The 56891-nt window shown below is 66.1% G+C and carries 53 protein-coding genes and 1 tRNA gene (2 of these 54 running past the window's edge); 40 read left to right on the forward strand and 14 right to left on the reverse strand.

The window, feature by feature from the left end; all coding sequences use genetic code 11:
* The 4 genes from KYC_RS23120 to KYC_RS23135 form a co-directional block, all read right to left on the reverse strand.
* Positions 1-458, reverse strand: partial view of a caspase family protein gene (locus KYC_RS23120; RefSeq protein ID WP_008167015.1) — the 5' portion only. The gene continues 1000 nt to the left of window position 1, outside the view; the window shows 458 of its 1458 coding nt (coding positions 1-458); its start codon is at positions 456-458; its stop codon lies off the left edge, out of view.
* Positions 455-1063 carry an anti-sigma factor family protein gene (locus KYC_RS23125; protein WP_008167017.1) on the reverse strand — a complete coding sequence of 203 codons (609 nt, stop codon included), beginning with the start codon at positions 1061-1063 and terminating at the stop codon, positions 455-457. Before KYC_RS23125 ends, KYC_RS23120 begins: the two co-directional genes overlap by 4 nt.
* 2 nt (positions 1064-1065) lie before the next feature.
* Positions 1066-1731: an RNA polymerase sigma factor gene (locus tag KYC_RS23130; RefSeq protein ID WP_008167019.1), complete on the reverse strand. Its 666-nt coding sequence runs from the start codon at positions 1729-1731 to the stop codon at positions 1066-1068.
* 112 nt (positions 1732-1843) lie between these two features.
* A complete protein-coding gene (locus tag KYC_RS23135; protein WP_008167022.1) occupies positions 1844-2407 on the reverse strand; it encodes a hypothetical protein in 564 nt (187 codons plus the stop codon).
* Positions 2408-2583: 176 nt separating this feature from the next.
* On the opposite strand from KYC_RS23135, the gene KYC_RS23140 reads away from it, so the two are divergent.
* From KYC_RS23140 to KYC_RS23230, 20 genes are all read left to right on the forward strand, one after another.
* Positions 2584-3054, forward strand: coding sequence for a hypothetical protein (locus KYC_RS23140; protein ID WP_008167024.1), 471 nt, complete (start codon positions 2584-2586; stop codon positions 3052-3054).
* 94 nt (positions 3055-3148) lie between these two features.
* Positions 3149-3595: a hypothetical protein gene (locus KYC_RS23145; protein WP_008167026.1), complete on the forward strand. Its 447-nt coding sequence runs from the start codon at positions 3149-3151 to the stop codon at positions 3593-3595.
* Positions 3596-4125: 530 nt separating this feature from the next.
* Positions 4126-4455, forward strand: coding sequence for a DMT family transporter (locus KYC_RS23150; RefSeq protein ID WP_008167028.1), 330 nt, complete (start codon positions 4126-4128; stop codon positions 4453-4455).
* 16 nt (positions 4456-4471) lie between these two features.
* Positions 4472-5611: a hypothetical protein gene (locus tag KYC_RS23155; protein WP_008167030.1), complete on the forward strand. Its 1140-nt coding sequence runs from the start codon at positions 4472-4474 to the stop codon at positions 5609-5611.
* Positions 5608-6756, forward strand: coding sequence for a hypothetical protein (locus KYC_RS23160; protein ID WP_008167032.1), 1149 nt, complete (start codon positions 5608-5610; stop codon positions 6754-6756). Before KYC_RS23155 ends, KYC_RS23160 begins: the two co-directional genes overlap by 4 nt.
* A gap of 265 nt (positions 6757-7021) precedes the next feature.
* Positions 7022-7867, forward strand: a complete 846-nt coding sequence (locus KYC_RS23165; protein ID WP_100148362.1) for an ABC transporter permease — start codon at positions 7022-7024, stop codon at positions 7865-7867.
* Positions 7868-7870: 3 nt separating this feature from the next.
* A complete protein-coding gene (locus tag KYC_RS23170) occupies positions 7871-8917 on the forward strand; it encodes an ABC transporter ATP-binding protein (RefSeq protein WP_008167035.1) in 1047 nt (348 codons plus the stop codon).
* A gap of 9 nt (positions 8918-8926) precedes the next feature.
* Positions 8927-9808, forward strand: coding sequence for an ABC transporter permease (locus KYC_RS23175; RefSeq protein ID WP_008167037.1), 882 nt, complete (start codon positions 8927-8929; stop codon positions 9806-9808).
* Positions 9809-9836: 28 nt separating this feature from the next.
* Positions 9837-11084, forward strand: a complete 1248-nt coding sequence (locus tag KYC_RS23180; protein ID WP_008167039.1) for a metal-dependent hydrolase family protein — start codon at positions 9837-9839, stop codon at positions 11082-11084.
* Between the two features lie 5 nt (positions 11085-11089).
* The gene (locus KYC_RS30085) at positions 11090-11221 is read left to right on the forward strand and encodes a hypothetical protein (RefSeq protein WP_008167041.1); all 132 of its coding nucleotides are present in this window, start codon (positions 11090-11092) and stop codon (positions 11219-11221) included.
* Positions 11218-12750: an amidohydrolase family protein gene (locus KYC_RS23185; RefSeq protein WP_008167043.1), complete on the forward strand. Its 1533-nt coding sequence runs from the start codon at positions 11218-11220 to the stop codon at positions 12748-12750. Before KYC_RS30085 ends, KYC_RS23185 begins: the two co-directional genes overlap by 4 nt.
* Positions 12750-13727, forward strand: coding sequence for a CobW family GTP-binding protein (locus KYC_RS23190; RefSeq protein ID WP_008167044.1), 978 nt, complete (start codon positions 12750-12752; stop codon positions 13725-13727). Before KYC_RS23185 ends, KYC_RS23190 begins: the two co-directional genes overlap by 1 nt.
* A gap of 91 nt (positions 13728-13818) precedes the next feature.
* A complete protein-coding gene (locus tag KYC_RS23195) occupies positions 13819-14868 on the forward strand; it encodes an ABC transporter substrate-binding protein (RefSeq protein WP_008167047.1) in 1050 nt (349 codons plus the stop codon).
* Between the two features lie 232 nt (positions 14869-15100).
* On the forward strand, positions 15101-17215 hold the full coding sequence (locus tag KYC_RS23200; RefSeq protein ID WP_043519116.1) for a TonB-dependent receptor domain-containing protein: 2115 nt from the start codon (positions 15101-15103) through the stop codon (positions 17213-17215).
* 242 nt (positions 17216-17457) lie between these two features.
* Entirely contained in the window at positions 17458-18228 is a 771-nt protein-coding gene (locus tag KYC_RS23205) for an SDR family NAD(P)-dependent oxidoreductase (protein ID WP_043519117.1), read from the forward strand.
* A gap of 146 nt (positions 18229-18374) precedes the next feature.
* Positions 18375-20699 carry an alpha-ketoacid dehydrogenase subunit alpha/beta gene (locus KYC_RS23210; protein ID WP_008167052.1) on the forward strand — a complete coding sequence of 775 codons (2325 nt, stop codon included), beginning with the start codon at positions 18375-18377 and terminating at the stop codon, positions 20697-20699.
* The gene (locus tag KYC_RS23215; RefSeq protein ID WP_008167053.1) at positions 20683-21405 is read left to right on the forward strand and encodes an SDR family NAD(P)-dependent oxidoreductase; all 723 of its coding nucleotides are present in this window, start codon (positions 20683-20685) and stop codon (positions 21403-21405) included. The genes KYC_RS23210 and KYC_RS23215 overlap by 17 nt, the downstream gene beginning before the upstream one ends.
* A 10-nt stretch (positions 21406-21415) precedes the next feature.
* Positions 21416-22117, forward strand: a complete 702-nt coding sequence (locus KYC_RS23220; protein WP_008167054.1) for a GntR family transcriptional regulator — start codon at positions 21416-21418, stop codon at positions 22115-22117.
* 12 nt (positions 22118-22129) lie between these two features.
* Positions 22130-23386: a dihydrolipoamide acetyltransferase family protein gene (locus KYC_RS23225; RefSeq protein ID WP_008167055.1), complete on the forward strand. Its 1257-nt coding sequence runs from the start codon at positions 22130-22132 to the stop codon at positions 23384-23386.
* Positions 23387-23521: 135 nt separating this feature from the next.
* The gene (locus tag KYC_RS23230; RefSeq protein ID WP_008167056.1) at positions 23522-24718 is read left to right on the forward strand and encodes an ABC transporter substrate-binding protein; all 1197 of its coding nucleotides are present in this window, start codon (positions 23522-23524) and stop codon (positions 24716-24718) included.
* A 25-nt stretch (positions 24719-24743) separates the two neighbouring features.
* Here the strand turns inward: KYC_RS23230 and KYC_RS23235 are convergent, their stop codons facing one another.
* Positions 24744-25634, reverse strand: coding sequence for a LysR substrate-binding domain-containing protein (locus KYC_RS23235; protein ID WP_043519137.1), 891 nt, complete (start codon positions 25632-25634; stop codon positions 24744-24746).
* Positions 25635-25817: 183 nt separating this feature from the next.
* On the opposite strand from KYC_RS23235, the gene KYC_RS23240 reads away from it, so the two are divergent.
* The 10 genes from KYC_RS23240 (at position 25818) to KYC_RS23285 (ending at position 37566) form a co-directional block, all read left to right on the forward strand.
* On the forward strand, positions 25818-27287 hold the full coding sequence (locus tag KYC_RS23240; RefSeq protein WP_008167058.1) for an NAD-dependent succinate-semialdehyde dehydrogenase: 1470 nt from the start codon (positions 25818-25820) through the stop codon (positions 27285-27287).
* A gap of 17 nt (positions 27288-27304) precedes the next feature.
* On the forward strand, positions 27305-28939 hold the full coding sequence (locus tag KYC_RS23245; RefSeq protein ID WP_008167059.1) for a GMC family oxidoreductase: 1635 nt from the start codon (positions 27305-27307) through the stop codon (positions 28937-28939).
* Between the two features lie 41 nt (positions 28940-28980).
* On the forward strand, positions 28981-30183 hold the full coding sequence (locus tag KYC_RS23250) for an ABC transporter substrate-binding protein (protein WP_008167061.1): 1203 nt from the start codon (positions 28981-28983) through the stop codon (positions 30181-30183).
* Between the two features lie 89 nt (positions 30184-30272).
* A complete protein-coding gene (locus KYC_RS23255; protein WP_081478099.1) occupies positions 30273-31187 on the forward strand; it encodes a branched-chain amino acid ABC transporter permease in 915 nt (304 codons plus the stop codon).
* Positions 31184-32959 (forward strand): branched-chain amino acid ABC transporter ATP-binding protein/permease, encoded by a 1776-nt coding sequence (locus KYC_RS23260; protein ID WP_008167063.1) that lies wholly within the window; start codon positions 31184-31186, stop codon positions 32957-32959. The genes KYC_RS23255 and KYC_RS23260 overlap by 4 nt, the downstream gene beginning before the upstream one ends.
* Positions 32960-32970: 11 nt before the next feature.
* Positions 32971-33693, forward strand: coding sequence for an ABC transporter ATP-binding protein (locus KYC_RS23265; RefSeq protein WP_043519120.1), 723 nt, complete (start codon positions 32971-32973; stop codon positions 33691-33693).
* Between the two features lie 10 nt (positions 33694-33703).
* Positions 33704-34894, forward strand: a complete 1191-nt coding sequence (locus KYC_RS23270; RefSeq protein WP_008167065.1) for a CaiB/BaiF CoA transferase family protein — start codon at positions 33704-33706, stop codon at positions 34892-34894.
* An 11-nt stretch (positions 34895-34905) separates the two neighbouring features.
* Positions 34906-35847, forward strand: coding sequence for a hydroxymethylglutaryl-CoA lyase (locus KYC_RS23275; protein ID WP_043519140.1), 942 nt, complete (start codon positions 34906-34908; stop codon positions 35845-35847).
* A 56-nt stretch (positions 35848-35903) separates the two neighbouring features.
* Positions 35904-36689 (forward strand): 2-oxo-tetronate isomerase, encoded by a 786-nt coding sequence (gene otnI, locus KYC_RS23280; protein WP_008167067.1) that lies wholly within the window; start codon positions 35904-35906, stop codon positions 36687-36689.
* Positions 36690-36990: 301 nt separating this feature from the next.
* The gene (locus tag KYC_RS23285) at positions 36991-37566 is read left to right on the forward strand and encodes a hypothetical protein (protein WP_008167068.1); all 576 of its coding nucleotides are present in this window, start codon (positions 36991-36993) and stop codon (positions 37564-37566) included.
* 12 nt (positions 37567-37578) lie between these two features.
* On the opposite strand, the gene KYC_RS23290 is transcribed toward KYC_RS23285, so the two are convergent.
* Positions 37579-38490 (reverse strand): EamA family transporter, encoded by a 912-nt coding sequence (locus KYC_RS23290; protein WP_008167070.1) that lies wholly within the window; start codon positions 38488-38490, stop codon positions 37579-37581.
* 54 nt (positions 38491-38544) lie between these two features.
* Positions 38545-39189, reverse strand: a complete 645-nt coding sequence (locus KYC_RS23295; RefSeq protein WP_008167072.1) for a LysE family translocator — start codon at positions 39187-39189, stop codon at positions 38545-38547.
* 214 nt (positions 39190-39403) lie between these two features.
* On the opposite strand from KYC_RS23295, the gene KYC_RS23300 reads away from it, so the two are divergent.
* Positions 39404-39868 carry an Lrp/AsnC family transcriptional regulator gene (locus tag KYC_RS23300; RefSeq protein ID WP_008167074.1) on the forward strand — a complete coding sequence of 155 codons (465 nt, stop codon included), beginning with the start codon at positions 39404-39406 and terminating at the stop codon, positions 39866-39868.
* Positions 39869-39906: 38 nt separating this feature from the next.
* Here the strand turns inward: KYC_RS23300 and KYC_RS23305 are convergent, their stop codons facing one another.
* A complete protein-coding gene (locus tag KYC_RS23305; protein WP_008167076.1) occupies positions 39907-40968 on the reverse strand; it encodes a Bug family tripartite tricarboxylate transporter substrate binding protein in 1062 nt (353 codons plus the stop codon).
* A gap of 140 nt (positions 40969-41108) precedes the next feature.
* Positions 41109-42032, reverse strand: a complete 924-nt coding sequence (locus KYC_RS23310; RefSeq protein ID WP_008167079.1) for a LysR family transcriptional regulator — start codon at positions 42030-42032, stop codon at positions 41109-41111.
* Between the two features lie 169 nt (positions 42033-42201).
* Between KYC_RS23310 and KYC_RS23315 the strand changes: the two genes are divergently transcribed.
* Positions 42202-43374: a M20 aminoacylase family protein gene (locus KYC_RS23315; RefSeq protein WP_008167081.1), complete on the forward strand. Its 1173-nt coding sequence runs from the start codon at positions 42202-42204 to the stop codon at positions 43372-43374.
* Positions 43375-43380: 6 nt separating this feature from the next.
* On the opposite strand, the gene KYC_RS23320 is transcribed toward KYC_RS23315, so the two are convergent.
* Entirely contained in the window at positions 43381-45828 is a 2448-nt protein-coding gene (locus KYC_RS23320; RefSeq protein WP_008167083.1) for a mechanosensitive ion channel family protein, read from the reverse strand.
* A 182-nt stretch (positions 45829-46010) separates the two neighbouring features.
* A tRNA-Phe gene (locus KYC_RS23325) sits at positions 46011-46086 on the reverse strand.
* Between the two features lie 333 nt (positions 46087-46419).
* Here KYC_RS23325 and hemA point away from each other — a divergent pair.
* The 5 genes from hemA (at position 46420) to KYC_RS23350 (ending at position 50706) form a co-directional block, all read left to right on the forward strand.
* On the forward strand, positions 46420-47694 hold the full coding sequence (gene hemA / locus KYC_RS23330) for a glutamyl-tRNA reductase (RefSeq protein ID WP_008167086.1): 1275 nt from the start codon (positions 46420-46422) through the stop codon (positions 47692-47694).
* Between the two features lie 84 nt (positions 47695-47778).
* On the forward strand, positions 47779-48861 hold the full coding sequence (gene prfA / locus KYC_RS23335; RefSeq protein WP_008167089.1) for a peptide chain release factor 1: 1083 nt from the start codon (positions 47779-47781) through the stop codon (positions 48859-48861).
* A 10-nt stretch (positions 48862-48871) separates the two neighbouring features.
* Complete coding sequence (gene prmC, locus KYC_RS23340; RefSeq protein WP_008167091.1) at positions 48872-49711, forward strand: peptide chain release factor N(5)-glutamine methyltransferase; 840 nt, start codon at positions 48872-48874, stop codon at positions 49709-49711.
* Between the two features lie 100 nt (positions 49712-49811).
* Positions 49812-50138, forward strand: coding sequence for a Grx4 family monothiol glutaredoxin (gene grxD / locus KYC_RS23345; RefSeq protein WP_008167093.1), 327 nt, complete (start codon positions 49812-49814; stop codon positions 50136-50138).
* 7 nt (positions 50139-50145) lie between these two features.
* Entirely contained in the window at positions 50146-50706 is a 561-nt protein-coding gene (locus KYC_RS23350; RefSeq protein ID WP_008167095.1) for a UbiX family flavin prenyltransferase, read from the forward strand.
* Between the two features lie 157 nt (positions 50707-50863).
* Here the strand turns inward: KYC_RS23350 and KYC_RS23355 are convergent, their stop codons facing one another.
* Positions 50864-51937 carry a DUF6817 domain-containing protein gene (locus KYC_RS23355; RefSeq protein WP_043519144.1) on the reverse strand — a complete coding sequence of 358 codons (1074 nt, stop codon included), beginning with the start codon at positions 51935-51937 and terminating at the stop codon, positions 50864-50866.
* 173 nt (positions 51938-52110) lie between these two features.
* Here KYC_RS23355 and KYC_RS23360 point away from each other — a divergent pair, with 173 nt between their 5' ends.
* Positions 52111-52905, forward strand: a complete 795-nt coding sequence (locus tag KYC_RS23360) for a MetQ/NlpA family ABC transporter substrate-binding protein (RefSeq protein ID WP_008167098.1) — start codon at positions 52111-52113, stop codon at positions 52903-52905.
* On the opposite strand, the gene KYC_RS23365 is transcribed toward KYC_RS23360, so the two are convergent.
* Positions 52887-53846, reverse strand: coding sequence for a LysR family transcriptional regulator (locus tag KYC_RS23365; protein WP_008167100.1), 960 nt, complete (start codon positions 53844-53846; stop codon positions 52887-52889). The two genes, KYC_RS23360 and KYC_RS23365, sit on opposite strands and share 19 nt — an antisense overlap.
* Before the next feature lie 98 nt (positions 53847-53944).
* On the opposite strand from KYC_RS23365, the gene KYC_RS23370 reads away from it, so the two are divergent.
* Together KYC_RS23370 and KYC_RS23375 are read left to right on the forward strand one after the other, a co-directional pair.
* The gene (locus KYC_RS23370) at positions 53945-55042 is read left to right on the forward strand and encodes a mandelate racemase/muconate lactonizing enzyme family protein (protein WP_008167101.1); all 1098 of its coding nucleotides are present in this window, start codon (positions 53945-53947) and stop codon (positions 55040-55042) included.
* A 65-nt stretch (positions 55043-55107) separates the two neighbouring features.
* On the forward strand, positions 55108-56100 hold the full coding sequence (locus tag KYC_RS23375; protein WP_008167103.1) for a Bug family tripartite tricarboxylate transporter substrate binding protein: 993 nt from the start codon (positions 55108-55110) through the stop codon (positions 56098-56100).
* A 20-nt stretch (positions 56101-56120) separates the two neighbouring features.
* Here KYC_RS23375 and KYC_RS23380 read toward each other — a convergent pair whose 3' ends face one another.
* Positions 56121-56891 carry the 3' portion of an SDR family NAD(P)-dependent oxidoreductase gene (locus tag KYC_RS23380; RefSeq protein WP_008167105.1) on the reverse strand. The gene runs 48 nt beyond the window's last position, so 771 of the gene's 819 nt are visible here — the last part of the coding sequence; the start codon falls outside the window, past its right edge; the stop codon is at positions 56121-56123.

Consider the following 56891-nt stretch of genomic DNA (forward strand, 5'->3'; position numbering starts at 1 on the left):
CGAATGCGCACCTCGGCCAGCGGCAACGGCAGTTCAACGCCGAACAGATAGTTCACGTCGTCCACCGCCACGGCGTGGCCGGCGAAGTAGACCAAGGCCAGGTCCGCGTCCGCGGCGCGCCCGGCGAACTCGTCGACGGCGGCTTCCATTTGCGTGGTGGTGACGTCCGTCAGCATGGCGACGTCGAAGCCGCGCTTGCGCAGGGAGTCGGCGATGAGGCGGGCGTCGTTGACGGGGTTGGTCAGGATGTTGGCGGCGACGGCGTAGCGCGCGTTGCCGATGACCAGCGCGTATTTGCGCTTAGCCGGAAGCGGCGCGGGCAGGGGTGCTGGCGTGGAGGCGTAGCTGGTCAGTGGGCGCATCGTGTCGGCGCCCAGGGCGGCCAGCGCGGCCGCGAGCAGGCGACGGCGGACGGCGAAAGCCGCCCGGGTTTTCATGGGAGCCTTGAAAGCGTTCATGGACGCGGGCACTCGCCAGCCGGTCCGGGCGTCGCGGACAGCGCGCCCAGCGCCTCGGCCGCATCGCGCAACGACGATTCGCGCGGGGCGGCCAGCAGGAAGCGGCCGTCCGCGTCGGGGCCGGCGACGATGGCCACGGCGTACTGGGCCAGCGTGTTGCGCAGCTGCCGGGCGGTGACGCCATCGGGCAGGTCCACCGTCAGCGTCGGGCAGGAGCCGCCGCCGCGGGTGAGCGTGCCGCCGGGCGCCAGTTCATCGGGCGGCGCCTGCAGCGCCAGCGTTACCGACAGCATGACGGCCAGCGCCCAGCCCATGGGCATCAGCAAACGGGAAGTCTCCGGCCACAACCAGCGCCAGAGACGGCGCCCGGCGGATTGCCGTGCAGGCGCGGGTTGCTGGCTTTGGGCCAGCGCGCGCAGGAAGGCGCTGTCGCGGCCGGCCTGTCCGATCTCGTTGTGCGCCAGTTGGCGCGCCTGCGCCAGCGCGCGCCATTCCTCGACCTCTGCCCGCAGCGCGGGATCGCGCGCCAGCTGGGCTTCAAAGGCGCGGCAGGCGTCGTCGTCCAATTCGCCGGACAGGTAGGACAGGATTCTGTCTTCAGCCATGGTCAATCCATTCCTTTGCGCGTGCAATCGGCCACGAGCTTGCGCGCGGCGTGCAGGCGGCTCTTGACGGTGGGCACATGCAGATCCTGCAGCCTGGCGATCTGTTCCATCGGCGTTTCGTCCAGGTACAGGAACATGGTGGCGCGCAGCGTATCGCTGAGCTTGTCGAGGCAGGCGCGCATGCGCCGGATCACCGACAGGTGCTCGTAGGCGCGGGCGGGATCCGCGAACGGCGAGGGATCGCTCAACGTTTCAATCTCGTCCAGGGCGTTGTCGTCCAGCAAGTCGTCTTGCGCCGGTTGCTTCCACTGCACCTCTTGCCGGATGCGGCGGTGCGCCTGGATCAGCTCATGCAGGGATCCGCGATACAGATAGCCGCCCAGCTTGCCCAGCGCCAGCTCGTGCGCCGACCAGCCTTCGGCCGGCTGGCCGGCGAGAAAGCCCTCGTCGCGGAACGTGCGGGCCTGCAGGAATTTCATCAGCGCATTGTTGAAGGCGTCCACCACGCCGTCCGGCGAGGCGTTGAAGAATTTCTTGCGCAGCTTGAGCGTGATGTGCTGTTCGGCCTTGTTGCGGAAGTCCAGCGCATAGCGGGGATCGGCATGCAGGATGCGCAGCAGCGCGTCGACGTTGTTGATGACGTAACGCTTGGGATCTAGCGTGTTCATGGTGAGGATTCTGGTGGCCGGACCCGTCGCAGCGCGCAGGCCCGGCGACGCGAAGGCGCCGCAGCCTGCCCGGGCGAGGGCAGCGGAACCTTAGCCGCGCAGGGCCGGAAAATCAAGCGCGGCGGCGCAGGACGAAGATGCCGCGGACGGCCAGGCCCAGGGCGATCGCCAGCGACAGATAGAGGCCCAGGCCAAAGCTCAGGCTGCTCCAGATGGTCGATGCCATGTCCTGCGCCATGCTGCGGCTGGCGCGCGAGCTGCCCAGGAAGCCCGCCAATTGGCGGCTGGCGCTCATCAGTTCGCGCACCTGGGCGATGACGCCCGCCAGCGCGATGCCCCACAGCGCCAGCGGCGCGAAGTAGCCGAGGCTTGCGGCGCGCCGCGGCAGCAGCGATGGCAGCAGGGGGCCGGCGACGGCAAGCAGCCACAGCAGCGCATACCAGCCGGCGCCCGAGCCCCGGCCGACCATCGCCCCTTGCACGTCGCCGCTATTGAGCAGGCGCAGCAGTTCATAGAAACTCAGGCTGGCGTGAGATCCCATCATGCGCACGGTAATCGCCGACAGCACGGTGGTGGCCAACAGGAACAGCAGTGCGGCGATGCCGTCGCCACGGTGGATGCGGGCGCCATGGGTCTTTGCCAGTGCCAGCACGTCGCGCAATTCTTTTCCTTGCATGGGGATTCCTTTTCGGGTTGGGAAGGCGGATGCCTGCATGAAGGACTACGCGTGGCCGCCAAAAAGGTTTGATATATTTCCGGCGTTTTTTTCCGAACCTTTTCCGGACCGGAACGTAGCGATAGGCAAGGGCGCGGATTTTCCCGCCGCCTTCCAACCCCACGGAGAATCCAAACATGTCCAACACCACCCCGCTCGCCGCTCTTTATCAACGTGTCGTCCAGGAAGAGCTGGGCCTGGTTGCACAGGTGGATGAAGACGGCGACGTGCTGTTCCGCCATCCCGATCTGGGCACCATGTACTTCAGCCTGACCGAGAAAGATCCGGAGTTCATGCGTCTGATCTACCCGAACTTCGTCTCTGCCGAAGAGCTGGGCATGAGCAAGGACACCCTGCTGGAGGTGCTCAATACCGTCAACCACCGCTGCAAGGCCGTCAAGCTGACCCTTCCGCAAGGAGGCGGCGACGCGGCCAGCCGCGTGTCGGCGGCGATCGAGGCCGTTATCGCCGCAGCGGACCAGTTGCCGTCCGAAGACCTGCTGCGCGGCATTCTTGCGCGCTGCGTTTCCGCCATCCGTCATGGCGCCCGCGAGCTGCTCAAGGAGGCGCTCGAGCTGAAGGAGGGCGCCGCGCGATCGGCGGATTGAACGATCCGCCGCGCGGCGGCGGTCACGCGCGGCCGGGGCGGCGCTTTGCGCCTACACTTGCCCCTTGCCTCGTCCAATCTCCATGGAACCCACGATGACCGCTCGCGCCGCCTGCTTTCTGACCCTGATGATCCTGGCGGGCGCGGCCCATGCCGGTTCCGCGCCGGCGTCGCTGTCCTGCGTGTCGGAAAGCGGCAAGGTGGCGCTGGCTGGCGTCATCCCCTCGCCGTCGTCGGATGAACTGGCGCTGACGTTGACCTACGTCAAGTCCACGCTGAAGTTCACGTCCGACAATTCGCCCGGCTACGTGGTGGCGAATTTTCCGCAGTCGGTATTCACACTGATCGCGCCGTACGACGGCCAGGCGCTGACCCTATACGCGCTGCCGTCCACGGTGGCGGTGAAAAAGAATGCGGACGGCGATATGGCGGGGGCTTTCCAGGCCAGGCTGCTGGCTCCGCGTCCCGGCGGCAAGGAGGCCAGCGGCTACGCCACGCCGCTGCAGGCCACGCTGAACTGCGACTACAAGTATTCGCTGTAGCGGCAAGCGCGGCGGCGCTCAGTGGGCAACAGGCTGCCGGGTGATGACAAATGACTTGACGCGGTGGGCAATTGAATTTGCCGCAGCGTTCATGCAGGCCGGAGTCTGAGATTACGCAAGTGCGTACAGAATCCGGCCTTTTTTCCGGCATAGTTTGTGACGGCCTGGATCGGCCGGGTTCCGTCGCGAAGGCAGCATGGCTACACAATCGCAGTTTCCAGACCCTACGCGCGTGATTGCGCCACTATTCGCCGCAATTGCTGGACATCCTGGCGGCCATTACCGCCAGCGCGCCCCTGCTTGCCTACGGCCCGTAAAACGGGGACGCCTAAGCCGTCGCGTCGCGTGGCGCGCAGCATCTGGTCACGTCCTTGCCCATTGTGGCTTTCGGCGTCTTTCGCTACATCTATCAACTGTACTGAGGCGGGTCGGGCGGGAAGCCCCTGCCGGGATCTGCTCGCCGGCAGCCAGATTCGCATCGTGGTGCTGGTCCGGGTGGCGGTAGTGGTTCTACTTGTGGGGACGTGAACATGGCATATCTGTGGCTGATCCTCAGCGGGGCCTGCAGCGTGGCGGCCAGCGTGGCGCTCAAGGCCGCAGGCGCCGGTTCGGCGCAGGCGACCCTGACGGCGCAGGCGCTCCCCTACCTGGGCGCGGTCGGCGCATACGGGCTGGGCTTCGCCCTCTACGCGCTGGCGCTGCGCCAGCTCGACTTGACCCTGGCCTACCCGCTCATGGTGGCGTGTGCGATCGTGGGCGTTTTTCTCTACGGCCTGGTGTCGGGCGCGGAATCCATCTCCGCCATGCGGATGGCGGGGGCGGCCTGCATCGCGGTCGGCGTCTTCCTGATGTCCCGATAGGGCGCGCGAGCAATCCATGAAACGCTTCTTCAGCAGTGCGGGCTATCGCTGGTTCCTGTTGTCCTGCGCCTATGTCGTGGTCGCGGCCGCCGTGATCAATGGCTTCTACACGAAATGGCGGCTCAATGATGGCCATCCGGCGTTGGGGCTGTCGCAGATGGTCGAAGGCACGGCCCATCGCCCCTACGTCTATCGCCAGTTGGTGCCGGCGTTGGCCAACGGCATCCAGGCGTTGCTGCCGCAGGCGACCGTGGCGCGCCTGTCCGAACGCCTGTCCGAACCGCGGCGCGTGAACAGCAGGTCGGGCCTGGCAATGCGCTATCCGGCTTCGGAAGCGCTGTCGCCCGCCGTCACCCTGCGCTACCACCTGGTCTACTACCTGACGTTCCTGGCCCTGCTGGCGGCGTTGTTCGTTATGCGGCGCGTATGCCTGCAAGCCGGGGCACCCGCGGCGTCCGCGACGGCTGCGCCCGCGGTGTTCGCGCTGATGCTGCCATTTTTCCTGACCGGAGGCGGCTATTTCTACGATTTCGTCGAGGTGCTTTTCATGATGAGCGCCATCGTGCTGGCGATGGGCGTCTCGCGTGGAACGCCGCTGCGCCTTGCTGCCCTGCTGGCGCTGGCGGGCCTGGCGGCCTGGAACAAGGAAGCCTTCCTCTTTTTCACGCCGGCCCTGTACCCGCTGCTGCGCCGCAATCTGTCGCGAATTCAGGCGGCCGGGCTGGTGACGCTGCTGATGTTCATCTGCGGCTGCGTGTATCTGGCGCTTCGCACGCGCTATGCGGGCAATCCCGGATCGACCGCGGATTTTCAGCTTTGGGACAACTTGCGCTTCTACGTCGACCCGGGCAATTGGCTGCGCACGGAAAACACCTACGGCGTGCTGTTGCCGCGTAGTTTTAGCCTGGTGGGCCTGCTGGCGTTTGCCGGCATCGCCGTCAACGGCTGGACGCGCCTGGCGCCGGCCCTGCGCCGGCACGCGAAGCTGGTGCTGGCCATCAACCTGCCGCTGTTCGTGCTGTTCTGCTCGCCCGGCGAAATGCGCAACCTGAGCATGCTGTATCCGTCCCTGTTGTGCCTGCTGGCGCTCGCACTGGCCAAATGGATGGCGCCGCAGTCCGGCGCGAATCCCGGCGCAACCCTGGAAGTTCGATGATCCGTTTTTTCAATAGCGTGGGCTACCGCCGCTTCCTGTTGGCCCTGCTTTACGTGATGGTCGCCGCCGCGGCGTTCAATGGGTTCTATACGAAGTGGCGATTGAACGACGGCCGCGCCCCGCAATCGCTGGCTTCGATGGTGGACGGCACGGCATACCGGCCCTATGTCTACCGGCAATTCGCGCCTGCTATCGCCAATGGCATACAGGCCCTGCTGCCAGCAGCGACGGTCGAACGCCTCTCCGAGCGGCTGGCGGACCCGCGGCGCGTGAACAGCCGGTCGGGGCTGGCGATGCGCTACCCGGCCTCCGAGGCCATGCTGGCGCCGGTCACGCTGCGCTATCACATCGTCTATTACCTGACTTTCCTGGCACTGCTCGGGTCTCTGTTCGCGATGCGCGCGCTGTGCCTGAGGGCGGGGGCAAGCGCGCCGGCGGCAACGGCCGCGCCCCTGGTCGTCGCCTTGCTGCTGCCGTTCTACCTGACCGAAGGCGGCTACTTCTACGATTTCTTCGAATTGCTGTTCATGGCCTGTGCGATGCTGCTGGCCTGGCGCATTCCCGTGGAAGCGCCGGTCCGCGCGGCGGCGCGCCTGGGCTTGCTGGCCATCGTTGCCGCCATCGCTAGCTGGAACAAGGAGGCATTCTTCTTCTTCGCGGCGACGCTGTATCCGATCCTGCGGCTGAGCCTGTCGCGGATCAAGGCGGCTGGCGTCGTGGGCATTCTGGTGTTCATCTGCGGCTGCGTGTATCTGGCGCTGCGCGTGCGCTACGCGGGCAACCCTGGCGGTACGGTTAGTTTTCAGCCGGGCGCGAATCTGATCTATTTCCTGGACCCGGGCAATTGGTTCCGCACAGAAAGCACCTACGGTATCGCGCTGCCCAAGGGCTTGAGCGCCGTGATGGTGCTGATGATCGCGGGCGTGGCCGCCACGGGCTGGGGCCGTCTGCCGGCGGCATTCCGCCTGCACGTGCTGGCGGCCCTGGCCGTCAATGTTCAGTTGTTCCTGCTGTTTGCCGCCGAGGGCGAGGCGCGCAATCTCAGCATGCTGTATCCCTCGCTGCTGGTCCTGATGGCGATGGCCCTGACGGCGTGGATGAAGGTTGCCGCGCCTTTCGCCGCGGGCAGCGCAGCAAGGGCCTAGCGGCCTGGAATTCGAGCGCTAGCCGCACGCGTTTCTCCGCAGGTTGCACCTGCGCGGCGTGCGCGCAGCGGCGGGTTTCACCTGTTCTTACGCGAGCGCAGGGATTACCCGCGAGTTTGGACTTGCCGTGGGTTATCCCTAGTTGAGTCGCGCAGCAACCCGTCGATATCCTTTGGTTAACCAGAGGGGCCAAAGAGTCTCCGGAGGAGTTTCAAACAGAGCCGGCAGTTGCTGAAAGGAACCGGATTTGCATAGCGCGCCTCCTTTGAACTCAGCCGTCGCGGCCTCGCGGGAAAAGCCATTGCGCGTGATCCCGTGGGCCACGTGGCTGCACCGCGTCTTCGTCGTCCTCATGTATGCGTTCATGCTCAGCCCCATCGTGCTGGTGGTCTGGCTGAGCTTCTTCAAAGACGCCATCCTTTACTTCCCGCCATCCGGCTACACGCTGTCCTGGTACGTGAAAGCCTGGGAGAACCCGGCGTTCGTCAATGGATTCCTGTTCAGTTTGCAGGTGTCGCTGGTGGCCGCGTTCATCGGCGTGGCGATGGGCGTGCTGGCCGCGGTCGCCATCGCCCGCTACCGCTTCCTGGGCAGCAAGGGCGTCAACACGCTGCTGCTGTCTCCGCTGCTGATTCCCGGCATCGTCGCGGGCGTGGGCATCTACCTGTTCTACCTGCGCGCCGAAGAGGTGCTGGATCAGGATCTGGTCGGCACCTTCGGCGGCTTGGTCATCGCCCACGTGTGCCTGACGATTCCCTGGACCGTGCGTCTTGTCACGGCGGGCATGGCGGGGCTGGACGGCTCCATCGAGGAAGCGGCGCGCAACCTCGGCGCCAGCGCGCCGGTGGCATTCATGCGCGTGACACTGCCGATGCTGCGGCCGTCCATCGTCGCGGCCGCGCTGTTCAGCTTCGTCGTGTCCTTTGAAAACCTGGAACTGTCGCTGTCGCTGGTGGGCCCGGGCCGGACCACGCTGCCCATCGCGATCATGCAGTACCTCGAATTCAATCTGGACCCGACCATCGCGTCGGTGGCCTCCGTGCAAATCCTGCTGTTGGGCATCATCATGCTTGTGACCGACCGCTATGTGAAACTGAGTCAGGTGGTGTAAGAAATGGCGAAGGTCTCGATCGAAAACATCCGCAAGCAGTTTGGCGCGGCAGTGGCGGTGTCGGATTTTTCCCTGGAAATCGCGGAAGGCGAACTGGTTACGTTCCTGGGGCCCAGCGGCTGCGGCAAGACGACGACGCTGCGGATGATCGCCGGTTTCATCACGCCCACGGCCGGGCGCATCCGCATCGGCGAAACCGACGTCACGCGGCTGCCCGTGCACAAGCGGGACACAGGCATGGTGTTTCAGCGCTACGCGCTGTTTCCGCACATGACGGTGGCCGAGAACGTGGCGTTCGGGCTGGAGATGCACAAGGTTCCGAAATCGGACCGCGACGCTCGCATCCGGCGCGTGCTGGACATGGTGCGCATGACTGAACTGCGCGAACGCTATCCGCGCCAGCTTTCCGGCGGGCAGCAGCAGCGCGTGGCGATTGCGCGCGCGCTGGCCATCGAACCCAAGGTCTTCCTGCTGGATGAGCCGCTGTCCAACCTGGATGCGAAGCTGCGCCTGGAGGTCCGCGAGGAGATCCGCGCCCTGCAGCAGCGCCTGGGCCTGACTACCGTATTCGTTACGCACGACCAGGAAGAGGCGCTGGCGATCGCCGACCGCATGGCCATCATGCACGACGGCATCGTGCAGCAGGTGGGCGCGCCCGACACGCTGTACGAGCGTCCGGCAAATCTTTTCGTGGCGGACTTCCTGGGCAAGATGAACGTCTTTACCGGACGCGGCCAGGCGGACAATACCTTCCAGACCAAGGCGGGCCAGCAGATCGCCGCGCCGGGCGGCGGCGGCGCGACGCATGTGGGGGTGCGGCCCGAGCGGGTCCGCCTGCAGGACCAGCCTACGGGCGCCAATGCGCTGGCGGGCGTGGTCGAATCGTCGCTGTACCTGGGATCGGTGCTGGAGGTGCGGGTGCAGCTCGACGGCGGCGATCGCATGATCAGCCAGATCGTCAATGGTGGCGCGCGCGGCGCGCCGCCGGCGCCGGGCGCGCGCGTCTATGCGTGCTTCGAGCCCGACGACTGCGTTGCGTTCACGCAATAGGGGGGCGCGATGACGACCGCAACGCAGGACGGACGCCCCAGCCGCTGGCTGGGCCCGGGGCTGGCGTTTCCGGCCTCGCTGGTGGTGCTGGTGATCATCATGATTCCCATCCTCCAGCTGGCGCGCTACAGCTTCAATCATTTCGATCCCGTCGAGATGATGCAGACCGCCTTTACCTTCGAAAATTACGCCAAATTCTTTGGCGATCCCTACTATCGCGACATCTTCTTCACGACCCTGGGCGTCGCCGCGCTGTGCACGGTGCTGGCGCTGGTGCTGGGATTTCCGGTGGCGTATTTCCTGGCGCGTACGCAAAGCCGGTACAAGAGCCTCTTCGTGATCCTGCTGGTGTTTCCTTTGATGGTCGGAAACGTGGTGCGGGCGGCCGGGTGGATGGTTGCGCTGGGCAACGCCGGCGTCGTCAACGCCGTGCTGCAGGGGCTGGGCCTTATCGACAAGCCGCTGACGCTGATGTACACGCCGACGGCCGTCGTGATCGGCACCACCGCCGTCGTCATGCCCTACCTGATCCTGACGCTGCAAAGCGTGCTGGAAGGCATGGACCTGTCGGTGGAAGAGGCCGCGCGCAATGTGGGCGCCAGCTTCTTCACCACCTTCCGCCGCATCGTGCTGCCCATTGCCGCGCCGGGCGTGGCGGCCGGCACCATGCTGGTGTTCATCCTGTGCATGAATGCGTACGCCACCCCGGTGCTGCTGGGCGGCTCCGGCCTGACCATGATGGCGCCGGCGCTGTACGACCAGATCACCAAGGCCTCGAACTGGCCGTTCGGCGCCGCGCTGGCCGTCATCCTGGTCTGCGGCACGCTCGTTATCGCGCTGTTTTCGAACTGGCTGATCCACCGCCGCTATATCAAGACCATGGCGTCCTGATCACGATCCCACAACAAGGAAATCCTCCATGTCCGCTGTGTTGTTCAAGAATGCGAACCTTCTCGATCCCCTGCAGCCCGACCTGCTGGAAGGGCACCATGTGCTGGTGGAGGACGGCGTCATCAAGGAAGTGTCGGACAAGCCGATTGGCGCAGCCAGCGCCCGCGTGATCGACGCCGCGGGCCGCACGCTGATGCCTGGGCTGATCGACCTGCACGTGCATGTGCTGGCCACGCAGCTGAATCTGAGCACGCAAGGCGTGCTGCCCGACGCACTGGTCATGATGCGGGCGGTGCCCATCATGGCGGCGATGCTGCGACGCGGTTTCACTACTGTGCGCGACGCAGGCGGGGCGGGCTGGGGCCTGAAATGCGCGGTCAACGAAGGCACAGTAAAGGGGCCGCGCCTGTTCATCTCGGGCCGCGCCATCAGCCAGACCGGCGGCCATGGCGATCCGCGCCCGCGCTCCGATCACCTGCGCCCTATGAGCTTCTGCGGCTGCTGCTTCCGGGCCGGCGATATCGGCCGGGTGGCCGACGGCATCGACGACGTGCGCAAGGCCGTGCGCCAAGAGCTGCAGATGGGCGCGGACCAGATCAAGATGATGGCGTCCGGCGGCGTGGCGTCGCCTACTGATCCCATCGCCTCCTACGGCTATTCGGAAGAAGAGATCCGCGTCATCGTCGACGAGGCGGCCAGCCGCCAGACCTATGTGATGGCGCATTCGTACACGGCGGACGCGATCGAGCGCGCCATCCGCAACGGCGTGCGCACCATCGAGCACGGCAACCTGGTGGATGAGCGCGTGGCGCGGTTCATGGCGGAGAAGGGCGCCTTCGTGGTGCCGACGCTGGTCACCTACGAGGCGCTGGCCAATGAAGGGGCCGACTACGGCCTGCCGCCCGATTCCGTCGCGAAGATCGCCACCGTGCGAACCGCCGGCCTGCACTCGCTGGAAATCTACAAGAAGGCCGGCGTGAAGATAGGCTACGGCTCCGATCTGCTGGGGCCGTCGCAGCGCCTGCAGAGCGACGAGTTCCGTATCCGCCGCGAGGTGCTGTCCGCGCAGGAAGTCATCCAGTGCGCCACCACCACCGCCGCCGAAGTGCTGAACCAGGTGGGCCAGCTGGGCCGCATCCAGACCGGCGCGCTGGCGGACGTGCTGCTGGTGGATGGCAATCCGTACCGCGACCTGTCCTGCCTGCTGGGGCAGGGCGAACACATCGACCTCATCATGAAGGGCGGGGAAATCGAACACAACGGACTGGGGGTGTAAGCGCCATGAGCGATCCCACGTTTTCGCAGTCGGAAGTCGGCGAAGAGTCGCGCGACGTCAACGCCGCCAAGGGCTGGCATCCGCCGTCGGCGCCCGCCGCCCGCGATCGGCGGGCGGTCGGGCGTTTCCGCGGTTGATTCTGCGCGGCGCCACGATCATCGACGGCACCGGCGCGCCGCCCTGGGGGCCGGTGGACATCGTGATCGAGAACGACCGGATCACGGCGCTGGTCAACGTGGGCACGCCGCACAAGGCCATTGATCCCAAGCGCCGCCCGGGTCCGGGAGACCACGAGATCGACTGCCACGGCAAGTTCGTGACCCCGGGCTTCGTGGATGCGCACGCCCATATCGGCACGCCCTATCACGCCATGAGCGGCATCGTTCCGCCCGCCGACTACATCTACAAGCTGTGGCTGGCGCATGGCGTCACCACCGTGCGCGAGATGGGCGCGATGGGCGGGCTGGGATGGACGATGGAGCAGCGCGAGCTCTCTGCCGCCAACAAGATCGCCGCGCCGCGCATGATCGTGCATTCGGTGTTCCCGGCCGTGAACGACCGCGTCAAGACCATCCACACCCCCGAGCAGGGGCGGGAATGGGTGCGCAAGCTGGCCGCGCGCGGCGCGGACGGCATCAAGTTCTTCGGGGCGCCGCCCGCCATCATGGAGGCCGCGCTGGACGAAGCGGCCAAGCAGGGGCTGCGCTCGGGCTGCCATCACGCGCAGATGGCGGTCACGCGCGTGAACGCGCTGAAGTCGGCGCGCTGGGGGCTGACCAGTTCCGAGCACTATTACGGCTTGCCCGAGGCGCTGTTTGAAGACCGTGTGGTGCAGTCCTTTCCCACGGACTACAACTACAGCGACGAATACTACCGTTTTGCAGTGGCGGGCCAGACCTTCATGCAGGCCGCGCAGCCGGGTTCGGCCAAGTGGCGCCAGGTCATGGACGAGTTCCTGGAAATCGGCCACACCTTCGTGCCCACCTTCAACATCTACGACGCCAACCGCGACGTGATGCGCGCGCGCCGTGCCGACTGGCACGACGAATACACCTGGAAGGCGGTGTGGCGCTACTTCCAGCCGCAGCGCGGCGGGCATGGGGCTTACTGGTACCGCTGGAGCACCACCAACGAAATCGAATGGAAGCAGAATTACCGGCTGTGGATGCAGTTCATCAACGAATACAAGAACCTGGGCGGCCGCGTCTGCGCGGGCAGCGATTCGGGCTTCATCTATCAGATCTATGGGTTTGGCTTCGTCCGCGAGCTTGAGCTGCTGCAGGAGGCGGGTTTTCATCCCATCGAAGTGCTGCGCGCGGCAACGTCGCACAGCGCGGCGCTTCTGGGCATCGACGAGGACACCGGCTCGATCGACGTGCAGAAGCGCGCCGACCTGCTGATCCACGACCAGAATCCCCTGACCGATTTCAAGCTGCTGTTTGGCACCGGCGCCATGCGCCTGAACGACGATACCGCCAAGGTCGAGTGGAAGCGCTGCCTGCAGACCACCATCAAGTCGGGCGTGGTGTACGACACCGCGGAACTGCTGGCGGACGTGCGCGCCATGGTCCGGGACAGCTGGGCGGACGACCCAGACGGTGAACGCCCGCCCACGGGCGGAGCGCCCGCGGGATCGCCCTGCGATACCGGCGAGGACGCGTCCTGATGGCCGTCGATCTGTTCCTGCTCTGCGGATTCCTCGGCAGCGGCAAGACCACGCTGCTGGTGGACTACCTGCGCGACCCGGAATCCCGGGACACGGGCGTGATCGTCAATGAGGCGGGCGAAGTCGGCGTCGATGGCGCCATCGTCGCCAACGACAGCGACAACGTGCCCATGACCCTGATGGCCAACGGCTGCGTGTGCTGCTCGTTGCGCAGCGACCTGGTGTACACGCTGAGCGCGTTGCTGGATGCGCCCCGGCCCGAAGGGGCTGGTCCGCTCGCGCGCGTCGTCCTGGAATGCAGCGGCTTGTCGCGGCCCGGTCCGATCATCGCGTCGCTGGCGGATCCGGAACTCGCCGGCCGGGGACTGCGGCTGACGGTGGTCTGCACTGACGACTGCGCGCGCGATCCGGACGCGCTGGCGGAGATGGACGAGGCAATGGCGCAATTCGGCGCCGCCCATCGCATCGTGCTGACCAAGACCGATCTGCTGCCGCCGTCAGGGATTGAGGCGCGCGCCCTGCGAGCCGCCGCATTGAACCCGCTGGCTGCCGTCGTGGCGGATCCTGACCGCCGGCGCGCAGTGCAGGCGGCGTTCGCGCCGTCGCAGGGCGTGGCGGACCTGGCCGGCCTGGCGGCGCGCATGCTGTCGGCGGGCGGGCAGAGCCCGGCGCATCCCCGCATCCGCGTCATGGCGGCCCGCGCCCGTGCCGGCATCAGCTGGACCGACTTTTCCGAATGGCTGGATAACCTGGCCGGCCTTTGCGGAGAACGGCTGCTGCGCGTCAAGGCCGTGGTGCGCGTCAGCGACTGCGAGGAACCCATATTGATCCAGTCCGTCGGCTCGACCTTCAGCGCGCCGCAGCGCCTGACGCGCCAGCCTGATGCGCGCGACGCAATCATCGTCATCGCGCGCGACATCGAGGCGGACGAAATCGGCGCGTCCGCGCCCGGCGCGGCGGTAGAGATGCTGGCTTGAACGCCGTTGAACCCAAGGCCGCGGGACCGGGCATGGCCCGCCGCGCGGCGCATCGTAGCTAGTCGTCAGTTCCCTTCGATACGAGGTTGTTATGCAAGAGAAAAACCTGACTCGCCGTGGCTTCATCAAGACGGCCTCCGGCCTGGCCCTGGCTCCCGCCCTGGGCTGGGCGCCCGGCATGGCGCTCGCCGCGGAGAAAGACATCGTGGTGGGCACCTGGGGCGGCGATTACCAGAATCTGCTGCAGCAGATCATCAATCCCATCGTGGCCAAACAGGACGTGAAGGTCGTGTACGACACGGGCAACGCCGTGGGCCGCGTCACCAAGCTGCGCGCGGAAAAGAACTCGCGCCGCGGCAGCATGGATGTCGCGCTGCTGGGCGAAGTGGACATGTACGACGCCGAGCGCTCCGGCACGCTGGAACCCGTGGACGCCAAGAAGCTGCCCAACCTGGCGCACGCCATCGACACGCTGAAGACGCCGTATTCGATTCCGCACATCTTCAGCGCCATGACCCTGGTCTACAACACCGAGAAATTCCCCACGCCGCCGGATTCGCTGGAAGTGCTGCTGGATCCGAAGTGGAAGGGGCAGGTGGGGTTCTCGGACATTCTGTATCTCTACAACTCCGTGTTCGTCGGCCTGGGCGCTGGCGGCACCACGAAGGACTTCGAGGGCGGCAAGCGCTTCCTGGCCAAGCTCAAGCCCAACGCGCCGCGCATCTATCCGTCCAACGAGGCGGTCGCCGCCGCCTTTAAGTCAGGCGAAATCGCGATTGCGGTCATGTGGAAGGCCCGCGCGCTGCAATGGAAGGACAGCGGCTTGCCGCTGGGCTTCGTGATTCCCAAGGAAGGCTCCGTGCCCGTATCGTTCGAGGCCGCCGTGGCCAAGAACAGCCGCAACAAAGACGCCGCGTGGGCTTACTTGAATGCGATGCTGGACCCGCAGGGTCAGATCGGCTTCGCTGAAAAAATGGGCTATGCGCCTACCGTCACCAACGCCTCGCTGCCCGAGGCCTTGAAGCGCGTCGGCTTCTCGGACGCCGAGGTCAAGCTGCTGCATGCGTATGACCTGAAGGGCCTGACGGAGAAGAAGGCGGAGATGCTGGAATTCTGGAACAAGGAATTCAAGGCGGGATGACGGGATGGGGGCGGCCTTGCCGGTCGTCCCCCTGACCTCGAGCGCGCGTTCGAAACCCGGTGTCTGACACCCGAGCGAGACGGTCTTCAGCCTGAAGGGTTGTCACGTGGGTGTCAGACACCTGCCGCGGCATGCGCGATGCTCGTCAGCCCCTGCGTTCTCTTGCGCCAGGCTTGAAATGTTATATCATCCGAATTCTATTTGTAATGATATAACATCCAAGAGGGTAAAGATGAAAGGTAAGAAACAGGGGATCCAGAGTGCCGGCGGCACGGCATTCCCCCGCCGCGCACGCCGCAGGACTCCCCTGAAACCGCTGGTGTGCTCGTTGATGCTGATGGCGCCCGTCGCCCATGCCCAGTCCGAAGCCAACGACGCGCAGGTGAAAACCGTGGCGCCGATCACGGTATCCGCCAATCCCCTGGGGCTGGATCTGAACAGCACCACGATGCCGGCCTCGGTGCTCGAAGGCGATGCGCTGATCGAGCAGCGCAACGGCACGCTGGGCGAAACGCTCAAGAACCTGCCTGGCGTCAACAGCGACACCTTTGGCGGCGGCGCGAGCCGGCCAGTGATCCGCGGCCAGACGGCGCCGCGCGTGAAGGTGCTGTCCGACGGCTCCGAAGTGATGGACGCGTCGAACATCTCTCCGGACCATGCGGTGACCGTGGAGCCGATGCTGGCCGAGCGCATCGAAGTGCTGCGCGGTCCGGCCACCCTGCTGTATGGCGGCGGCGCGATTGGCGGCGTGGTCAACGTCGTGGACAAGAAGATTCCGACCGAAGTGCCGGAGAAAGGCATTGCGGCGGAGGCCGAGCTGCGTGGTGCGACCGGCACGAAGGAACGCGCCGGGGCGGTGGGCATTACCGCGGGAGAGGGCCAGTTCGCGGTGCGCGTCGAAGGCATGAAGCGCCGCACCAGCGATTACGACGTGCCGGATTGGCCGGGCGGCAAGCTGGAAGGGTCGTACAGCGAATCGACGCAGGGGTCGGTCGGCATGTCCTGGATCACGCCGCGCGGCTACGTCGGCCTGGCGTTCACGCATCTGGAAAGCGAGTATGGTCTGCCCGGCCATAGCCACGAGTACGAGGGCTGCCACCCGCACGGCACGCACCTGCATTGCGGCGGCCACGACCATGACCACGACGAGGAAGAGGGCCACGATCACGACCATGACCACGAGCATGGCGGCGTGCCCTACGTGAAGCTGCGCAGCAACCGCATGGACCTGCGCGCCGAATACCAGGATCCGTTCGCCGGATTCGAGAGGATCCGCCTGCGCGGTGGGCTGACCGACTACCAGCACGACGAGATCGAAGGCGGCGAGGTCAGCACCCGCTTCAAGAACAAGGGCTACGACCTGCGGCTGGAGCTGCAACACAAGCCCATCGCGGGCTGGCGCGGCGTGGTCGGCATGCAGAATGCCTACAGCGACTTCCGCGCGGATGGCGAAGAGGCCTTCCTGCCGCGCAGCAAGACGCGTTCATATGGGCTGTTCGTGCTGGAGGAATACCAGCTGAACGACTGGCGCTTCGAGCTGGGCGCGCGCCAGGACTGGCAGCGTATCTCGCCGTCGGACGGCGCGCCGCGCAACAGTATGTCCGGAACGTCCTTGTCGGCTGCGGCCATCTGGGATTTCGCGCCGCAATACTCGGTGGCGCTGTCGCTGTCGCGCTCGCAGCGGCTGCCGAACGTCCAGGAACTGTATGCGGACGGCATTCATATGGCCACCAATACGTATGAACTGGGCAATCCGGACCTGACCCGCGAAACGTCGCACAACATCGACCTGACGCTGCGCAAGCACTCCGGCGATACGACGTTCTCGGCCAGCGTTTTCCACAACCGCGTGAAGAACTATATCTACGCCAATACGCTGGACCGCTATGAGGACTTCCGCCTCATCGAATACACGCAGCAGGACGCGGAGTTCACCGGCGTGGAAGGCGAACTGCGCCACCAGTTCACGCCGATCTTCTCGGCGGCGGTCTTTGGCGACTACGTGCGCGGCAAGCTGACCGGCGGCGACGGCAACCTGCCGCGCATTCCGGCGGCGCGCGCGGGTGTGCGCGGCAACGTGAAGTGGCAGCAGTGGTCGGGCGGCGTCGAATACGCGCGCGTGTTTGCGCAGAAGGACATCGCCGACTATGAAGACAGCACGCCGGGCTACAACATGGTCAATGCGGTCGTGGCCTATCGCGGCCAGTACGGCGCAACCGGCTACGAGGTCTTCCTGCGCGGCACCAACCTGCTGAACAAGCTGGCGTACAACCACGCGTCGTTCATCTCGTCGGTGGCGCCGCTGCCCGGCCGCAGCGTCATGCTGGGCGTGCGCATGACCTACTGATCCGCCTATCGGGATGAACCGGCGGCGCTCGCGCCGCACCGACGCATCTCAGGCAGTGCTCGCACAGCCGGGGCCAAAAGCCCCGGCTGTTTTTTTGCGCTGCGAAGATGCAAGGCTACGGGAAGACCCCGATCCCGATGCCATTGACGCTGGAAAAATCCATTCCTAGAATCAGATTTGTGATCACATATCAAAAATAGCGTGCGGCATCCGCCGCCACGCGGTCAGCGGCGAAACAGAGCATGACCCAACAACTATTCAGTGTCCGAGACAAGATCGTTTTAATTACTGGCGCCGCCGGTGGCATCGGCGCCGCGCTCAGCCGGGCTTTCGGCGAAGGGGGAGCGACGTTGTTGCTGGCCGACCTGCCGGGGGAAAGGCTGGACGCGCTGGGCGCGGAGTTGCGCGCAACCGGCGTAAAGAGCGATGCCATCGCGCTTCAGGTCGAAAACCGCGAAGCCTGCGCCAATGCAGTGGCCGCAGCAGTCGCCAGGCACGGCGGCGTCGACGTGTTGATCAACTGCGCCGGCGTCAATACCCGCATGCGCCCAGAGCTATACGCCGAAGAGGAATGGGATCGCATCGTCGATATCAACCTGAAGGGCACCTTCAACATGTGCCAGGCGGTGCATGCGCCAATGACGCTGGCCGGCAAGGGCAAGATCATCAACATCGGGTCGATCCTCGCCCTGGCCTCCAATGCCGTGACGGCGGCGTATTCGGCCAGCAAGGGAGGCGTGCTGCAACTCACGCGATCGCTGGCCTGCGCCTGGGCCGCCGACGGCATCACCGTCAACGTGATCCAGCCGGGCTGGATCGACACCGCCCTGTCGCGCCAGGCGCGCGTCGACATTCCCGGCCATGCAGAGCGCGTCGTGGCCACCACGCCGCTCGCCCGTTGGGGCGAACCCGAAGACTTGATCGGTTCGACGCTGTTCCTGGCCAGTGCGGCGTCGGATTTCGTGACTGGCGCCAGCCTGGTGGTGGACGGCGGCGTCACCGCGCATATCTGAGCCAAACGCTGACAAGGACTGCGGGGCACGGACGTTCCGCGGCGGCGCCGAAGGCCTGGGCCGGGAGGCGCCTGGATCAGACCCGAGACCCGCGCACCGTTGAAAGCAGGCGGCCGGCATTGAACCGGCCCACACGAGGAGGAGACATGCAATTCGAGGACATTGGGCAGGCCTCGCCGGCCCGCAGCCTGATCGTGCAAGAGAGCGACTGGGCGCAGCTCACGCGCTTCGAAGCCATGCGTCTGACAACGCTGTTCCTGTCGGCGCGCCGCTTCGAGGAGAAGATTCTGCTGCTGGACAAGCTGAACCTGGTGCATGGACCGGCGCATTCAAGCATTGGCCAGGAAGGCGGCGCGGCGGGCTGCATTGCGGCGCTGCCCACCAACACCCTCATGAATGGCACGCACCGCGCGCACCATCAGTGCGTGGCGAAGGCCGTCAACGCGCTTTACGAAGACGGCATGGACCCGGCGGCCAATGGACTGAGTCCACGCATGCGCGAAGAAATCCAGGGCCTGATGCATGAGATCCTGGGCCTGAAGGATGGCTGGACGGGCGGACGCGGCGGCTCCATGCACCTGCGCCGCGAAGACCTCGGCATCATGGGAACCAACGCCATCGTGGCGGGCGGCATCCCCATCGCCTGCGGCCACGCCTTCGCCGAAAAGCAGCGCCAATCGGGCAAACTGATGGTCACCTTCTTCGGCGATGGCGCCGTGCATCAGGGCGCCACCCATGAAGCCATGAATCTGGCGGCGCTGTATGGCCTGCCCATGATCTTCTTCCTGGAGAACAACAAGTACGCCGTGTCGATGAGCGTGGAGCAATCTACCTTCCAGACCGAGCTGCTGACGCGTCCGCAAGGCCACGGCATCGCTGCCGTCAAGGTGGATGGCATGAATCCCTTCGCCGTCTGGCTGGCCACCCGCTGGGCGCAGGAACATATTGAACGCGAAGGTCAGCCCGCCTTCATCCTGGCCGAGGTGTACCGCTATTACCACCAAAGCTCGTCGATTCCGGGCAGCGCCTTCGGCTATCGCACGCGCGAAGAAGAAAACGCCTGGAAGGCGCGCGACCCATGGCTGTTCCTGCAGCGCGAACTGACTGGGCGGGGCATCCTTACCGCCGAAGAGCTTGCCGCCATCGACGCAACGGTGACCGACGCCGTGGATGCGGCGGCCGCGTCCTGCGTGCAAGGCGAGGGCTCGTCGGCCCGCATTCGTCCGGAACTGTGGCCCGCGGCCGCCAGCGTGGACGACAACCTGAATAGCGACATGCGCGAGTTCGACGGCTTGACCTACGTCGAAGCCGAAGACTATGCGGACGAAGACGTGGAGCCGCTTTCCTACATCGAAGCCATGTCGCGCACCATGGGCGCGCGCATGGCCGAGGACGAGCGCATCTATGTTTTCGGCGAAGACGTGGCCAACATGGGCGGCGGCACCGTGGGCGCCACGCGCGGCCTGACGGACACCTACGCCGGCCGGCTCATCAACACGCCCATCACCGAAAACGGCTTTTGCGGCCTTGCCACGGGGGCGGCGCTGTCGGGTCTGAAGCCGGTGGTGGAACTGATGTATAGCGACTTCTTCCTGGTGGCGGGCGATCAGCTGCTGAACCAGGCTGGCAAGATCCGCCATCTGTTCAACGGCACGGCCAGCGTGCCGCTGGTGCTGCGCGCGCGCATTCCGGGCGCGGAAGGCTATGGATCGCAGCATTCCATGGACCCGGCGGGCGTCTTTGCGCTGTTCCCGGGCTGGCGCATCGTAGCCCCGTCCAACGCCTTCGACTATGTGGGCCTGATGAATTCGGCCCTGCGCTGCCAGGATCCGGTACTTGTGATCGAACCGCAGGAGCTGCACAAGCGCAAGACGCCCGTGCCCAAGGATTTGAACTACTACATCCCTATCGGCCGCGCCAAGCGGGTGGCGCAGGGCGATCAGATCACGCTGTTGACGACGCTGAGCATGGTGGAGCGCTGCGTGCAGGTGGCAAAAGAGTTGGGCGTGCGCGCCGACATCATCGACCTGCGCACCTTGTCGCAGCGGGATATCGACTACGACACGATAGGCGAGTCCGTCATGAAGACGGGCCGGGTGGCCATTGTGGAACAGACGACCCGCGGCGCGAGCCTGGGCGCCTTGATCGCGGATGAGATCCAGCGCCGCTTCTTCGATTATCTGGATCAGCCCGTACAACGGGTGACCGGGCGCTGGGCCCCGCCCACGGTGTCGCAGGCGCTGGAGCGCGCGGCGTTGGCGGGTGAGGACGATATCCGGTCGCTGCTTGCCGCCATGCTCCAGGAAAGCGGGCTGACCGCCGTCGCACCTGATGGCGCGCAAACCCCGCGCCCGGCGCAGGCCGCCGCTGCTGCGCCTGCGGCACATGCCGGTCAAGCCAGGCACGGCGCGCCATCCATGCAACCCGCAGTCTCCACGCATCAAGGAAACGTCCATGCCCTGCGCGCTTGAAGGCAAGACCATTCTGATCACGGGCGCCGCCGGGGGCATCGGCAGCGAAACCGCGCGCGTGTGCGCCGAGCAGGGCGCATCGCTGGTACTGGCGGACCGCGAAGCGCCCGAGGCGCTGGCCGCCGAACTGCGCCAGCAGGGCGTAAATGCGCGCGCGCTGGCTTTCGACGTGACCGATCGCGCCGCCGCCGAAGCGGCCGTGGCCGGCATCGAGCGGCTCGACGCCTTGGTCGCCAACGCGGGCTATTGCCCTTGGGACGACTGGAATGCCGAAGGATGGGACCACGTTTTCCACCAGGTTATCGACATCAATCTTCTGGGCGTCATGCACCTGACCCGCGCGGCCCTGGCCAAGATGGCGGAAGCGGGCGCAGGCCGCATGGTGCTCGTGTCTTCGGTGGCGGCGCGCATGGGGGGGCTGGCGGCCAGCCCGCACTACGTTGCGGCCAAGGGCGGCACGCATGCGTTTGTGAAATGGCTGGCGCGCAAGGCGGCGGAATCGGGCGTGACGGTGAACAGCGTGGCGCCTGGCGCCACCGATACCGGCATGACGCAGGGCGCCCCGTTGGATGCGAATAGAATTCCCCTGCGACGCATGGCCCAGCCCCGCGAGATCGCCTTGCCCATCGCGTTCTTGTGTTCGGATGGCGCAAGCTACATATGCGGCGCCACGCTGGACGTGAACGGTGGCGTCTACATGACATAGGCGTACACAGATGGACAACTCTATCCTGGAAGGTCTGCTGGAAAAGCAGGAACGCGTCACCGTCGCGGACCAGATCTATCAACGCACGCGCGCGCTCTTGATGAGCGGCGCGGTGCCGCCCGGCGAAAAGGTCACGCTGCGCGGCCTGGCCGCGGCGCTGAACACCAGCCCGATGCCGGTGCGCGAAGCCGTGAACAAGCTGGTGGCCGAGGGTGCGCTGGAGATGCTGCCCAGCCGGGGCGTGCGCGTGCCCAAGCCCAGCCTGCCGAAGTTCCGCGAGATCGTGCGTATCCGCTGCTGTCTGGAAGGCTTTGCCGCGGAGCAGGCGGTGAAGGTCATTGATGACGCGACCGTGACGCGCATTGAACGCTACGCGCAGGAGTTCGACAAGCTGGGGCATCAGCGCAAGATTGATGCGCTCAAGACAATAGACGCGAACCGCAATCTGCATTTCACGCTGTACGAGGCGGCGGGCATGCCGCTTCTGGTCACGATGATCGAGAACATCTGGCTCCAGATCGCGCCGCTGTTTTCCTTGAGCATGAGCAGCAAGGAACGCAAGTCGGAAAGCTGGGAGTCATTCGACCATCACGACCATCTGCTGCAAGCGCTGCGCCGCCGTGACGCCGGGGGAGCGCGCGATGCGGTGGTGGCGGACATTTCGGATGCGGCGGCGTTTATCGAAAAGACGGGAAACCTAACCCACACCTGAGGCGAGTGAGACATGGATATCGAGGTCGTGATGCCCGCGATTGGCGCCGGCACGACGCAGGGAAAAATTCTTCAGTGGCTCAAGCAGTCCGGCGATACGGTCAAGGTGGGCGATGTCCTGGCCGAGATCGAGACGGACAAGGCTGTCATTGAACTGGAGGCGGTGGACAACGGTGTGCTGGATCGCATCCATGTCGAGGCGGGCGACACCGAGGTTCCGGTCGGCGACGTGATCGCGACGCTGCTGCGTGACGCAGGGCATGCGCCCACGGCCGCGACGGCCGCCGTGCCTGCCGCGACCCCGGCTGACACGGCTTCGCCTGCCGCTTCTGCGCCTGCCATGCCTGGCCCTGCTGCAGTTGCCGCAGCGGCGGCGCAGCCCTCGCATCGTCTCTTTGCCAGCCCGTCCGCCCGGCGCCTGGCGCGCCTCATGGGCGTGGACTTGAACACGCTTAGGGGCAGCGGCCCGAACGGCCGTATCGTGCGCGTGGACATCGAACACGCGGCGGATCGCACCCGTGATTGCCCGCCTGCGCCCGCCTCCGATACCCGGCTGCCCGAACCGGGCGCAGCGCTGACCCCTCACACCCCCATGCGCGCCACGATCGCGCGCCGCCTGGTGCAATCCAAACAGCAGATCCCGCACTTCTACCTGTCGGTGGACTGCCGCATGGACGCCATGATGGCGGCGCGCGCCGCGCTCAACGGCAGCGTGGAATCCATCACCCCTCCCGGTGCAGCCCCGCAGCGCTACTCGCTGAATGACCTGCTGCTGCTCGCCGCGGCGCGCGCCGCGCTGCGCGTGCCGGAGATCAACGCTCAATGGACCGACGACGGCGTGCTGCGCCAGGATCAGGTGGACATCTGCGTCGCCGTTGCGCTGGACGCCGGCCTCATCACCCCCATTCTGCGCAACGCCGCTGCGCTCGGCCTATCCGCGCTGTCCGCGCAGGTGCGCCAGCTGACGGCGCAGGCGCGCGCCGGGCGGCTGCGGCCCGAGCAATACGAAGGCGGCAGCCTGACCGTGTCCAACCTTGGCATGCACGGCGTGAAGTCCTTTGCCGCCATCATCAACCCGCCGCAGTCCGTCATCCTGGCGGCGGGCGCCGTCACCCGCCAGCCGGTGGTGGAAGGCGACGCGCTGGCCATCGGCCATGTGATGAACCTGACGCTGTCGGCGGACCACCGCGTCGTGGACGGCGCCGTGGGCGCGCGCTTCCTGAAGGAAGTCCGGCATTTTCTGGAGCATCCCATCGAATTGATTCTCTAACGGGTTGAGGTGTCGTGGAAGGTGGTTCTTGGCAGTGTCCACATCCGCAACCCGCAGGGTGGACCGCGAACGGCGCACAGACCGATGGCGGCAGGTAAGTCGAAGCACCATTACATAAAGTCTGGAGACAAAACAATGACCAAGCAGAATCCGCTTTCTCGCATTGCGTGCGCCGCCGCCCTGGCGGTTGTCGTGCAGGGCGCCTGGGCGCAGAGCGACATCAAGATCGGATACAACAGCGACATGTCCGCCAGCGGTTCGGCCGACTTCGGCGTGTCGGCGCTGTCGGGCGCGCGCCAGGCAGCCGAAGAGATCAACGCCGCGGGCGGCGTGCTGGGCAGAAAGATCGTCATCGTGCCGCGCGACGACGTGGGATCGCCGCCCAAGTCCATCCAGAACGCCAACGAACTCGTGGACAACGAGAAGGTCGTGGCGATGCTGGGCGGGGTCAACTCGGGCAATATGCTGGCCTGGCTGCACATCGTGCAGCAAAAGAAGATTCCGACGATTTCGCCGTCAGCCACCGCTACCGAAATCACCAACCGCTACAGCAAGGAACCGGCCAACTACATTTACCGCGTCTCCATGCGGGACCTGGACCAGATCACCTTGCTGGCCGCCTACGCGGCGCGCGCCACCAAGAACAAGAAGGTCGCCATCATCGCCGACACCACGGGTTACGGCCAGCAAGGCGCCAAGGACGCGGCGGCTGTGTTGCAGCTGCATGGCATCACGCCGGTGGCGAACGAAAAGTTCGGTCCCAAGGACACGGACATGAGCTCGCAGCTGAACAAGATCAAGGCTTCGGGCGCGGACACGCTCATCGTCTACGCGCTGGCCGACTCCAACGGCCACCTGATGCGCAGCCAGGAAAAGATCGGCTACTACCCGACCACGCTGGGCTCCTGGGCGAACTTGAGCCCCCCGTTCCTGCGCATCGCCGGCCCGGAGCTGGCAAAAAAGATGATCTTCTCGGCCTCTATCACGGAGGATTCCACGCCGCAGTCCAAGGCGCTGTACGACACCATCATGAAGAAGGAGGGCAAGCTGCCCACCTATGTGTTCGCGGCGCACGCCTATGACTCGGTGAAGATCCTGGCGGCCGCAATGACGCAAGCGAAGTCCACCGACGGCGAGAAGGTGCAGCAGGCGCTGGACAACCTGGGCAAGGTGGACGGCGTGATCAAGAGCTACGCGCCCGCGTTTGCCAAGGCCAACCACGAGGCGCTGTCGTACAAGGACTTCCGGCTGGTGCGCTGGGTGGACGGCAAGGTGGTGTCGGTGGACGACACCATCACGCAGGCGATCAAACCCGAAGATCTGAAGCAGTAAGCCGCGAGCCGCGGGCCAGGCCGTTTCAGGTCTGGCCTCGGCCCAGGTGGTTGACGAAGAGCTTGGCGGCGGTGGGCAGCGAATCGAACGAACGCACGCAAATCTGTATCTTGCGGCGCGCCCAGGGTTCGGCCAACGGGATGATGCGCAGGTCGAACATCACCGAGTAGCGGCGAGCGATGTCCAGCGGCAGCACGCCTATGCCCAGCCCGGAGTTCACCATGAAGCACAGCGCGTCAAAGCCGGTGACCTGCACCTTGAGGCGGATATTGCGCTTTTCGAAGTCGGCGGCGGCGGACAGGATGCCGTTGATGGCGCTGCCGCGATGCAGCCCGATGAAGTCATGATCCAGCGCGTCGGCGAAGCGAAATCCGGCCCGGTCCTGCAGCGGGTGATCGGCGGGCACCACCAGCGCCAGCGTGTCTTCGCGGTAGGGCCGGATCTCGACGTCGGCTTCAGGAGAATCGCCCGAGAAGATGCCCACGTCCGCCGCGTTCTCGGCTACCGACTTGATGATGCTGGACGTGATCTTCTCTTCCAGGTCCACCTGCACGTTGGGGTAATCATTCAGGAACAGCTTGATGTCTTGCGGCAGGAACTGCGTGATGGCGGAGATGTTGGCGTAGACGCGGATGAAGCCGCGCAGGCCGCGCGAGTAGTCGCGCATCTGCACGGCAACTTCGTCCAGCTCATGCAGCGCGCGCCGCGCCATGGTGGATAGCGCGATGCCCGCCGGCGTGGGATGGATGCCCTTGTTGGTGCGGATCAGCAGCCGGATCTTCAGATTTTCTTCCAGCTCGCTGATGCGTTTGCTGATGGCGGCGGCGGCGATGTGCTCGTGTTCGGCCGCGGCGGCGATGGTGCCTTGTTCGACCACGCTGATGAATAGCTTGAGGGAGGTGGGGTCTAAACGCATGGCGGCAAGCAAGGGCGGACAGGACGCGTCATTGTAGCCACGCCCGCGCTTGCCATCGCGGTTGGCGATGGCGGCATCGTTAATGACTGCTATTGGGGACGGCAAGGCCAGGGCTATCCTCACGAAAAATAGTGACCGGCCAACGTGCGCGGCCGGCACAAGAATGATGGATGGAGCAAGACAATGAATTTGCAGAACAGCCAGCTGCTGCGGCAGCAGGCGTACATTGGCGGCGCCTGGTGCGACGCCGACAGCCGCGCCACCATCACGGTGCGCAACCCTTTCGACGGCAGCGTGCTGGGCACTGTGCCCAATCTTGGTCAGGCCGAAACCGCCCGCGCCATCGCGGCAGCCGATGCCGCGCTGCCGGAATGGCGCGCCAGGACGGGCAAGGAACGCGGCGCCATCCTGCGCCGCTGGCACGCCCTGATCGAAGCCCATAGCGACGACCTGGCTTTGCTGCTGACGCTGGAGCAGGGCAAGCCGCTGGCCGAAGCGCGCGGCGAGCTGAACTACGCGCTGTCCTTTGTGGAATGGTTCGCCGAGGAAGCCAAGCGCGTCTATGGCGATGTGCTGCCTACGCCGCGCGGCGACCAGCGCATGCTGGCCATCCGCCAGCCGGTGGGCGTGTGCGCGGCCATCATCGCGTGGAATTTCCCGTCGGCGCTGGTGACCCGCAAGGTCAGCCCGGCGCTGGCCGCCGGCTGCACAGTTGTGCTCAAGCCCTCGGAACTGACGCCCTTCACGGCGCTGGCGCTGGCCTGGCTGGGCGAGCAGGCCGGTATTCCGCCCGGCGTGCTGAACGTGGTCATCGGCGACCCGGCGCCCATAGGCACGGAATTGACGCAGAATCCCACCGTGCGCAAGCTGACCTTCACCGGGTCCACGCAGACGGGCCGGCTGCTGATGCAGCAAAGCGCGTCCAACATCAAGAAGCTGTCGCTGGAGCTGGGCGGCAACGCGCCCTTCATCGTGTTTGAAGACGCCGACCTGGACGAGGCGGTGGCCGGGCTGGTGCTGTCCAAGTTCCGCAATGCGGGCCAGACCTGCGTTTGCGCCAACCGCGTGTATGTGCACGCCAGCGTGGCGGAGGCCTTCAATGACAAACTGCTGGCCGAAATCCGCCGCATGAAAGTGGGCGGCGGGCTGGAAGCGGGCGTTACGCAAGGCCCGCTGATCGACCAGCGCGCCGTGGACAAGGTGACGCGGCTGGTGGCCGACGCCACCGCGCACGGCGCCTCGCTGCTGGCCGGCGGCAAGCTGCGCGAAGCCGGCACGCTGCTGTATGAACCGACCTTGCTCACGGGGATTACCGACGCCATGGAACTGGCGCACGAAGAGATCTTCGGGCCGGTGGTGGGCATCAGCACCTTTGAGTCCGAAGCGGCGGTGCTGGCACGGGCCAACGACAGCGCATCGGGCCTGGCCGCGTACTTCTACACGGCCAACCTGGAGCGCGTGTGGCGCGTGATGGAAGCGCTGGAATACGGCATCGTGGGTGTGAACACGGGCGCGGTCTCCAACGAGGTCGGCCCCTTTGGCGGCGTCAAGGAATCGGGCGTGGGCCGTGAGGGTTCCAAGTACGGCATCGAAGAGTTCCTAGAAATCAAATACGTGTGCCTGGCCGGCAAGTCGTTCAAAGCGCCGCGCTAAGCCACCGGATTCCAGTCATGAGCCAAACACCAGACGCGTCTCTGCGGGACGCCGACACCTTCGATTACGTGATTGTGGGTTCCGGCGCGGCCGGGTCCATCCTGGCCAATCGTCTGTCCGCCGACGGCGCGACCGTATGCGTGCTGGAGGCCGGCCCGCCGGACAACAGCCCCTTCCTGCACATCCCGGCCGGCTTCATCAAGGCGGTGTTCAACAAGAAATACGCCTGGCAGTTTTCCAGCGAAGGCACGGACCAGACCAAGGGGCGGCGCGTGCCGATCCCGCAGGGCCGCACGCTGGGCGGGTCCACGTCCATCAATGGCCTGGTCTACAACCGTGGCCAGGCGGCGGATTTCGATCACTGGGCCAGCCTGGGCAACCCGGGCTGGGCCTATGCGGACGTGCTGCCGTACTTCAAGTCCATGGAGCGTCGCGAAGGCGGCGATGAGCGCTATCGCGGCCGGCAGGGCGAGCTGCCCGTCACCGACATCGACTGGATCCATCCCCTGTGCGAAGCCTTCATCGCCGGCGCGGTGGAGCAGGGCATTCCCCGGAATCCGGACTACAACGGCGCGGAGCAAGCCGGCGTCGGCTACTTCCAGCGAACCATCCGCAACGGCTGGCGCATGAGCACCGCCAAGTGCTTCCTGAAGCCCGCCATGGCGCGCAAGAACCTGGACGTGCGCACCTATGCGCAGGCGACGCGCGTGCTGTTCGACGGCACGCGCGCCATCGGCGTGGCCTATTGCCATCCCGCGCATCCGGCCCGCTTGCGCGCGGTGCGCGCCAGCCGCGAAGTGATCGTGGCCTGTGGCGCGATCAACACGCCTAAGCTGCTGCAACTGTCGGGCCTGGGCCCGGCGGATCTGCTGCGCCAGCACGGCATCCCCGTGGTGCGCGACCTGCCTGGCGTCGGCGAAAACCTGAGCGACCACTACTCCGTGCGCATCGTGGCGCGCGTCAAGAACAGCAAGACGATGAACGAGCTGGTCAAGGGCTTGAGTCTGGCCGGCCAGATCGGGCGCTGGATGATGAAGCGGCCCAGCATCATGGCCTTGAGCCCGTCGCTGCTGCACTACTTCTGGAAGTCCACGCCCGAACTCACCGCGCCCGACCTGCAAGGCGTGTTCACGCCGGCCAGCTACAAGGAAGGCTATGTGGGCATGCTGGACGACTTTCCCGGCATGACGGCGGGGGTCTGGCAGCACCGGCCTGACAGCCGTGGCCAGGTCCGAATCCGTTCGTCCGACCCCTTGCAGGACCCGGTCATCCACGCCAACTATCTGGCCGACGAGCGCGATCAGGTCACGCTGGTGCGCGGCATCCGGCTGGCTCGCCGGCTGTTGCAGTCGCAGGCGCTGGCGCCGTACTTCGACAGCGAATCGCTGCCTGGCCCCTTGTGCGAGTCCGATTCCGAGCTGCTGGACTTCGCCCGCCGCCTGGGCGTGTCGTCCTACCACGTCAACGGCACGGCCCGCATGGGGCCGGCCGGCGACCGGTACGCCGTGGTGGATGCGCAGCTGCGCGTGCACGGCGTGCAGAACCTGCGCGTGATCGACTCGTCGGTCATGCCCGCCATGCCGTCGGCAAACATCTGCGCGGCCACCATGATGATCGGCAACAAGGCGGCCGACCTGATCAAACAATCCTGAAAACCAAGACGCGATCACCCGAGTGATCCCTAGGAGACAACGTGAATTCCCTGCATTTCCCCAAGACGATGAAGGCCCTGCTGCTGTCGGCGGCGCTGATGGGCGCCAGCGCTGCCGCGCTGGCCGATGACATCAAGATCGGCTTCAACAGCGATATGTCGGCCACCGGTTCGGCGGACTTTGGCATTTCGGCGCTGGCTGGTGCGCGCCAGGCGGCCGAAGAGCTGAACGCGGCCGGCGGCGTGCTGGGCAAGAAGGTCGTCATCGTGGAACGCGATGACGTCGGCGCCCCGCCCAAGGCCATCCAGAACACCAACGAGCTGGTGGACAACGTCAAGGTCAACGCGATGCTGGGCGGCGTGAACTCGGGCAATATGCTGGCCTGGCTGCATATCGTGCAGCAGAAGAAGATCCCGACGATCTCGCCCGTGGCTACCGCCACCGATATCACCGGCCGCTATGCGAAATCGCCGCCGAACTATGTGTTCCGCGTGTCCATGCGCGACCGCGACCAGATCGCGCTGCTGGCCGCCTACGCGGCGCGCGCCAGCAAGTCCGGCAAGGTGGCGATCATTGCCGACACCACGGGCTATGGCCAGCAAGGCGCCAAGGACGCGCTGGAGATCCTGGCGCTGCACAAGATCACGCCGGTGGCCAACGAGAAGTTCGGTCCGAAGGACACGGACATGAGCTCGCAGCTGAACAAAATCAAGGCTTCGGGTGCGGACACGCTGATTGTCTACGCGCTGGCCGATTCCAACGCGCACGTGATGCGCAGCCTGGAGAAGATCAGCTACTTCCCGACCACGCTGGCCTCCTGGGCCAACTTGAGTTCGCCGTTCCTGCGCATCGCCGGGCCGGAACTGGCCGCCAAGATGATCTTCACGGCGTCCATCACCGAAGATTCCTCGCCCGAATCCAAAGCACTGTACGACACGCTGATGAAGGGCAATGGCCGCGTGCCCACGTATGTGATGGCCGCGCAGGCGTATGACTCCGTGAAGCTGATCGCCGCCGCCATGGAGCAGGCCAAGTCGACCGACGGCGCCGCCGTGCAGGCCGCGCTGCAACAACTGGGCCAGGCCAAGGGCGTGATCAAGACGTACCAGCAGCCGTTCTCGGCAGACAACCATGAAGCGCTGTCGGTGAAGGACTTCCGCCTGGTGCGCTGGGTCGACGGCAAGGTCGTGACGGTGGACGACGAGTTCATGCGCGCCATCAAGCCGGAAGACCTGAAGCTGTAAGCGCGAACAGGCGGCAACGAATTTAGCGGTACATCAAGGATCTCTCCGGCGCGGCGCCGCGCCGGAGTCGTCAAAAGGGGGCCATCAGCATGCAAATACTACAAGCCATATTGAGTGGATTGGCCATGGGCAGCGTCTATGCCCTGGTCGCGTTCGGGTTCAGCATTACCTACACCACCACCAAGACGTTCAACTTTGGCCAGGGCGCGTTCCTGGCGCTGGCCAGCCTCATCGGCATCAGCGCCATCCTGCTCGTGACGCAGGGCAAGCTGATCGGCTTTCCCAGCCCGGAAGACGTGACGTGGGGATCGTTCCTGTTCGCGCTGCTGGCGGCCATGCTGGTGCTGGGCCTGCTTGGCTTCGTGCTGTACATCACCGCCATCAAGCACTTTGTTGGCGAGGCGGGGTTGTCCTGGGTGATGAGCACCATCGGCTTTGGCATCATCATCCAGAACCTGGCGTTGCTGATCTGGGGCCCTGCGCCCATCGCGGTGGCCTCGCCGCTGGGTGAAGGCATCATCACCATTTTCGGCACGGGCGTGCGCCCGCAGGAGATCCTGGTGTTCGGCACCACGCTCGCGCTGATGATCGTGTTTGACTGGGCGCTGCACAAGACAAAGATGGGCAAGGCCGTGCGCGCGGTGGCGTTCAGCAAGTCCACCGCCAGCCTGATGGGCATCAACGCGAACGCGGTGGCGGTGGCGGTGTTCGTCATCAGCTCGGCGCTGGCCGCGATTGCGGGCGTGATGATCGCGCCGATCGCGACGGCCTCGGTGTTCGTGGGCACGCTGCTGTCGTTGAAAGCGTTTTCCGCCGCCATCCTGGGCGGCCTGGAGAACCCGCGCGGCTGCATCTTCGGCGGCTTTCTGATCGGCCTGCTGGAGTCGCTGATTGGTCTTTGGTATTCGAACCTTCGCGAGATCGCGGTGTTCGCGCTGATCATCGTGGTGCTGTACTTCCGCCCGGCGGGCATCCTTGGCCGCGTGCATGCGGAGAAGGTGTGAACATGTCGAAACTACTCATTCCGATCGTCATTGCCTTGCTGGCCGTGGGTTTTGCCTATTCGGGCCTGAACGATTTTTATCTGTTGATCCTGTTCAATATCGGGGTCTATTACATTGCCGCCACCGGCTTCAACATTCTGGTCGGCCAGACCGGGCAGAAGTCGCTGGGCCATGCCGGCCTGTTCGGCGTGGGCGCCTATACGGTGGCGCTGCTGACGGTGAACTACCAGGTCAACCCGTGGCTGGCGCTGTTGTGCGCGGCGGGCGTGTCCGCCGTGTTCGGCGTGGTCATCGCGATTCCGGCCCTGAAGGTGAAGGGGCCGAGCCTGGCCATGGTCACCATCGCGTTCGGCCTGTTGATCGAAAAAATCGTGTCCGAATGGACGGACGTGTTCAAGGGCCAGGAAGGCTTCTACGGCATCACCGGCCTGACGTTCAACGGCGCCACGCTGGACAGCCGCCAATGGGTGGTTGTGGTGGTGGTGCTGGGCCTGGCGCTGCACGCGATGACGTCGCTGCTCTTGAACGGCCGTTTCGGCCGGGGCTTTGCCGCCGTGCGCACGTCTGAGATCGCGGCGGAGAGCGTGGGCATCAGCGTGTACCGCTTCAAGATTCTGGCGTTCGTCATCAGCGCCATCACCTGCGGGATCGCGGGCGGCCTGGTGGCGCAGCAGAACCAGTACATCAATTCCGACTTCGTCAATTTCAACCTGTCGGTGTTTTTCCTGGTGCTGGTGCTGTTTGGCGGGCGCACGCCGGTCGGTTCCTTCCTGGGGGCCGTGGTGCTGACGGTGCTGGACGCCATGCTGGCGCGCTGGCCCGAAGTGCAGCATTTCGCTTACGGCCTGATATTGCTGTTCGCGCTGTACGCCATGCCCGAAGGGCTGGCCGGCCTGTTGCGCCGCGTGTGGCCGCAGCGCGGTCAGCGCGAGGCGCTGGCGCGCACGGCGTCAAACGCCGATTGGTCGCCCGAGCGCGCCACGGCCACGTCCAAGACCGCCGGCGGCGCTGCCGGCTTCCTGGAAGTGAAGGATCTGTACAAGGCCTTTGGCGGCGTGGTGCCGACCAACAAGGTGTCGTTCTCGCTGGAGCAAGGCGCGGTGGTGTCGCTGATCGGCCCTAACGGCGCGGGCAAGACGACGACGCTGAACTTGTTGTCTGGGCTGGTCGTGCCGGACGCCGGCAGCATCCGCTTCAAAAACCGGCAGATGGTGGGCTTGTCGCCTAATGAAATCGCGGCCAGCGGCATCGGGCGCACGTTCCAGAACCTGAAGCTGTTCGACGGGCTGACGGCGCTGGAAAACGTGATGGTGGGGTTTTATCGCGTGCAGAAGTCGGGATTTTTCTCGAACCTGCTGGGTCTGCCCGCCAGCCTGGCCGAAGAACGCCGCATGCGCCGCGAGGCATACGCCATCCTGAAGTTCTTCGAGCTGGACCGCTATGCGGACGACGCGGCCAATAGCCTGCCTTACGGTTTGCAGCGCCGGCTTGAGATCGCCCGCGCGGTGGCGGCCATGCCTGACCTGTTGCTGCTGGACGAACCCGCCGCCGGCCTGAACCCGGCCGAGACGGACCAGCTGACCGAACTCATCGTGAAGCTCAAAGACATGGGCCTGACCATTCTGCTGATCGAGCATCACATGGATCTGGTCATGGCAATTTCGGATCACATCGTTGTGCTGGACTACGGCGTGAAGATCGCCTCCGGCCTGCCGAACCACATCCAGGAGAATCCGAAAGTGATCGAAGCCTACCTGGGCGCGCCCGCATAGGAGACACACGAATGAGCCGATTGCTGGATATCAAGAACCTGGCGGTGAACTATGGCGCCGTCAATGCTTTGAAGCAGGTGTCGCTGCATGTGGACACGAACGAGATCGTGACCATCATTGGCGGCAATGGCGCGGGCAAGAGCACCATGATGCGCGCGCTGTCGGGCATCGAGAAGTCCACGGGCGTGATCACGTTCGGCGGGCAGGATCTGGCCGGCGTCAGCGCGCACAAGCGTGTGGCGCTAGGCATCGCGCATGTGCCGGAAGGCCGTCAGGTGTTCCCTGACCAGAGCGTATTCGACAACCTGATGCTGGGCGCCTTCCTGCGCCGCGAGTCGCCCGATGAACTGGCGGGCGAGATCGAGCGCTGCTTCGCGATGTTCCCGCGGCTGAAGGAACGGCGGGATCAATACGCCGGCACGCTGTCGGGCGGCGAACAGCAGATGCTGGCCATCTGCCGCGCGCTGATGAGCAAGCCGCGCATCCTGATGCTGGACGAACCGTCGCTGGGGCTGGCGCCGCTGATCGTGGCCGAGATTTTCAAGATCATCAAGGCGCTCAAGGAAAGCGGCATGACCATTTTGCTGGTTGAGCAGATGGCCAACCAGGCGCTGGCCATTTCCGACCGCGCGTATGTGCTGGAGGTGGGTTCCATCGTGATGGAAGGCACCGGCCAGGAATTGCTGGCCAGCGAGCGCGTGCGCGAAGCCTATCTGGGAAAACACAAGAGCTGACGAGGCAATCATGTCATCCAAACCATTGAGCGGTATCCGTGTGCTGGAGTTGGGCCAGCTGATCGCCGGGCCGTTCGCCGCCAAGATGCTGGGCGAATTCGGCGCCGAAGTCATCAAGATAGAGCCGCCCGGAAAGGGCGACCCCTTGCGCAACTGGCGCCTGATCCATGAAGGCACGTCCGTCTGGTGGCAGGTGCAGTCGCGCAACAAGAAATCTGTCAGCCTGGACCTGCGCCAGCCTGAAGCGCAGGACCTGATCCGCGCGCTGGTCAAAGACATCGACGTGGTCGTGGAGAACTTCAAGCCCGGCACGATGGAAGGCTGGGGCCTGGGCTGGGAAGACCTGCGCGCGATCAATCCGCGTCTGGTGATGCTGCGCGTGTCGGGCTACGGCCAGACCGGACCGTACCGTGATCTGCCGGGCTTTGGCGCCATTGGCGAGGCCATGGGCGGTCTGCGCCACTTGAGCGGCGAGCCGGACCGCACGCCGGTGCGCGTGGGAATTTCGATTGGCGATTCGCTGTCGGCGCTGCACGGCGTCATCGGCATCCTGCTGGCGCTGCGCGCGCGGGACCAGAACGGCCAGGGCCAGATGATCGACGTGGCGCTGTATGAGTCCGTCTTCAACATGATGGAAAGCCTGCTGCCGGAGTACGCCGTGTTCAACGAGGTGCGCCAGCCTGCGGGCAGCAGCCTGCCGGGCATCGCGCCCAGCAACGCGTACCGCTGCCAGGACAACAAGTACGTGCTGGTCGCCGGCAATGGCGACAGCATCTTCAAGCGCCTGATGGGCGTGATCGGCCGTCCGGACCTGGCCGAGTCGCCCGATCTGGCCAACAACGCCGGCCGCGTGAAGCATGTGGTGATGCTGGACGACGCGATCTCGCAATGGACGGGGCAGCATGCGCTGGACGTGGTGCTGGCGCGCCTGAACGAAGGACAGATCCCGGCCGGCAAGATCTATGACGTGGCGGACATCGCCGCCGACCCCCACTACCAGGCGCGCGGCATGATCCTGGACGGCGAGCTGCCCGACGGCACGCCGATCAAGCTGCCGGGCATCGTGCCCAAGCTGTCCGAGACGCCGGGCGAGGTGCGCAGCGCCGCGCCGGCGCTGGGGCAGGACACGGACGAGGTGCTGGGCGGGCTGGGCGTGGACGAGGCGACGCGCACCGCATGGCGCGCGCGCGGCATCATCTGAAAGGGAAGGTCATGAGCGAACCGAGCGCAAATCGCAAGACGCTGTACATCCAGGACGTCGCGCCCCGGGACGGCTTCCAGAACGAAAAGCAGTTCATCGAAACCCAGGACAAGATCGACTTTATCAACGCGCTGTCGCAAAGCGGCTACGCCAAGATCGAGGCGACCTCGTTCACGTCGCCCAAGGCGATACCGGCGCTGCGCGACGCCGAAGTCGTGATGCACGAGATCGTGCGCAATCCCGACGTGATCTACACGGTTCTGGTGCCCAATGTGCGCGGGGCGCAGCGTGCGCTGGAATGCAATGTGGACGAAGTCAACCTGGTGATGTCGGTCAGCGAGACGCACAACCGCGCCAACCTGCGCATGACGCGCGAGCAATCGTTCGAGCAATTGAGCGATGTGGTGAGCGCAGTGCGCGGCAGCCGGGTCGCGATCAATGTGTCGCTGTCAACGGTGTTTGGCTGCCCGATGGAAGGCGATATCAACGCCTTCGACGTGCTGGAACTGGTGGGGCGCTTTGCGGCGCTCGGCGTGGACGGGGTGACGCTGTGCGACACCACGGGCATGGCGTATCCGACCCAGGTGGGCAAGATCGGGCGCGAGGTCCGCAAGCTGTTCCCGAACCTGACGACGACCATGCACTTTCACAACACGCGCGGCATGGCGCTGGCCAATACGCTGGCGGCGCTGGAGGCGGGCATCGACCGCTTCGACGCGTCGCTGGGCGGGCTGGGCGGCTGCCCCTACGCGCCGGGCGCCAGCGGCAACGTGTGTACGGAAGAACTGGTGCACATGCTGGAGCTGATGGGCTATGACACGGGCGTGGATCTGACGCGCATCCTGGATATCGCGGCTACGTTGCCTGCGTTGGTCGGGCATGACATTCCCAGCCAGATCCTGAAAGCGGGACCGCGGCTGACGCTGCATCCGGCGCCAGACCAGGGCGCGTGACGGCGCCGCGGTGTGCTAATTTCCCGGGGGAATCCTTTCCGCTCCGGAGCGCCGCCATGTTGAAGTTCGCCGCCAATCTGTCGATGATGTATCAGGAACATTCGTTCCTGGACCGCTACGCGGCCGCTGCCGCGGACGGTTATGCGGGCGTGGAATGCATGTTCCCTTATGAAGAGCCGGCGGCCTTTGTGCGCGAACGTATGGATGCGGCGGGCGTGTCTCAGGTGCTGTTCAACGCGCCACCGGGTATCGCCAGCCGGGGCGAGCGCGGCCTGGCCGCCTTGCCGGGCCGCCAGGCGGAGTTTCAGGCAGGCATTGACCAGGCGCTGGCGTATGCGACGGCGCTTGCTTGCCCCAACCTGCACGTTATGGCTGGCGTGGCGCCGGCGGACCTGCCGCGCGAGGCGATGCTGGACTGCTACCACGAGAACCTGGACTGGGCTGCACGCCAGGCCCGCTCGGCCGGCGTGACCGTGCTGATCGAACCCATCAACACGCGCGACATTCCCGGCTATTTCCTGAACCGCCAGGACGAAGCGCATGCCGTCGTGCAGGCGGTCAACGCGCCCAACCTGAAGGTGCAGATGGATCTGTACCACTGCCAGATCGTCGAAGGCGACGTCACGATGAAACTGCGCCAGTACCTGCCGACCGGGCGCGTCGGGCATCTGCAGATTGCTGGCGTGCCGCTGCGCCAGGAGCCGGATCGGGGCGAGCTGGATTACGGCTGGCTGTTCGGCGTGCTGCGCGAGCTGGACTACAAGGGATGGATCGGCTGCGAATACCGGCCTGCGGGATCGACCTCCGCCGGCCTGCGGTGGCTCAGCGCCGCGCGGGCGTGAGCGTCCGCCCATCACCCTAGCGTCATAGGAGTCCACCTTATGTTCCAAGGCATGCTGCGCATGCGGATGGCGGCGACCTTGCCACGCGCATCGTCGCTGCCCATCGTGCCTGGCGTTCGCCGGGTATGCGCGCCAGGAGTACGAACGCTGGGGCGCGGTCATCCGCGGCAAAGGCATTTCAGTGGAGTGAGCCGGCCGCGTAACAGCCGCCGCAAGGTGTAACCGGGCCGTCCATCCCGCCGGCCCGGGCGTACGATAAGACGATGAGCATCCAGCCCGGGATCCGGGCGAGGAGATCGCCATGTCACTGATCGTAGCAGCCCGATTCGAGGGCTTCGAAGCGGCCAAAGCCGCTGCCAGCCGGCTGACCGCCGCCGGCTTTCCAGACTGGGATGTCCACACCTTCTATGTGAATCCGGCCGGCGAGCACGGCCGCTTTCCCCTGGGTGGCGACCGGCGCTCCGATCCGGATTCCGGGCGCGCCGACATGGGGGCGTACCTGGGCGCGGGAGGGGTGGGGGCCGTGTTCGCCGTGTTTGGCGGCTTTGTGGCGTCGGAACTCAGCGATTCCATCGCGGCGATCCTGGCCGCGGCGGGCGTGGGCGCCTATCTGGGGTCGCTGTTTGGCGCGCTGTGGGTAACCGGCCATGGCACGACCCAGCATGGGCACTTCAATCCGGACGCGCATGCCGAGATCCGCCAGGCCGGCGTGATGGTCGCCGTGCGGACCCGGCCGCAGCGCGAAATGCTGGCTTGCCGCATTCTGCGCGATGCCGGCGGCGCCGACGTGGAGCATGCCAACGGCCGCTGGCGCAACAGCCATTGGGAAGATTTCGACCCGCTGTCGCCGCCCCAGCGCGAGCCGGGCTTTGGCTGAGCGCGCGGAAGGTCAGGCGCCGGGCTTCTTGGGCGCCGGCCGCTTGCGGCTGCGCTGCGCCGTCGCCGCGCAGCCCGCGGATGCGACGATGATGCCGCAGATGGCCAGCCATTGCGTCTGGGACAGGTGTTCGTTCAGCACGATCACGCCGGCCAGCGCGCCCATGGCGGGTTCCATGCTGAGCAGTACGCCGAAGGTCTTTTGCGGCAAGCGGCGCAGCGCCACCATTTCCAGCGAGTAGGGCAGTGCGCTGGACAGGATGCCGACCGCGATGCCGGCCAGCACGAGCTTGGGATCGAGCAGGGCCATGCCCGCGTGGGCCGCCCCGACAGGCAGGGCGACCATCGCGGCCGCCAGCAGCCCCAGCGACGTCGCCTGGCCGCCATGCACATTGCCGGCCATCTTGCCGAAGATGATGTACAGCGCCCAGCAGACGGCGGCGCCCAGCGCGTAGGCGATGCCTTCCGGATCGAGGTCGTGGACGGACTGCCCGGTAGGAATCAGCAGGATCAGGCCGGCCAGCGCGCAGCCGATCCAGACAAAGTCGATTGCGCGCCGCGACAGAACCACGGCCAGCGTCAGCGGCCCGGTGAATTCGATGGCGATGGCCACGCCCAGGGGCAGTGTGCGCAACGCCATGTAGAACAGCAGGTTCATGCAGGCCAGCGTCACGCCGTACAGCGCGATCTTGGCCGCGTTCTGGCGCGTAAGCGGAAAACGCCAGGGCCGCCAGAACGCCAGCAGAATGATGGCGCCGATCACGATGCGATAGGCGGTCGTGCCCTGCGCGCCCACTTCCGGAAATAGCGACTTCGCGAACGAGGTGCCGACGCACAGGGACGCCATCGCGCCGATCAGCGACAGGGTGGGGAGCAGGGTGGACGTGGAGGCGTTGTGTCCGTTGTTCAGGGTTGCGGCGGTCATGGTGAAGAGCTTGCGTAATGCGTGGGGATTCGGGACGGCGTCGAGGCGTGCGGTTCAGGGCGTCGGATTCAAGGCGGTGGAGTAGAGCACATACAGCGCCAGCCCCAGCATGATGGCGCCCAGCAATCCCTGCTGCGCGCGCAGAAACCACGGATTGCGCCCGACCCAGCCGCGAATGCGCGATGCGCCATAGGCGAAAAAACTGCCATAGGGCAGGCTCAGGACCTTCATCGTGACGCCCAGCACCAGCATCTGCACCCAGACCGGGCCGTTGTCCGGGCTGGTGAACTGCGGCAGGAAGGCAATCATGAACAACAGCACCTTCGGATTGAGCAGGTTGGTGATGAAGCCCTGCCAGAATGCGTCGCGGGCATCGCCGGGGCGAGCCGCCAGCGACACTTCGGCCGACCGGGCGCAGCGCACGATCGCTTTGATGCCCAGATACCCCAGGTAGAGCCCGCCCGCAGCCTTGATGCCGACGAACAGGGCGGGGAAGGCGCGCAGCACGGACGCCAGGCCCAGCACCACGGCCGGCACCTGGATGAAACCGGCCGCCACATTGCCCAGCACGCTATGAAAGGCGGGGCGGAACCCCTGGGTCATGCCTCGCGACAGGGTCAGCGCCATGTCTGGGCCGGGCGTGAGTTTGAGCGCCGCATCGGCGGCGAGGAAAAGCAGGAAAAGCTGGAGCGAGGGCATTGCGGGATACGGCGGAAAATCCCGCGGCGCGGGGGGAGGGTTCCCAGTGTAAGCAAGCGGGCTGATGAAAATGTGCGTCTGCGGGGCCGAAAATGAAAATTCCCGTCGAATTGGGGGCGGACGGCGTCGCGGCCAAGATTAGAATCGGCGGATAGCCGCAAGCGCGCTCATTCACGCGCTGTCATATTCGGCCCCTTTGCGTTCCGAGACACCCATGGAACTTGACGATTTCGACCTCCAGATCCTGCAAAGCATGCAGGAAGACAACCAGCGCACCAGCCAGGACGTCGCCCAGCGCGTCAACCTGTCGCCGGTGTCCTGCCTGCGCCGCATGAAGCGGCTGCGCGAATCCAAGGTGGTGACGGCCGATGTTTCGGTGGTGGACCCCGCCGCCGTGGGGCGCGGGATCATGATGGTGGTGCTGGTGTCGCTGGAGAGCGAACGCGCCGACAAGCTGGACCTGTTCAAGCGCGCCATGCTCGGCGCACCGGAAATCATGCAATGCCTGTCGGTGACGGGCGAGGTCGATTTCGTGCTGACCCTGACAATGGCCGACATGGCGGACTACGAAGGCTTTGCCCAGCGCCACTTCTGGGGCAACCCCAACGTCAAGCGCTTCTCGACGCTGGTGGTGATGAACCGGGTGAAGAACGGGCTGACGGTGCCGCTGCCGGTCTAAAGCCGCCCGCTGCCGCCCGCTGCCGGCAGATCCGATGGCTACATCGGCTTGAGCCCCAGCGTCTGGATCATTTCGCGATATTTAGCGACCTGCGCCTGGGCATACGCGTCCGCGTCCTCCTGGCTCATCGGCTGCAGCAGCACACGTCCTTCGGCCTCCATCCGTTCCCGCAAGTCGGGCTGTTCCAGCGCATGGCCCACGGCGCGGCGCAAGGCGGCGACCTCCGGCCCCGGCGTGTCGTGGCGCACGTAGTAGCCGCCGGCAATCGTGTAGACGAAATCAGGAATGGTCTTGCTTTGCGAGATCAGCGGGAGGGCGGCCAGCTGCGGGGGCAAGGCGGTGGAGAAGCTGGTCAGGATCTTCAGCTGCTGCTGCGCGGCCATGCCCTGCATCGCCTGCTGGTAGGGCAGCACGGCGAAATCGACCTGGCGGCCGATCAGGTCTTGCAGCGCAGGCGCCGCGCCGCGATACGGCACATGCAGGAATTCCGCGCCAACCTTGCGGCCCAGGTACTCCGTCATGATGTGGTACAGCGAGCCAATGCCGACGCTGCCGAACGTCAGCGGGCGAGCCCCCGGGCGCTTCGCGTAGGCGATGAATTCGTCCACGTTGTCGACCGGCAGGTCGGCGCGCGCGAGCAGCACGATGGTGGCTTCGCTGATGGGCTGGGTCAGCCGGAAGTCTTCGGGCTTGTAATGGGCGGCGGCGTTCAGAAAGGGACTAAGGATGATTTCGTTGGGCGAGCCGTGCAAAAAGGTGTAGCCGTCGGCCGGGCTGGTGAGCACGCGCCGCGCGCCCAGCATGCCCGCGCCGCCGCCCACGTTTTCCACCACCACCTGCTGCTTGAGCGCCGCGGCGATGTGCACGCCGAATTGCCTGGCCGACGCATCGCTCGCGCCGCCGGCGGGATAGGGCACGATCAGGCTCAAGGGCTTCTTGGCGGGATAGTCCGCCGCATGCGCCGGGGCTGTGGCCACGCAGGCGGCCAGGCATATCGCGGCGGCGCGCGCGATGGGCCGCCAGCCTGTCGGCCGGCTTCGGCCCTCGGGCTCTTGGCGGGTATTTTCCCGGTGCAGAAAACTCCAAAGCATCCAACGCATGCTGATTCTCCCTTGCCATTGATTCTTATGCAGCCCGATTGCCAGACTGTCGCATGCAGTCTAGGCAGCGGCGTTTACCCATATCAATGACCAGGCCCGAGTCGGATCGTTGTGAAATCCGCAACGATGCGCGGGCGGCGTCAGGCGCGCCGCGATTGCAGGGCGGGATAGGTATTCAGGATATGGCGCAGCATGCTGGCAGTTGCCGGCGGCAGATGGCGGCCCGCCAGGGTGATGACATGCGTACGGCTGTTGTTCAGGATGGGGTTGGCCAGCGGCAGCGACACCATCTGGCGGAACTGCGCGCCCTTGAGCGGCATCGACAGCGGATTAACTACATAGCCCAGCCCCTGGCTGGCGAACTCCCACAGGATCTTGAACGAATTCGTCAGCAGGGCGGGCTTGAGCTTGACGTTTTCGTCCAGCTCGGCGGCCTGGATGTGCTGGCGCACGCCGAATGATTCGTCCATGGCCGCCCAGCCATGCGGCGCCAGGTCCGCCAGCTTCAAGGCCCGGCGCGTACGCGCCAGCGGATGGTCTTTGTGCACATGCACGCGCATGGGCGCAGGCCGCGAATAATGGGACCGCAGCCGTACATCGTTGGGCGGCTGAAACGCCAGCGCAATCTGCGCGCGTTCCTCGACAATGCAGCGCACGGTTTCATTGGTGCCGGCAACATGGATGCCATAGGTGATGTCCGGGTGCCGGCGCACGAAGGACAGAAGCACGGGCTCCAGCAGCATGTCCACGAAGCCCTCGCCCAACGCCAGTTCCACATGGCCGCGCGTGGCGCTTTTCAGGTTGTTGACCTCGGCCTGGAAGGATTCGTTCAGGTCCTGCTGGCGGCGCGCGAACAGGGCCACCAGACGGCCTGCGTCAGTCGGCACTACGCCGCGGCCCCGGCGTTCCAGCAATGTCAGCCCGGTTTCGGCTTCCAGCCGGGCGATGGCGCGGCTGATGGCGGAAGGGTCGGTGTTCAGCTGATCGGCGGCGGCGCGCAGCGTTCCGGTTTCTATGACTTGCAGCAGGCACAGCGTGCGCTTGAAATCGAGGGGGTCATCCATGAGGCAGGTCCTTGCCAAGGCCATTGCTGGCCGCGGTATCGGTGGGGGTTGAATCGTTGCAGGAATCGCATCAATTAGGTGTGATCGTTGCTATCGGCTTTTTACCTGCCCCTGTCTATAGTCGATAGGCGTATTTCCCCCAAAGCCTCGTCCCACGGAGACCATGCTCATGGCTAACGTCGAATCGCCCTTGTCGCCCGAACTGCTGCGCAGCATGCGCGCATGGCGGCACGACCTGCACGCCCATCCCGAAACCGCCTTCTGTGAATTTCGCACGTCGGATCTGGTCGCCCGGGAGTTGGAGCGGGCGGGGGCGCGGGTACACCGTGGCTTGGGCGGCACCGGCGTGGTCGGCACCCTGGCGCGCGGCGACGGGCCGGTGATCGGGTTGCGCGCGGACATGGACGCGCTGGACATGCAGGAGCTGAGCGGCGCCGCGCACCGCTCGACCATCCCCGGCAAGATGCATGGTTGCGGCCACGACGGCCATACCGCCATGTTGCTTGGGGCGGCGCACCATCTGGCTGCCGACCCGGGTTGGCGCGGCACCCTGCACCTGATCTTCCAGCCGGCCGAAGAGCATGCGGGCGGCGGGCTGGCCATGGTGAAAGACGGGCTGTTCGATCAGTTCCCCTGCGATGCGGTGTACGCCTTGCATAACTCGCCCAACCTGCCGTTTGGCACCATGGCCACGCGCGTAGGCACGGTGATGGCCAACTGCGATACCTACGAGATCACCGTCACCGGCAAGGGCTGCCACGCTGCGCAGCCGGAGCATGGCGTGGACCCCGTGGTGGCGGCGGCGCAGCTGGTCACTGCCATGCAGACCATCGTCAGCCGCAATGTGAAACCCACGGATGCGCTGGCGTTGAGCATCACGCAGATCCACGCGGGCGACACCTGGAACGTGGTGCCCAACAGCGTGCTGCTACGCGGCAGCTGCCGCACGCTGACGGCCGCCACGCGCGAACTGGCCGAACGCCGCTTGCGCGAGGTGTGCGCGGGCGTGGCGCTGACGTCGGGCGCGTCGATTGATGTGCAGATGTTCCGGGGCTATCCGGCCTGCGTCAACACGGCGGCCCAGGTCGACCTGGCTGCGCGCGCCGCAGCGCGCGTCGTCGGGGCCGATAAGGTGGACGCGGCCTGCACGCCGCGCATGGGATCGGAAGATTTTGCGTACATGCTGGAGCAGCGGCCGGGCGCCTATGTGTTCTTCGGCGCGGCGCGGCCGGATGCGGATAATCCGCCGGTGCATAACCCGTATTACGACTTCAACGACGACATCCTGCCGCTGGGCGCTCAGTACTGGGTCGAACTCGTAAAAATAGCCATGCCAGCCTAGGCGGCGCTAAGCCGGCGGCCGCCGCGCCATGGCGGCGCTGGCCGCATCCGAAATACTGGTCAGATGCAGATCCTGCTGCGGGAAAGGAATCTCGATGCCTGCCTGCCGCAGCGCGTCGTACATGTTCGTGAGCATGTCGCTGCGGATATCTATCCAGCGGTCGAAGTCAGTGGTCCAGGCGCGCAGGCTGAAGTTCATCGCGCTCTCCCCAAAACCCATGAACAGCACCACGGGCGCCGGGGTGGCGTCGATGCCCGGCGTGTTGCGCGCCACCGTGTCCAGCAGCGCGATCACCTGGCGCGGGTCGGTGCCATAGGCCACGCCGACGTTCCCGTCGATGCGGCGGCTGCGGTCCAGCAGCGTCCAGTTGGTCAGCTTTTCGGACAGCAGCGTGCCGTTGGGCACGATGACGTCCGCGCCTTCGAACGTCTTGATCCGCGTGGCCCGCATGCCGATGTCGCGCACCTGCCCGGAGGTGCCGCTGATTTCGATCACGTCGCCGGGCTGGATGGGGCGCTCGAACATCAGGATCAGGCCCGACACAAAGTTGTTCACCACGGCTTGGAGCCCGAAGCCGATGCCCACGCCCAGCGCGCCGAACACAATGGTCAGCTGATTGGTCTTGAACCCCGCGGCCGACAGGGCCACCGCCAGCCCCAGCAGCAGCACCAGGTAGTACGACAGCGATGCGACGCTGTTGCCGACGCCGCGCGGCAGGGACATGCGCGTCATGATTTCGTCACGCAGCAACAGCCGGATCATCCGGGCCGTCCAGAACGCGATGGGCACCGAGATGACGAATACCAGCACGTTGCCCAGGCTGATGGACACCTCGCCCACCGTCAGCGTGTAGGACAGCATATCGGCCGCGAAGGCATAGGCGGGACGCAGCACCCGAAATCGGTCCATGGTGTAGACGGCCCAGCCGGCGACGGCGGCGGCCATCAGCAGCCGGATCAGCAGCTGCACCAGCGGCGGCGCATGTTCCCGCGCCAGCCGGAAGCGGGAGACGCCCTGGCGCGCCAGCAGCAGTTGCAGCAGGGTGATGATGACCGTGACGCCGGCATACAGCACCAGGCCGAAGTAGCCGCTGCCGATGATGCCGCTGGTCAGCATTTCGGACAGCGACACGTTGCCGACCAGATTGGCTGCCAGCGACACGCACAGCAGGGCGGCGGCGCCCCAGGCCACGGCGCGCAACGCGCGCACCAGCCGTTCGGATCCAGCCGGGTATTCCTGGCGTTTTCCGCGCGCCAGGAGCCACAGGATGGATGCCAGCGCCAGCGTAGCCATGACGACGGTGGAGACGCGGTAGAACAGCGTGTTGGCCAGAAACAGGAAGCCCAGGCGTTCCGCCAGGAAAAGCAGGGTGATGACGCGCGGCCAGTAATCCAGGTGGCGGCGGCTCGAAGGCGGCAGCAGGCGCATCACCGGCAGGGCCGCCAGCACCAGCGCGATCTGCTGCACCATCAGCGGCGCGTCCGGCTCCAGCGCCAGTACGCCCAGCATGGATAGCAGCAGCCAGGTGGACAGGGGGCGGCCCAGCACGCCGGCGGCTGTTTCGCTCATCACGCCGGTGCGGATCGCGTTGCGGCTTTTCCGGGCAAGCCAGAGCAGCAAGGGCAGCAGCAGCAACTGCAGGGTGTGCAGGGCCCGCTGGTTTCCGGTGCCCGCCGCGTTGTAGTCGCGCGCAAAGCGCAATTCGATGTCCAGCCCTTGCCGCAGAACGGTCAGCGTGTGTTCGTTCGACTCCGCCGTCCCGGCCAGCGCCCACAGCGGGGGCGAGTCCACGCGCATCAATCGGGCGTCGACGTATTCGATCGCTTCGGTCACCTGTCGCTGTCCCGCCTTGATCTGCTCCTCGATGGCGCTGGCGCGCTGTTCAAGCTCGACCTGGCGCGACAGCGGGCCGGAAAGCGCCTGGCCTGCCGCAGTCAGTTGCGTGATCACCGCGTCGACGCGGTCGGCCAGGGCGGCCGGCAGGCTGGAGGCGCCCGGCCCGTCCTTAATTGCCTGCCACGCAGTGCGCCGCCGCAGCAATTCCGCCGCGTCGCTGGCGTACCAGGCGATCGCCTGCCGCGTGTCGGTGCGCCAGCGCGCCAGCCGGCGGGCGTCGAACAGCCAATGCCGCTCCAGGCTTTCCAGCCGCATGATGGGAAAGTTGCGCAGCTGGGCAGGCTGGAACTCGTAGAGCTTTTCGTCGGCAGACCTGGCGATCACATCCAGCGCAGGCATGAACGCGGCAACGGGATCCGCCGTGGCGGCGCGCTGCAGCACGCCTTCGGCGTAGCGCAGGTCGGTATCCGCGCGCAGGGGGATATCGGCCATCTGGATGGCGGCTATCGGCGCCTCGTGCTCGGCGGTTGCAGGCGTGTCAGCCCCAAGCGCCAGGCGCGCCCACACCGAAAGGGCCAGTCCAAAGAAGCAGAAGAAGATTCGTGCGCGGGCGCGCATATCGCGACTCCGTTGGGGCTGCGGACTGCGGGCTATGGACTTGCGGCTAAGTGCAGGAATGTGAGGCGGGGATGGCGGCATCTCACGATATCGCGAAATGCCTTGCGCTTGAAGGGGATGCGGATGGGGTGCCGCAAAGCAGAAAGCCCAGCCATTTTGAATGGGCTGGGCTTTCCAGATTCTGGTGGCCTGGGGCGGAATCGAACCACCGACACAAGGATTTTCAATCCTCTGCTCTACCGACTGAGCTACCAGGCCAACGAAGTCCGCAACTATACACAATTTTTTCGACTTGTGCCAGCTGCGGGGGAAAAGGCTGCTTTTTTGGGATCTGGACGGAATTGCGGGGGCGTCCGGGGGTGGGCGAGGCGTCCGAGTGTTGGGTCCACGGCACGGAAGCTGCGGCATAAGGTCGCGGTTGGGGCCGGGGATGGCCTGGGGATAACCCGCAGGGGTATAATCCTTAGCGGTTTGTTGTTACAGGCGGTTGGCCGCGCGCGTTTGACGCGGCACAAGCCGGCTGTGATGCATTGTTCTTATAGTGGCAGTACTTAACGCTTAGCCGCGGGTGGCCTTGGCCATCTCTCTCATATGTCGGTAGCTGTCCTTGCCTTCGGTCTGAATCACACGTCCGCGCCGGTTTCGGTTCGCGAACGCGTGTCCATGCCCGTCGATCTGGTCAAGCCCGCGCTGGAAGGCCTGCGTTCGGCGTTCGGCGGCTCGGTCCGCGAAGCCGCCATCCTGTCCACCTGTAATCGCACCGAGATCTATTGCGCGGCCGACGGCCACGTGGCGGATCAATTGCCCGCCTGGCTGGCCGAACACAACCGCCTGGACGCCGGCACGCTGCGCCCGCACCTCTATCGCCATCACCAGGACGACGCCGTCCGCCACGCGTTCCGCGTCGCCAGCGGCCTGGATTCCATGGTGCTGGGCGAAACCCAGATCGTGGGCCAGATGAAGGACGCCGTGCGCGCCGCCGGCGAAGCCGGTTCGCTGGGCACGCTGCTGCACCAGATGTTCCAGCGCACCTTCTCGGTGGCCAAGGAAGTGCGGTCGCAGACCGCCATCGGCGCGGAGTCGGTGTCCATGGCCGCCGCCGCCGTGCGTCTGGCCGAACGCGTGTTCGGCAACCTGGACCAGGCCCGCACGCTGTTCATCGGCGCGGGCGAAATGATCGAATTGTGCGCCACGCACTTTGCCGCGCAGCGTCCGCGCAGCATGGTGGTGGCCAATCGCACGGCCGAGCGCGCCGAACTCCTGGCCAACCGCTTTTCGGCCAGCACGATGAAGCTGTCGGATCTGACCGACCGCCTGTCCGAGTTCGACGTCATCGTTTCCTGTACGGCAAGCTCCCTGCCCATCCTCGGCCTGGGGATGGTGGAACGGGCTACGCGCCTGCGCCGTCACCGCCCGATGGTCATGATCGACCTGGCCGTGCCGCGCGACATCGAACCCGAAGTCGGCCGCCTGGACGACGTCTATCTGTATTCGGTGGACGACCTGGGCCGCCTGGTGCAGACCGGCACCGACGCCCGCCGCGCCGCGGTGGTGCAGGCCGAGGCCATCATCGAAACCCGCGTCCAGGGTTTCATGCACTGGATGCAGTCCCGCGAAGTGGTGCCCGTCATCCGCGACCTGCATCAGGCCGCCGAAGACGTCCGCGCCGCCGAACTGGAACGCGCGCGCCGCCTGCTGGCGCGGGGCGAATCGCCCGAGGCCGTGCTTGAGCAACTGGCCCACGGCCTGACCCAGAAATACCTGCACGGCCCGCTGGCGGCGCTGAACCGCAGCGAAGGCGACGACCGCAAGCAGTTGCTTGCCTGGATGCCGCGCCTCTTCCCCGGCCGCGACTCCCGCCGTTAGCGGCTCTGCCCCACGTCCCGCCTCCTGGCGGGCGTTCGTTTTCTGGGCGCCCGCTGTTCCTGTTTTCTCTTTGGTCATCCCCCCATGAAATCTTCCATGCGCAGCCGGCTGGAGCATCTGTGCCACCGCCTGATCGAGGTTGACGCGCTGCTCGCCGAACCGGAAACCGCGTCCGATATGGACCGCTTCCGCAAGCTCTCCCGCGAACGTGCCGAACTGGAGCCGGTGGTTGAGGCGTTCACCGCCTTCGCCCGCACTGAAGAAGACCTGGCTGCCGCCCAGGAGATGCTGTCCGATCCTGAATTGAAGGCCATGGCCGAGGACGAGATCAAGGCCGGCCGCGGCAAGCTGGAATCGCTGGAATCCGCGCTGCAGCTTCTGCTGCTGCCGCGCGATCCCAACGACGGGCGCAGCGTGTTCCTGGAAATCCGCGCGGGCACGGGCGGCGACGAAAGCGCGCTGTTTTCCGGCGACCTGCTGCGCATGTACACGCGCTACGCGGAGCAGCGCGGCTGGCGCGTCGAGCTGATGTCCGAGAGCCCGTCCGAGCTGGGCGGCTACAAGGAAGTGATCGCGCGCATCGACGGCGACGGCGCCTATGGTCGACTGAAGTTCGAGTCGGGCGCGCACCGCGTGCAGCGCGTGCCCGCCACCGAGGCGCAGGGCCGGATCCATACGTCGGCTTGCACGGTGGCTATCATGGCCGAGGCCGATGCGATGTCCGAAATCGTCATCAATCCCAGCGAGCTGCGCATCGACACCTTCCGCGCCAGCGGCGCGGGCGGCCAGCACATCAACAAGACGGATTCGGCGGTGCGCATCACCCACCTGCCGACCGGGCTGGTGGTGGAATGCCAGGACGACCGCTCGCAGCACCGCAACAAGGACAAGGCCATGCAGGTGCTGGCGGCCCGCCTGAAAGACAAGGAAGAGCGCGAACGCCAGAGCAAGGAAGCCGCCGAGCGCAAGAGCCTGATCGGCACGGGCGACCGCTCCGAGCGCATCCGCACGTACAACTTCCCGCAGGGCCGGGTGACCGACCACCGCATCAACCTGACGCTGTACAAGCTGCAGCAGATCATGGAAGGCGACCTGGAAGAACTGACCGGCGCGCTGATCGCGGAACACCAGGCCGAGCAGCTTGCGGCCCTGGGCGACGACATCTGAGGCCGGCGCGATGAGCGAGCCCCAGCTCAAGAGCCTGCTGTTGGACGCCCGCCTGCCGCGCCTGGAGGTGCGGATGCTGCTGGAGCATGTGCTGGCCAAACCGCGCGCGTGGCTGCTGGCGCATGACACTGATCCGTTGGCGCCCGAGGTCGCGGCGGCGTACGAGGCCCTGGCGCGGCGCCGCATCGCCGGCGAGCCCATGGCGTATCTGCTTGGCAGCCGGGAGTTCATGGGGCATATGTTCCGGGTGACGCCCGATGTGCTGATCCCGCGCCCGGATACCGAGGTGCTGGTTGAGACCGCGCTGGAGTGCGTGGCGGCCATTGCGGGCCCCGCCGTGCTGGACCTGGGGACAGGCAGCGGGGCGATCGCCATCTCCATCGCGCTGGCGCGCCGTGATGCGCGGGTGATGGCGTCCGACGTCAGCGCGGCTGCGCTGGCCGTGGCGGCCGCCAATGCCTGGGACCTGACGGCGGCGGTGCGTTTCGTGGAAGGCAGCTGGTACGAGGCCGTGCCCGCGGGTGAAGGCTTTGACCTGATCGTGTCCAATCCGCCCTATGTGGCCAGCGACGATCCGCACCTGGATCAGGGCGACCTGCGCTTCGAGCCGCGCGGGGCGCTTACCGACGGGGCGGGCGGGCTGGATGACCTGCGGCGGATCGTGCAGGGGGCGGCGAACCACCTGAAGCCCGGGGGCGCGCTGTGGATGGAGCACGGCTGGGACCAGGCGCAGGCTGTGCGGGACATGCTGGCGCAGGCCGGATTCCAGGATGTATGCAGCCGGAAGGATCTGGCGGGGATTGAGCGGATATCGGGGGGACGGTATCCGTTACACCCCGGCAGCACTTGAATTTTCCTGATAAACCGGCGCCGCGCCGGGGTAATCGGGGGCGATTTCCCGGCTGTACCTATAATTGGCATATTCCGATTTGCCTGTCCAAGAGACCACCATGAGCGACGTTCAAGAATTCATCCGCGAAACCGTGACCCAGCACCCCGTCGTGCTGTTCATGAAGGGCACCGCCCAGTTTCCGCAATGCGGCTTTTCCGGCAAGGCCATCCAGATCCTCAAGAGCTGTGGCGTGAAGAAGCTGGTCACGGTCAATGTGCTGGAGGACGACGAAGTCCGCCAGGGCATCAAAGAGTTCTCCAGCTGGCCGACCATTCCGCAGCTGTATGTGTCCGGCGAGTTCATCGGCGGTTCGGACATCATGAATGAAATGAACGAGTCCGGCGAACTGAAGACGCTGCTGGAGCAATCCGGCGCCACGGCTTAAGGCCATCATGCGGCGGCTGGTCATCGGCATCACGGGTGCAACCGGCGCCCTTTACGCGGTGCGCATGCTGCAGGCGCTGCGCGGCGTAGACGATGTCGAGACCCATCTGGTGGTGTCCGCGTCCGGGGTGCTGAACATCAAGCACGAACTGGACGTCAGCCGCCAGGACGTCTACGCGCTGGCGGATCACGTCCACAGCGTGCGCGACGTGGGCGCCACGCTGGCCAGCGGCGCGTTCCAGACCGCGGGCATGGTGATCGTGCCGTGTTCGATGCGCACGCTGGCGGCCGTGGCCCATGGCCTGTCCGACAACCTCATTACCCGCGCCGCCGACGTCACGCTCAAGGAGCGCCGGCGCCTGGTGCTGATGGTGCGCGAGACGCCCTTCAACCTGGCCCACCTGCGCAACATGACGGCGGTGACCGAAATGGGCGGCATCGTCTTCCCGCCGCTGCCGGCGTTCTATCACCGCCCTGCGTCCATCGAAGAGATGGTGGACCATACCGTGGCGCGCGTGCTGGAGCTTTTCGATATCGTCGTGCCCGGCCCGCACTGGGAAGGCACTTAGGACCGGCGCAGGCAACTGCGGACCGCGAGCCCGCTCGGACCGGCTTGCGCAAGCAGCCCCGCAAGCGCCGCCATGAGCATTCCGTAAGCCCGCCCGCAAGCATGCCCGCCGTGGCAGGCACGCCCCGCGAGCGGGGCGCTGCTGATCGCGGCCGCGCTTACTCCACCAGCCCCAGGCCGTTCAGCGCGCCCAGGTTTTCCGGCCATTTGCGGGCGCGCGCGTTCTGCAGTTCGATCCGCGCCCACGCCATCCAGCCGGCCCATTCGATGCGTTTGTCCCATGCCGTGCCCCAGGCCTGCAGCGCGGCAAGGCCGGCTGCGGCGTGCCGTTCGGCGGCGTCGAAATCGCCCGCCGTCAGCGCCAGCTGCGCCAGCAGCAGGCGCGGTTCGCCCACCCATGGATTGTGTTCGACCGCCGCTTCCAGCATGTGGCGGGCGCTGTCCATTTCGGTCAGGGGGTGCATGCGGGTGATGACCTGCCAGTACAGCGCGCTGGCCGCGGCCTCGTCGCGCGGGCTGAGCGTGGCGCGGCAGGCGTCGAACGCGGGCGGAATGGGGATGCCGGTGTCTTGCGGCATGCGCGACAGCGGGGCCAGCAGGTGCGACAGCATCGACAGGATGTTCGACGGCGGCTTGAGCGGACCGGGCCACAGCGACGACGCCCAATTCGTTTTCAGGTCGCGGCGCTGTTGCTGCGGGTAGCCCGCGAAGATCTCGTCCTGCCAGCTATGCCATTGTTCGCCGATGTCGGCGGCCGACACGACGGTGAAGGCGGCGACCTGGCGCGGCGTGAACGTGTAGGTCTGTCCGTCCGCGCCTTCCAGCGTCAGGCCGTCGGCGCCGGCGCCCTGGCCTTGCAGGATGGCCTGCACGAACTTCGTGCGCGGCATGGCGCAGAAGAGGCTGACCCATTCCTCGGCTTCTTCGCCCAGCGCTTCGCGCAGCGTGTTGCGCTCGCGTTCGCGGTCGAACAGGGTGAGGTCCACGTATTCGTTGCCGTAGACGCTGTGGAACAGGCCAAGCAGGCGTACTTCGCGCGGCTGATTCCAGAGCGCGAGCGTGCGGTAGACGCCCAGCAGGTGATGTTTGAACGTGCCGGCCTTGTGCCAGTCTTCGCCGGCGCTGCGCGCGAACAGCAGGTCCAGCAGGACGGGCAGGTCGGGGTCCACGGCGGCGTAGTGGTCGGCCAGCAGCGCGCGCGCGTGCGGATGCAGTTCTGTGGTGGTAGACATGGCTTGAGGATGCGTGAATGAAAGGCAGGGCTCTATTGTGTCCGCATGCGGCGGCGCTGTCATCGCGCCCTTCATATGGAATTCCGCATATCAATATGAATATTCATCGCTTCCGGTTTTGAAGCATGGTCTCTAGAATCCTGGGTCATTCTTACTTGCCTGTAGAGATTCCCATGCGTCTTCGCCATTCCCTGGCTGTCCTTGCCACCCTGATCGGTTTCGCCAGCACGCAGGCGATGGCGCAGGACGCCGAACTCAAGGTGGGCGTGACCGTCGGTCCGCACGCGCAGATCGGCGAAGTCGTGCAGCAGGTCGCCGCGAAGGACGGCCTGAAGGTCAAGCTTGTCGAATTCAGCGACTTCATCCAGCCGAACGCCGCGTTGGATGCGAAGGAACTGGACCTGAACATCTATCAGCACAAGCCCTTCCTGGAATCGCAGAACAAGGCGCGCGGCTACAAGCTGGTGCCGGTGGCGACTGCCGTGGTGCAGCAGATGGGCATCTATTCCAAGCGCGTGAAGTCGCTGGACGAGCTGCCGCAGGGCGGCAAGGTGGCCATCCCGAACGATCCGACCAACGGTGCGCGCGCGCTGCTGGTGCTGCAGGCCGCCAAGCTGATCAAGCTGAAGGACGGCGTGACGGTGACGGCGTCGATCTTCGACATCGTCGAGAACCCCAAGAACCTGAAGTTCGTCGAGATCGAGGCCGCGCAACTGCCGCATTCGCTCAAGGACGTGGACGCCGCCGCGGTGAATTCGGCCTACGCCATCCCGGCAGGCCTGTCGCCCGCCAAGGACGCGCTGGCGCTGGAAAGCAAGGATGCGCCGTTCGCGGCGGTGGTGATCGCCGCGCGTGAAGACAACAAGAACGATCCGCGCATCGCCCGCTTCATCAAGGCTTACCAGTCCGACGAGGTAAAGGCCTTCGTCGCCAAGCAGTTCCCCGGCGCCTACACGACGTCCTGGTAAGCGAGCTTACAGGCGCGCTTGCGCCGCGCGGCCGCGGCAGGCGTGCGCACCAGCCAGGTCCGCGCCTGTTCCGCCAATTCCTCGCGCAGCCGTTGGGCCGGCGCGCTCATCGCCCGGTCGCGCGACCACACGACCGCCAGCACGGGGTCTTCCAGCGCCAGCAGATGGCGCACGGCCAGACCTTGCCGTTCGGCGTAGTGCGCGCCCAGGCTTTCGACGATGGCGACGCCCAGCCCTTGCGCGGCCAGCGCGCAGGCGGCCGAGGACTGCGCCGCTTCGATGATGGGGCGGCAGGGCAGGCCGCGCGACTCCAGGGCCTGGCTGGTGGCGCGGCCTGCGGGCAGGGCGGTCGCCAGCACGATGGGGCCGGCCGCCGCCACCTCGTCCAGCGTCAGCGCCGGCTGCCGCGCCCAGGGGTGGTCCTGGCGCATGACCGCATGCAGGCCCAGGGGCGCGAGCCGCAGGCTGTCCACGCGGTCGATGTCGGAAGGCGATCCGATGATGATGCCCAAGTCGATGCGGTGGTCCACCGCCATTTCGATGATCTCCAGCGCAGTGCCGGCCCGGATCGTGACGGCGACGCCGGGGTGCGCCGGGCGCATGCCGGCCAGGGCCGCGGGCAGCAGGCTGGATGCGGCGATGGCGACCGCGCCCACGTCCAGGCGCGTCATGGCGCCCTGCCGGATATCGACGGCAAGCCGGTCGACGGCTTCGATGCCGGCCAGCGCGTTGAGCACTTCGGGTATCAGTGAACGGCCCTGGCTGGTGAGATGCAGCCGCCGGTTCTCCCGGCTGAACAGCGCGAAGCCCAGGCGCGTTTCCATGTCGCGCAGCAGCGCGCTGGCGGCGGGTTGTGTCATGTTGACCGATGCGGCGGCGGCCGTGACGGTGTCGTGCCGGTACATCGCGCGCAGCAGCAGGAGTTCTCGGCGATTTAACATATGAAATTTATATGGAAATAGTCAATTCATCTATTTGACCATATGAATGCGCGGCCGCCAGAATAACCGGCATTGAACCCTGGAGCCGCGTAACCGTTATGCCCGCCAACACCATTGTTTCCGTCGCCTGCATTCCGCTGCGTCTGCCGTTTCATCACTGGAGCCCGTCGCCGCTGTTCGCCGGCCGTCCGCGCGACAAGCTGGACAGCGCGCTGGTGCGCGTGCAGACCGAAGACGGCGCGGTGGCGTGGGGCGAGTCGTACTGTGTGGAGCCGCGCGCCCTGCAGGCCATCTTCGAAACCCTGATCGCGCCGCTGGCCTGCGGCCGCGACGCGGACGACGCCACGCTGCTGCCCGGCATGCAGCGCACGCTGCATAACCTGGGACGGTCCGGCCCCGTGGTGCATGCGCTGGCAGGACTGGATATCGCGTTGTGGGACCTGCGCGCCAAGCGCGCCGGCGTGCCCCTGTATGAATTGCTGGGCGGCAAGCGCCGGGAGCGCGTGCGCGTCTATGCGTCGCTGCTGCAGTACTACGGCAACGCGGAACGCCTGGACGCGGTGACCACGCGCGCGCTGAACGAGGGCTATACCGAAATCAAGCTGCACGAGCGCACCGCCGATGCGCTGGCCGCCGTGCGCCGCAGCACGGGGCCGGGCGTGCCCATCATGGTGGACACGAATTGCGCGTGGCTGCCTGGCGAAGCCGAAGCCGCCATCGACGCCATGCGTCCGCATGATCCGTACTGGATCGAAGAGCCGCTCTGGCCGCCGGAGGACGCCCGCGCGCTGGCCAGGCTGAAGCGCGCCTGCGGCATTCCTTTGGCGGTGGGCGAGAACGCCGGCAGCGCTACCGACCTGGAGCGGCTGGTGGACGACGAGGCGGCGCAGTATGTGCAACCCAGCGTCATCAAGCTGGGTTTGACCGCCGCATGGCGCATCGCGCAGAAGTGCGCCGGTACGGCCGTGACCTGCGCGCCCCAGGTCGCGTTCTTCGGCCCGGGCTATCTTGCCAGCCTGCATCTGATTGCGGCCCAGCAGGCGGAGGTATCGCTGGAGCGCCTATACGTCGAGCTGGCGCACGTGCCGTACGGGCGCAGCGTGCCGATCGTGGACGGCTGGGTGCAAGTTCCGGACGGGCCCGGGCTGGGCGCGGACCCCGAAGCCGAACTTGCCGAGGGCCGCTATAGCGCATGACATTGATGCGCCATGGCGGCGCAGGGCCTTGCGGCCGCATAGAACATAAACACGGAGACAAAGACATGCATCAATCCCGCAGATCGTTCCTGATCAACGGCACGGCCATGGCCCTGGGCGCGGCCGCGCTGCCCTGGGCCATCACGGCCCGGGCCGCGCAGTATCCGGACAAGGCCGTGCGCCTGTTCATTCCGTATCCGCCGGGGGCGGCCACCGACACCCTCGGGCGCATGGCGGGCCAGGTCTATGCCCAGGCCCTGGGCCAGCCCTTCGTCGTGGAAAATCGCGGCGGCGGCGGCACAACCATCGGCACGCGCGCGCTGGCCGTGTCGGCGCCGGACGGCTACACCATCGGCATGGTCGATTCCACATTCACCATCAATCCCGCGCTGCTGGGCGACCGCCAGCCCTACGATGCGATCAAGGATTTCGCGCCTGTTTCGCTGATGGCGACGGCGCCTTTCGTCATGGTGGTGCACCCGTCCGTCAAGGCGACGGACCTGGCGTCGTTCCTGGCGCTGGCCAAGGCGCAGCCGGGTACGCTGTCGTACGGATCGGCGGGTGTCGGCAGCGGGCCGCACCTGGCGGGCGAGCAACTGCGCCAGCAGGCGGGCGTGGACGTGCTGCACGTGCCGTATCGCGGCGGCGGCACGGTCATCACCGACCTCCTGGGCGGCCAGGTGCAGTTTGCCTTCGCCACCGTGCCCACGCTGCTGGAGCACATCAAGGGCGGGCGCCTGCGCGCGCTGGCCGTCACCAGCCCTCAGCGCGCGAGCCAACTGCCCGACGTGCCCACGTTCACGGAAGCCGGCCTGCCGGGCGTGGATATTTCGCCGCTGTTCGGAGTGGTTGCGCCCGCCGGCGTGCCCGAAGCCATCATCGAACGCCTGTCGGCGACGCTGGCGGATTCCGTGCGCAATGGCGAACTGCGCGACAAGCTGGCCGGCATGGGTTTCCAGCCGGTGGGCAGCACGCCCGCGCAATTTGCGCAGCGCATCCGCGACGACGTGGCGAAGTGGACCGCGGTGATCCAGCGCGGGGGCATCAAGGCCGAGTAGGGCGCGGTCCCGATGGCGGTCTACGCGTACTTGCCGGTCAGGCCGCCATCCACCAGCAGTTCCGTGCCCGTGATGTATGACGCTTCGTCGGAGGCCAGGAAGGCGACGGCGTTGGCGACTTCCCAGGGCGTGCCCATGCGCCCCATCGGCACCTGCCGGTCGCGCGCCGCGCGGGCGGCGTCCAGATCGTCCTTGTCGAACATCCGCGCAACGTTGCCGGCGACGCGCGGCGTGTCGATCAGTCCCGGAATCACCGTGTTCACGCGGATACGGTCTGCGGCGTATTGCTGCGCGGCCATGCGCGCGAAGTGGATGACCGCCGCCTTGCTGACGCTGTAGGCCAGGTGCGGATAGCCGGTGTAGCGGATGCCCGCGATCGAAGAGACCGCGACGATGGCCCCGCCGCCCTGCGCGCGCATGATGGGCGCCAGGAGCCGTGTGGCGACCAGCAGGCTGGTCACGTTGACCTGCTGGATGCGGTCCCAGTCCTGCACCGAAATATCTTCGGGGCCGCCCACCTTGCCGATGCCGGCGTTGGCCTGCAGGATGTCGATGCGGCCATGGCGGCGCATCGCGGCGTCGACCGCCGCCTGCATGGCGTCGGGATCGGCGACGTCGGCCTGTACCGGCAGTGCGTCGCCACCGGCCAGTTCCACCTCATGCGCGGCGTCTTGCGCGGCGGCCAGGCTGGCGTCCAGCGCGATGATGGACGCGCCCTGGCGCGCCAGCGTCACGCAGCTGGCCTTGCCAATGCTCCAGCCGGGGGCGGATGCCCCCGCGCCCGCCACCAG

Source organism: Achromobacter arsenitoxydans SY8, from assembly GCF_000236785.1.
GTDB lineage: Bacteria > Pseudomonadota > Gammaproteobacteria > Burkholderiales > Burkholderiaceae_B > Achromobacter > Achromobacter arsenitoxydans.

Bases quoted from the DNA above. Each gene is read 5' to 3' on its own strand.
- KYC_RS23125 (WP_008167017.1), bottom strand. From the start codon at position 1,063: ATGGCTGAAGACAGAATCCTGTCCTACCTGTCCGGCGAATTGGACGAC.
- KYC_RS23130 (WP_008167019.1), bottom strand. From the start codon at position 1,731: ATGAACACGCTAGATCCCAAGCGTTACGTCATCAACAACGTCGACGCG.
- KYC_RS23135 (WP_008167022.1), bottom strand. From the start codon at position 2,407: ATGCAAGGAAAAGAATTGCGCGACGTGCTGGCACTGGCAAAGACCCAT.
- KYC_RS23140 (WP_008167024.1), top strand. From the start codon at position 2,584: ATGTCCAACACCACCCCGCTCGCCGCTCTTTATCAACGTGTCGTCCAG.
- KYC_RS23145 (WP_008167026.1), top strand. From the start codon at position 3,149: ATGACCGCTCGCGCCGCCTGCTTTCTGACCCTGATGATCCTGGCGGGC.
- KYC_RS23150 (WP_008167028.1), top strand. From the start codon at position 4,126: ATGGCATATCTGTGGCTGATCCTCAGCGGGGCCTGCAGCGTGGCGGCC.
- KYC_RS23155 (WP_008167030.1), top strand. From the start codon at position 4,472: ATGAAACGCTTCTTCAGCAGTGCGGGCTATCGCTGGTTCCTGTTGTCC.
- KYC_RS23160 (WP_008167032.1), top strand. From the start codon at position 5,608: ATGATCCGTTTTTTCAATAGCGTGGGCTACCGCCGCTTCCTGTTGGCC.
- KYC_RS23170 (WP_008167035.1), top strand. From the start codon at position 7,871: ATGGCGAAGGTCTCGATCGAAAACATCCGCAAGCAGTTTGGCGCGGCA.
- KYC_RS23175 (WP_008167037.1), top strand. From the start codon at position 8,927: ATGACGACCGCAACGCAGGACGGACGCCCCAGCCGCTGGCTGGGCCCG.
- KYC_RS23180 (WP_008167039.1), top strand. From the start codon at position 9,837: ATGTCCGCTGTGTTGTTCAAGAATGCGAACCTTCTCGATCCCCTGCAG.
- KYC_RS30085 (WP_008167041.1), top strand. From the start codon at position 11,090: ATGAGCGATCCCACGTTTTCGCAGTCGGAAGTCGGCGAAGAGTCGCGC.
- KYC_RS23190 (WP_008167044.1), top strand. From the start codon at position 12,750: ATGGCCGTCGATCTGTTCCTGCTCTGCGGATTCCTCGGCAGCGGCAAG.
- KYC_RS23195 (WP_008167047.1), top strand. From the start codon at position 13,819: ATGCAAGAGAAAAACCTGACTCGCCGTGGCTTCATCAAGACGGCCTCC.
- KYC_RS23200 (WP_043519116.1), top strand. From the start codon at position 15,101: ATGAAAGGTAAGAAACAGGGGATCCAGAGTGCCGGCGGCACGGCATTC.
- KYC_RS23205 (WP_043519117.1), top strand. From the start codon at position 17,458: ATGACCCAACAACTATTCAGTGTCCGAGACAAGATCGTTTTAATTACT.
- KYC_RS23210 (WP_008167052.1), top strand. From the start codon at position 18,375: ATGCAATTCGAGGACATTGGGCAGGCCTCGCCGGCCCGCAGCCTGATC.
- KYC_RS23215 (WP_008167053.1), top strand. From the start codon at position 20,683: ATGCCCTGCGCGCTTGAAGGCAAGACCATTCTGATCACGGGCGCCGCC.
- KYC_RS23220 (WP_008167054.1), top strand. From the start codon at position 21,416: ATGGACAACTCTATCCTGGAAGGTCTGCTGGAAAAGCAGGAACGCGTC.
- KYC_RS23225 (WP_008167055.1), top strand. From the start codon at position 22,130: ATGGATATCGAGGTCGTGATGCCCGCGATTGGCGCCGGCACGACGCAG.
- KYC_RS23230 (WP_008167056.1), top strand. From the start codon at position 23,522: ATGACCAAGCAGAATCCGCTTTCTCGCATTGCGTGCGCCGCCGCCCTG.
- KYC_RS23235 (WP_043519137.1), bottom strand. From the start codon at position 25,634: ATGCGTTTAGACCCCACCTCCCTCAAGCTATTCATCAGCGTGGTCGAA.
- KYC_RS23240 (WP_008167058.1), top strand. From the start codon at position 25,818: ATGAATTTGCAGAACAGCCAGCTGCTGCGGCAGCAGGCGTACATTGGC.
- KYC_RS23245 (WP_008167059.1), top strand. From the start codon at position 27,305: ATGAGCCAAACACCAGACGCGTCTCTGCGGGACGCCGACACCTTCGAT.
- KYC_RS23255 (WP_081478099.1), top strand. From the start codon at position 30,273: ATGCAAATACTACAAGCCATATTGAGTGGATTGGCCATGGGCAGCGTC.
- KYC_RS23265 (WP_043519120.1), top strand. From the start codon at position 32,971: ATGAGCCGATTGCTGGATATCAAGAACCTGGCGGTGAACTATGGCGCC.
- KYC_RS23270 (WP_008167065.1), top strand. From the start codon at position 33,704: ATGTCATCCAAACCATTGAGCGGTATCCGTGTGCTGGAGTTGGGCCAG.
- KYC_RS23275 (WP_043519140.1), top strand. From the start codon at position 34,906: ATGAGCGAACCGAGCGCAAATCGCAAGACGCTGTACATCCAGGACGTC.
- otnI (WP_008167067.1), top strand. From the start codon at position 35,904: ATGTTGAAGTTCGCCGCCAATCTGTCGATGATGTATCAGGAACATTCG.
- KYC_RS23285 (WP_008167068.1), top strand. From the start codon at position 36,991: ATGTCACTGATCGTAGCAGCCCGATTCGAGGGCTTCGAAGCGGCCAAA.
- KYC_RS23290 (WP_008167070.1), bottom strand. From the start codon at position 38,490: ATGACCGCCGCAACCCTGAACAACGGACACAACGCCTCCACGTCCACC.
- KYC_RS23295 (WP_008167072.1), bottom strand. From the start codon at position 39,189: ATGCCCTCGCTCCAGCTTTTCCTGCTTTTCCTCGCCGCCGATGCGGCG.
- KYC_RS23300 (WP_008167074.1), top strand. From the start codon at position 39,404: ATGGAACTTGACGATTTCGACCTCCAGATCCTGCAAAGCATGCAGGAA.
- KYC_RS23305 (WP_008167076.1), bottom strand. From the start codon at position 40,968: ATGCGTTGGATGCTTTGGAGTTTTCTGCACCGGGAAAATACCCGCCAA.
- KYC_RS23310 (WP_008167079.1), bottom strand. From the start codon at position 42,032: ATGGATGACCCCCTCGATTTCAAGCGCACGCTGTGCCTGCTGCAAGTC.
- KYC_RS23315 (WP_008167081.1), top strand. From the start codon at position 42,202: ATGGCTAACGTCGAATCGCCCTTGTCGCCCGAACTGCTGCGCAGCATG.
- KYC_RS23320 (WP_008167083.1), bottom strand. From the start codon at position 45,828: ATGCGCGCCCGCGCACGAATCTTCTTCTGCTTCTTTGGACTGGCCCTT.
- hemA (WP_008167086.1), top strand. From the start codon at position 46,420: ATGTCGGTAGCTGTCCTTGCCTTCGGTCTGAATCACACGTCCGCGCCG.
- prfA (WP_008167089.1), top strand. From the start codon at position 47,779: ATGAAATCTTCCATGCGCAGCCGGCTGGAGCATCTGTGCCACCGCCTG.
- prmC (WP_008167091.1), top strand. From the start codon at position 48,872: ATGAGCGAGCCCCAGCTCAAGAGCCTGCTGTTGGACGCCCGCCTGCCG.
- grxD (WP_008167093.1), top strand. From the start codon at position 49,812: ATGAGCGACGTTCAAGAATTCATCCGCGAAACCGTGACCCAGCACCCC.
- KYC_RS23350 (WP_008167095.1), top strand. From the start codon at position 50,146: ATGCGGCGGCTGGTCATCGGCATCACGGGTGCAACCGGCGCCCTTTAC.
- KYC_RS23355 (WP_043519144.1), bottom strand. From the start codon at position 51,937: ATGTCTACCACCACAGAACTGCATCCGCACGCGCGCGCGCTGCTGGCC.
- KYC_RS23360 (WP_008167098.1), top strand. From the start codon at position 52,111: ATGCGTCTTCGCCATTCCCTGGCTGTCCTTGCCACCCTGATCGGTTTC.
- KYC_RS23365 (WP_008167100.1), bottom strand. From the start codon at position 53,846: ATGTTAAATCGCCGAGAACTCCTGCTGCTGCGCGCGATGTACCGGCAC.
- KYC_RS23370 (WP_008167101.1), top strand. From the start codon at position 53,945: ATGCCCGCCAACACCATTGTTTCCGTCGCCTGCATTCCGCTGCGTCTG.
- KYC_RS23375 (WP_008167103.1), top strand. From the start codon at position 55,108: ATGCATCAATCCCGCAGATCGTTCCTGATCAACGGCACGGCCATGGCC.